The 56,301-nt window shown below is 62.9% G+C and carries 54 protein-coding genes (1 of these 54 running past the window's edge); 21 read left to right on the top strand and 33 right to left on the bottom strand.

What is annotated here, in order from left to right; translation table 11 throughout:
* From PSH81_RS17465 to PSH81_RS17415, 11 genes are all read right to left on the bottom strand, one after another.
* On the bottom strand, nt 1–96 hold the 5' portion of the coding sequence (locus tag PSH81_RS17465; RefSeq protein WP_305391180.1) for a Zn-dependent hydrolase. Its footprint begins 1,173 nt before the window's first position; 96 of the gene's 1,269 nt are visible here — the first part of the coding sequence; it begins with the start codon at nt 94–96; its stop codon lies off the left edge, out of view.
* 13 nt (nt 97–109) lie between these two features.
* On the bottom strand, nt 110–805 hold the full coding sequence (locus PSH81_RS17460; protein WP_226455193.1) for an ABC transporter ATP-binding protein: 696 nt from the start codon (nt 803–805) through the stop codon (nt 110–112).
* Nucleotides 805–1,554 carry an ABC transporter ATP-binding protein gene (locus PSH81_RS17455; RefSeq protein ID WP_192296730.1) on the bottom strand — a complete coding sequence of 250 codons (750 nt, stop codon included), beginning with the start codon at nt 1,552–1,554 and terminating at the stop codon, nt 805–807. Before PSH81_RS17455 ends, PSH81_RS17460 begins: the two co-directional genes overlap by 1 nt.
* The gene (locus PSH81_RS17450; protein WP_192296729.1) at nt 1,551–2,561 is read right to left on the bottom strand and encodes a branched-chain amino acid ABC transporter permease; all 1,011 of its coding nucleotides are present in this window, start codon (nt 2,559–2,561) and stop codon (nt 1,551–1,553) included. The genes PSH81_RS17455 and PSH81_RS17450 overlap by 4 nt, the downstream gene beginning before the upstream one ends.
* A 1-nt stretch (nt 2,562) precedes the next feature.
* A complete protein-coding gene (locus PSH81_RS17445; protein WP_192296728.1) occupies nt 2,563–3,423 on the bottom strand; it encodes a branched-chain amino acid ABC transporter permease in 861 nt (286 codons plus the stop codon).
* Nucleotides 3,424–3,479: 56 nt separating this feature from the next.
* Nucleotides 3,480–4,682 (bottom strand): ABC transporter substrate-binding protein, encoded by a 1,203-nt coding sequence (locus tag PSH81_RS17440; RefSeq protein WP_226455194.1) that lies wholly within the window; start codon nt 4,680–4,682, stop codon nt 3,480–3,482.
* A gap of 227 nt (nt 4,683–4,909) precedes the next feature.
* Entirely contained in the window at nt 4,910–5,680 is a 771-nt protein-coding gene (locus PSH81_RS17435; protein ID WP_305391179.1) for a FadR/GntR family transcriptional regulator, read from the bottom strand.
* A gap of 107 nt (nt 5,681–5,787) precedes the next feature.
* Nucleotides 5,788–6,537 carry an alpha/beta fold hydrolase gene (locus tag PSH81_RS17430; RefSeq protein ID WP_226455196.1) on the bottom strand — a complete coding sequence of 250 codons (750 nt, stop codon included), beginning with the start codon at nt 6,535–6,537 and terminating at the stop codon, nt 5,788–5,790.
* A gap of 104 nt (nt 6,538–6,641) precedes the next feature.
* Nucleotides 6,642–8,045, bottom strand: coding sequence for an efflux transporter outer membrane subunit (locus PSH81_RS17425; RefSeq protein WP_226455197.1), 1,404 nt, complete (start codon nt 8,043–8,045; stop codon nt 6,642–6,644).
* Entirely contained in the window at nt 8,038–10,011 is a 1,974-nt protein-coding gene (locus PSH81_RS17420; protein ID WP_226455198.1) for a MacB family efflux pump subunit, read from the bottom strand. Before PSH81_RS17420 ends, PSH81_RS17425 begins: the two co-directional genes overlap by 8 nt.
* A 1-nt stretch (nt 10,012) precedes the next feature.
* A complete protein-coding gene (locus PSH81_RS17415; protein WP_305391178.1) occupies nt 10,013–11,182 on the bottom strand; it encodes an efflux RND transporter periplasmic adaptor subunit in 1,170 nt (389 codons plus the stop codon).
* Between the two features lie 260 nt (nt 11,183–11,442).
* Here PSH81_RS17415 and PSH81_RS17410 point away from each other — a divergent pair, with 260 nt between their 5' ends.
* From PSH81_RS17410 to PSH81_RS17395, 4 genes are all read left to right on the top strand, one after another.
* Nucleotides 11,443–11,925, top strand: coding sequence for a sigma-70 family RNA polymerase sigma factor (locus tag PSH81_RS17410; RefSeq protein ID WP_192296721.1), 483 nt, complete (start codon nt 11,443–11,445; stop codon nt 11,923–11,925).
* Between the two features lie 119 nt (nt 11,926–12,044).
* On the top strand, nt 12,045–13,382 hold the full coding sequence (locus tag PSH81_RS17405; protein ID WP_226455200.1) for a lysine N(6)-hydroxylase/L-ornithine N(5)-oxygenase family protein: 1,338 nt from the start codon (nt 12,045–12,047) through the stop codon (nt 13,380–13,382).
* A gap of 67 nt (nt 13,383–13,449) precedes the next feature.
* Nucleotides 13,450–14,670: a putative DNA modification/repair radical SAM protein gene (locus PSH81_RS17400; protein WP_305391177.1), complete on the top strand. Its 1,221-nt coding sequence runs from the start codon at nt 13,450–13,452 to the stop codon at nt 14,668–14,670.
* Complete coding sequence (locus PSH81_RS17395; protein ID WP_226455202.1) at nt 14,667–15,500, top strand: TIGR03915 family putative DNA repair protein; 834 nt, start codon at nt 14,667–14,669, stop codon at nt 15,498–15,500. The genes PSH81_RS17400 and PSH81_RS17395 overlap by 4 nt, the downstream gene beginning before the upstream one ends.
* A 57-nt stretch (nt 15,501–15,557) precedes the next feature.
* Here PSH81_RS17395 and PSH81_RS17390 read toward each other — a convergent pair whose 3' ends face one another.
* The 7 genes from PSH81_RS17390 to ctlX form a co-directional block, all read right to left on the bottom strand.
* Nucleotides 15,558–16,055 carry an Lrp/AsnC family transcriptional regulator gene (locus tag PSH81_RS17390; RefSeq protein ID WP_192296717.1) on the bottom strand — a complete coding sequence of 166 codons (498 nt, stop codon included), beginning with the start codon at nt 16,053–16,055 and terminating at the stop codon, nt 15,558–15,560.
* Between the two features lie 5 nt (nt 16,056–16,060).
* On the bottom strand, nt 16,061–16,891 hold the full coding sequence (locus PSH81_RS17385) for an ABC transporter ATP-binding protein (RefSeq protein WP_225595206.1): 831 nt from the start codon (nt 16,889–16,891) through the stop codon (nt 16,061–16,063).
* A 3-nt stretch (nt 16,892–16,894) separates the two neighbouring features.
* Complete coding sequence (locus PSH81_RS17380) at nt 16,895–17,608, bottom strand: ABC transporter permease (RefSeq protein ID WP_192296716.1); 714 nt, start codon at nt 17,606–17,608, stop codon at nt 16,895–16,897.
* The gene (locus tag PSH81_RS17375; RefSeq protein ID WP_192296715.1) at nt 17,605–18,306 is read right to left on the bottom strand and encodes an ABC transporter permease; all 702 of its coding nucleotides are present in this window, start codon (nt 18,304–18,306) and stop codon (nt 17,605–17,607) included. Before PSH81_RS17375 ends, PSH81_RS17380 begins: the two co-directional genes overlap by 4 nt.
* A gap of 138 nt (nt 18,307–18,444) precedes the next feature.
* Nucleotides 18,445–19,224 (bottom strand): ABC transporter substrate-binding protein, encoded by a 780-nt coding sequence (locus PSH81_RS17370; RefSeq protein WP_192296714.1) that lies wholly within the window; start codon nt 19,222–19,224, stop codon nt 18,445–18,447.
* Between the two features lie 245 nt (nt 19,225–19,469).
* Nucleotides 19,470–20,513, bottom strand: coding sequence for an ornithine cyclodeaminase (locus PSH81_RS17365; protein ID WP_226455203.1), 1,044 nt, complete (start codon nt 20,511–20,513; stop codon nt 19,470–19,472).
* Nucleotides 20,514–20,524: 11 nt separating this feature from the next.
* Complete coding sequence (gene ctlX / locus PSH81_RS17360) at nt 20,525–21,451, bottom strand: citrulline utilization hydrolase CtlX (protein ID WP_226455204.1); 927 nt, start codon at nt 21,449–21,451, stop codon at nt 20,525–20,527.
* Nucleotides 21,452–21,738: 287 nt separating this feature from the next.
* Between ctlX and PSH81_RS17355 the strand changes: the two genes are divergently transcribed.
* Nucleotides 21,739–22,635, top strand: coding sequence for a GNAT family acetyltransferase (locus PSH81_RS17355; protein WP_305391176.1), 897 nt, complete (start codon nt 21,739–21,741; stop codon nt 22,633–22,635).
* 31 nt (nt 22,636–22,666) lie between these two features.
* On the opposite strand, the gene PSH81_RS17350 is transcribed toward PSH81_RS17355, so the two are convergent.
* The 6 genes from PSH81_RS17350 to PSH81_RS17325 all read right to left on the bottom strand — a co-directional run bounded on the left by PSH81_RS17350 (nt 22,667) and on the right by PSH81_RS17325 (nt 29,242).
* Nucleotides 22,667–22,948: a hypothetical protein gene (locus PSH81_RS17350; protein WP_305391175.1), complete on the bottom strand. Its 282-nt coding sequence runs from the start codon at nt 22,946–22,948 to the stop codon at nt 22,667–22,669.
* Between the two features lie 171 nt (nt 22,949–23,119).
* Nucleotides 23,120–24,139 (bottom strand): branched-chain amino acid aminotransferase, encoded by a 1,020-nt coding sequence (locus PSH81_RS17345; protein WP_305391174.1) that lies wholly within the window; start codon nt 24,137–24,139, stop codon nt 23,120–23,122.
* Between the two features lie 173 nt (nt 24,140–24,312).
* The gene (gene lpdA, locus PSH81_RS17340; RefSeq protein WP_305391173.1) at nt 24,313–25,689 is read right to left on the bottom strand and encodes a dihydrolipoyl dehydrogenase; all 1,377 of its coding nucleotides are present in this window, start codon (nt 25,687–25,689) and stop codon (nt 24,313–24,315) included.
* Nucleotides 25,690–25,692: 3 nt separating this feature from the next.
* Nucleotides 25,693–26,946: a dihydrolipoamide acetyltransferase family protein gene (locus PSH81_RS17335; protein WP_192296707.1), complete on the bottom strand. Its 1,254-nt coding sequence runs from the start codon at nt 26,944–26,946 to the stop codon at nt 25,693–25,695.
* Complete coding sequence (locus PSH81_RS17330; protein WP_305391172.1) at nt 26,947–28,005, bottom strand: alpha-ketoacid dehydrogenase subunit beta; 1,059 nt, start codon at nt 28,003–28,005, stop codon at nt 26,947–26,949.
* 1 nt (nt 28,006) lies between these two features.
* Entirely contained in the window at nt 28,007–29,242 is a 1,236-nt protein-coding gene (locus tag PSH81_RS17325) for a 3-methyl-2-oxobutanoate dehydrogenase (2-methylpropanoyl-transferring) subunit alpha (protein ID WP_305391171.1), read from the bottom strand.
* Nucleotides 29,243–29,437: 195 nt separating this feature from the next.
* Here PSH81_RS17325 and bkdR point away from each other — a divergent pair, with 195 nt between their 5' ends.
* The 3 genes from bkdR (at nt 29,438) to PSH81_RS17310 (ending at nt 32,981) form a co-directional block, all read left to right on the top strand.
* Nucleotides 29,438–29,920, top strand: coding sequence for a Bkd operon transcriptional regulator BkdR (gene bkdR, locus PSH81_RS17320; protein ID WP_192296704.1), 483 nt, complete (start codon nt 29,438–29,440; stop codon nt 29,918–29,920).
* A gap of 264 nt (nt 29,921–30,184) precedes the next feature.
* Nucleotides 30,185–31,726, top strand: coding sequence for a methyl-accepting chemotaxis protein (locus tag PSH81_RS17315; protein ID WP_305391170.1), 1,542 nt, complete (start codon nt 30,185–30,187; stop codon nt 31,724–31,726).
* A 37-nt stretch (nt 31,727–31,763) separates the two neighbouring features.
* Nucleotides 31,764–32,981: an HD-GYP domain-containing protein gene (locus tag PSH81_RS17310; protein WP_305391169.1), complete on the top strand. Its 1,218-nt coding sequence runs from the start codon at nt 31,764–31,766 to the stop codon at nt 32,979–32,981.
* Between the two features lie 7 nt (nt 32,982–32,988).
* On the opposite strand, the gene PSH81_RS17305 is transcribed toward PSH81_RS17310, so the two are convergent.
* Nucleotides 32,989–33,852 carry an MBL fold metallo-hydrolase gene (locus PSH81_RS17305; RefSeq protein ID WP_305391168.1) on the bottom strand — a complete coding sequence of 288 codons (864 nt, stop codon included), beginning with the start codon at nt 33,850–33,852 and terminating at the stop codon, nt 32,989–32,991.
* Nucleotides 33,853–33,946: 94 nt separating this feature from the next.
* On the opposite strand from PSH81_RS17305, the gene PSH81_RS17300 reads away from it, so the two are divergent.
* The 6 genes from PSH81_RS17300 to PSH81_RS17275 all read left to right on the top strand — a co-directional run bounded on the left by PSH81_RS17300 (nt 33,947) and on the right by PSH81_RS17275 (nt 40,965).
* Nucleotides 33,947–34,282: a helix-turn-helix transcriptional regulator gene (locus tag PSH81_RS17300; protein ID WP_071487178.1), complete on the top strand. Its 336-nt coding sequence runs from the start codon at nt 33,947–33,949 to the stop codon at nt 34,280–34,282.
* Between the two features lie 52 nt (nt 34,283–34,334).
* Entirely contained in the window at nt 34,335–35,579 is a 1,245-nt protein-coding gene (locus PSH81_RS17295; protein ID WP_305391167.1) for an FAD/NAD(P)-binding oxidoreductase, read from the top strand.
* Nucleotides 35,580–36,392: a sulfite exporter TauE/SafE family protein gene (locus PSH81_RS17290; protein WP_305391166.1), complete on the top strand. Its 813-nt coding sequence runs from the start codon at nt 35,580–35,582 to the stop codon at nt 36,390–36,392.
* A gap of 145 nt (nt 36,393–36,537) precedes the next feature.
* Nucleotides 36,538–37,713, top strand: a complete 1,176-nt coding sequence (locus PSH81_RS17285; protein WP_192296698.1) for a porin — start codon at nt 36,538–36,540, stop codon at nt 37,711–37,713.
* A gap of 221 nt (nt 37,714–37,934) precedes the next feature.
* Entirely contained in the window at nt 37,935–39,080 is a 1,146-nt protein-coding gene (nosP, locus tag PSH81_RS17280; RefSeq protein WP_305391165.1) for a nitric oxide-sensing protein NosP, read from the top strand.
* On the top strand, nt 39,022–40,965 hold the full coding sequence (locus PSH81_RS17275) for a NahK/ErcS family hybrid sensor histidine kinase/response regulator (protein ID WP_192296696.1): 1,944 nt from the start codon (nt 39,022–39,024) through the stop codon (nt 40,963–40,965). Before nosP ends, PSH81_RS17275 begins: the two co-directional genes overlap by 59 nt.
* A 131-nt stretch (nt 40,966–41,096) precedes the next feature.
* Here the strand turns inward: PSH81_RS17275 and PSH81_RS17270 are convergent, their stop codons facing one another.
* From PSH81_RS17270 to PSH81_RS17245, 6 genes are all read right to left on the bottom strand, one after another.
* Nucleotides 41,097–41,762, bottom strand: a complete 666-nt coding sequence (locus PSH81_RS17270) for a response regulator transcription factor (protein ID WP_305391164.1) — start codon at nt 41,760–41,762, stop codon at nt 41,097–41,099.
* Nucleotides 41,763–41,789: 27 nt separating this feature from the next.
* Complete coding sequence (locus tag PSH81_RS17265) at nt 41,790–42,329, bottom strand: PQQ-dependent catabolism-associated CXXCW motif protein (protein WP_226457747.1); 540 nt, start codon at nt 42,327–42,329, stop codon at nt 41,790–41,792.
* 97 nt (nt 42,330–42,426) lie between these two features.
* Entirely contained in the window at nt 42,427–43,218 is a 792-nt protein-coding gene (locus tag PSH81_RS17260; RefSeq protein WP_192296693.1) for an ABC transporter permease, read from the bottom strand.
* On the bottom strand, nt 43,215–43,946 hold the full coding sequence (locus PSH81_RS17255; protein ID WP_305391163.1) for an ABC transporter ATP-binding protein: 732 nt from the start codon (nt 43,944–43,946) through the stop codon (nt 43,215–43,217). The genes PSH81_RS17260 and PSH81_RS17255 overlap by 4 nt, the downstream gene beginning before the upstream one ends.
* Entirely contained in the window at nt 43,943–44,902 is a 960-nt protein-coding gene (locus PSH81_RS17250; RefSeq protein ID WP_192296691.1) for a YVTN family beta-propeller repeat protein, read from the bottom strand. The genes PSH81_RS17255 and PSH81_RS17250 overlap by 4 nt, the downstream gene beginning before the upstream one ends.
* 30 nt (nt 44,903–44,932) lie before the next feature.
* On the bottom strand, nt 44,933–46,105 hold the full coding sequence (locus PSH81_RS17245; RefSeq protein ID WP_305391162.1) for an ABC transporter substrate-binding protein: 1,173 nt from the start codon (nt 46,103–46,105) through the stop codon (nt 44,933–44,935).
* A 275-nt stretch (nt 46,106–46,380) separates the two neighbouring features.
* On the opposite strand from PSH81_RS17245, the gene PSH81_RS17240 reads away from it, so the two are divergent.
* Both PSH81_RS17240 and PSH81_RS17235 read left to right on the top strand, forming a co-directional pair.
* Nucleotides 46,381–47,643 (top strand): HAMP domain-containing sensor histidine kinase, encoded by a 1,263-nt coding sequence (locus PSH81_RS17240; RefSeq protein WP_305391161.1) that lies wholly within the window; start codon nt 46,381–46,383, stop codon nt 47,641–47,643.
* Nucleotides 47,640–48,266: a response regulator transcription factor gene (locus PSH81_RS17235; RefSeq protein ID WP_192296688.1), complete on the top strand. Its 627-nt coding sequence runs from the start codon at nt 47,640–47,642 to the stop codon at nt 48,264–48,266. The genes PSH81_RS17240 and PSH81_RS17235 overlap by 4 nt, the downstream gene beginning before the upstream one ends.
* Before the next feature lie 149 nt (nt 48,267–48,415).
* Here the strand turns inward: PSH81_RS17235 and PSH81_RS17230 are convergent, their stop codons facing one another.
* Entirely contained in the window at nt 48,416–49,057 is a 642-nt protein-coding gene (locus PSH81_RS17230) for a pentapeptide repeat-containing protein (RefSeq protein ID WP_305391160.1), read from the bottom strand.
* Between the two features lie 160 nt (nt 49,058–49,217).
* On the bottom strand, nt 49,218–51,113 hold the full coding sequence (gene exaA, locus PSH81_RS17225) for a quinoprotein ethanol dehydrogenase (protein ID WP_305391159.1): 1,896 nt from the start codon (nt 51,111–51,113) through the stop codon (nt 49,218–49,220).
* A 255-nt stretch (nt 51,114–51,368) separates the two neighbouring features.
* Here exaA and pedF point away from each other — a divergent pair, with 255 nt between their 5' ends.
* The 5 genes from pedF (at nt 51,369) to PSH81_RS17200 (ending at nt 56,284) form a co-directional block, all read left to right on the top strand.
* Nucleotides 51,369–51,830 carry a cytochrome c-550 PedF gene (pedF, locus tag PSH81_RS17220; RefSeq protein ID WP_226457752.1) on the top strand — a complete coding sequence of 154 codons (462 nt, stop codon included), beginning with the start codon at nt 51,369–51,371 and terminating at the stop codon, nt 51,828–51,830.
* Between the two features lie 3 nt (nt 51,831–51,833).
* Nucleotides 51,834–52,709, top strand: a complete 876-nt coding sequence (locus PSH81_RS17215; protein WP_305391158.1) for an ABC transporter substrate-binding protein — start codon at nt 51,834–51,836, stop codon at nt 52,707–52,709.
* A complete protein-coding gene (locus PSH81_RS17210) occupies nt 52,706–53,455 on the top strand; it encodes a quinoprotein dehydrogenase-associated SoxYZ-like carrier (protein WP_305391157.1) in 750 nt (249 codons plus the stop codon). The genes PSH81_RS17215 and PSH81_RS17210 overlap by 4 nt, the downstream gene beginning before the upstream one ends.
* 16 nt (nt 53,456–53,471) lie before the next feature.
* The gene (locus PSH81_RS17205; RefSeq protein WP_305391156.1) at nt 53,472–54,401 is read left to right on the top strand and encodes a quinoprotein relay system zinc metallohydrolase 1; all 930 of its coding nucleotides are present in this window, start codon (nt 53,472–53,474) and stop codon (nt 54,399–54,401) included.
* 107 nt (nt 54,402–54,508) lie between these two features.
* Nucleotides 54,509–56,284: a PQQ-dependent methanol/ethanol family dehydrogenase gene (locus PSH81_RS17200; protein ID WP_192296681.1), complete on the top strand. Its 1,776-nt coding sequence runs from the start codon at nt 54,509–54,511 to the stop codon at nt 56,282–56,284.
* Nucleotides 56,285–56,301 lie beyond the last annotated feature (17 nt).

The following is a 56,301-nucleotide window of genomic DNA, read 5'->3' as shown; positions in this document are numbered from 1 at the left end:
GGCGCCGAGTTGGGCCAGGTCCATCAGCGACTGCCACAGGCGGTCGCGGTTGATCAGCGGGGCGTTGCTCTGGAGCGGTTGCGCAAAACTGTTCATCTGCATTCTCCGGTCAGGCACTCAGGGCCAAATAGCGGTTCTTGATGCTCGGGTCGGCGCGGAAGGCGGCGGCGCTGCCTTCGTAGACCACGCGGCCCTGTTCGAGTACGTAATGGCGGTCGGCGAGCTTGTCGCAGACCATCAGGTTCTGTTCCACCAGCAGCACCGGCAGGCCGTCGTCCTTGATCTTGCGCAGGATCTTCACCAATTCGTCGACGATCACCGGGGCGAGGCCTTCGGTGGGTTCATCGAGGATCAGCAACTTGGGGTCATTGAGCAGGGCGCGGGCAATGGCGAGCATCTGCTGCTCGCCGCCGGACAAGGCATGCCCGGCGTTTTTGCGCCGTTCCTTGAGGCGCGGGAACATGCCGTACACGTCTTCCAGCTGCCAGCGGCTGGTCTTGCGGGCGGCGATGCGCAGGTTTTCCTCGACCGTGAGCAAACGGAAGATCCCGCGGTTCTCCGGCACCAGCGCCAAGCCTTGGCGCGCAATTTCAAAAATCTTCTGCCCCACCAGCGCCTGGCCGTTGAAGTGAATCTGGCCCTGGCGCGGGCAGATGATGCCGAGGATGCTGCGCAACGTAGTGGTCTTGCCCGCGCCGTTGCGCCCCAGCAGCGTCACCAGCTCACCAGGGTTGACGTTCAGCGACACGCCTTCGAGCACGTGGCTCTTGTCGTAGTAGGAATGGATATTCTCGACGATCAGCATCAGGCGGCCTCCCCCAGATACGCAGTGCGCACACGTTCATCGGCGCGCACGAATTCCGGCGTGCCTTCCACCAGGATCTGCCCGTGGCTCATCACCGTGATGCGTTGGCTGATGGACATGACGATGCTCATGTTGTGTTCGATCAGCAGCACCGTGTGGTCGCGACCGAGGTCACTGATCAGTTGGGTCATGATCGGGATGTCATCGATGCCCATGCCCGAGGTGGGCTCGTCGAGCATCAACAGTTTGGGCTTGGAGCAGATCGACATGCCCACCTCCAGCACCCGCTGCTGGCCGTGGGACAACTCGCCGGCCAGGGTGTCGGCGCGGGCAGTGAGTTGCAGGCGTTCCAAGACCTGGTCGGCCATCTCCAGGTGCTCGCGTTTGCTGTCGACACGGCGCCAGAAGTTCAGCGCCCGCGCACCGTCACGGCCTTGGGCGGCCAGGCGCAGGTTTTCGCGCACGCTGAGGTTCTGGAACAGGCTGGTCAACTGGAACGAGCGCGCCATGCCCAGGCCGACGCGGCCGTGGGCCGGTTTGCGCATCAGGTTCTTGCCGTCGAAATGGATTGCCCCGGCGGTGGCCTGGCGCTCGCCGGTGAGGCAATGGAACAGGCTGGTCTTGCCCGCACCGTTGGGGCCGATAATGGTGTGGATGGTGCCGGCTTCGACCTTGAGGTTGACGCCGTTCACCGCATGGAAGGCGCCGTAGGCTAGTTCCAGGTTCTCTGTTTCCAGCAGGATGCTCATAGCACTTCCTCCTTGGCCACCACTGCGGGCTTGCGAGCGCCGCGCACTTTTTCAAACAGCGACGCCAGGCCGCCCCACAAACCACCGCGCATGAAGATCACCACCAGGATCAGGATCACCCCCAGCAGCATCAGCCAGCGTGGCCACAGGTCGGAGAGGAAATCCCCCAGCAGCACGATGGAGCCGGCACCCAGCAACGAGCCGAACAGCGAGCCGGTGCCGCCGACGATGGTCATGATCAGGATGTTCTCGGACATCGCCAGGTCGATGTTCGACAGCGGCACGAAGTGCAGCAGCATCGCGTACAGCGCACCGGCGATCCCGGTGACTGCGCCGGACAGCACAAACACCAGGATCTTGAAATGACGCGTGTCGTAGCCGATCGCCGCGGCGCGGGTTTCGTTTTCGCGGATCGCCATCAGCGTGCTGCCAAAGGGCGAGGCGATGACCCGGCGCGCGCCGATAAAGATCAGCAGGAACAGCACCGCCACAAAGCCGTAGAAGGCGCGGGCGTCGGCCAGGGATAGCAGCACAGTGTCACCGACGCGGATTTCCGGGCGCGGCACGCTGAGCAGGCCGTTGTCGCCGCCGGTCCAGTCGCTGAGGGTGTAGGCGACGAAGTAGGCCATCTGGCTGAAGGCCAGGGTCAGCATCACGAAGTAGATGCCGGTGCGGCGGATCGCCAGGGCGCCGACCAACAAGGCCAGGAAACCACCGGCCACGGCCGCGCCGAGCAACGCAGTGAACAGGCCCATCTGCAAATGCAGCATCAGCAGCGCCGCGCAATATGCCCCGGCACCAAAGAAGATGCCCTGGCCGAACGACAGCAGCCCGGTATAGCCCAGCAGCAGGTTGCAGGCGAGGGCGGCCATGGCAAAGATCAGGATCTCGGTGGCCAGGGTCGCCGAAGGCAAGATCAACGGCAGGCCGATCAGTACGGCCAGCACCCACAGCAACATCGCACGGGATTGGGTCTTGGCAAACGGCAGGGGATTTTTCTCGCTCATGTCAGGCTCTCCCGAACAGGCCGTAAGGGCGCACCAGAATCACCACGGCCATCGCGCCGTAGATCATCAGGCTCGCACCTTGGGGCCAGAGTGTGGTCATCAGGCTTTGCACCACGCCGACCAATAAACCGCCGACCAGCGCTCCGCTGAACGACCCCATGCCGCCGATCACCACCACCACGAAGGCCACGCCGAGAATTTCCGGGCCGACAAAGGGCTGTGCGCCGCGCAAGGGCGCGAACAGCACCCCGGCGACACCGGCCAGGGCCACCCCGAGGGCGAAGGTCATCGAGAACAAACGGAAAATATTGGTGCCCAGCAGCGACACGGTCTCGGTGCTTTCACTGCCGGCGCGCACCAGGGCGCCGAAGCGCGTGCGTTCCAGCAGCAGCCACAGGCCCAGGCCGACCAGCCCGGAGAAGCCGATCAGGAACAGGCGATAGTGCGGGTACACAAAGTCACCGATCACCAGCACCCCGCGCAGCAGTTCCGGCACGGCGACGCTTTTGCCCACCGGGCCCCAGATCATCACGCTGGCCTCCTGGATGATCAGCGCTATCCCCAAGGTCACCAGGATCTGGAACATGTGCGGCAAGTGATAGATGCGCTGGATCAATAATCGCTCGATCACCCACGCCAAAGCGGCCACCACCAGCGGCGCGATCAGCAGCGCCAGCCAGAAGTTGCCGGTGAGGCTCACGGCGGTGTAGCAGATGTAGGCACCGAGCAAAAAGAACGCGCCATGGGCAAAGTTGACGAAGTTGAGCAGGCCGAAAATGATGGTCAGACCGACGGCGATGAGGAAGTAGATCATCCCCAGCCCGAGGCCGTTGAGGATCTGGAACAGGTAAAGATTAAGCATGCAGGAACCCTCGGCAGGACGCCGCTTGCGCGGCCCTGCCTGCAATATTCAGGGGGTCAGGCGAGCGTGCAGCCCGTGGCGTCCACTGGCGGGAAGGATTGGCCGGCGCTGAGCACTTTGGCCAGGTCGTCCTTGTCGGCCATCTCGCTGGCGGCTTTGCCGACGAGCAGGTAGTAATCCTTGATCACCTGGTGGTCGCCGGCGCGGATCGATTCCTTGCCGGTCGGGCCATCGAAGCTCAGGCCCTGCATGGCCTTGGCCACGGTCGGCCCGTCGAAGCTGCCGGTGGCGACGATGGTGTCGAGCATGACCTTGGTGCTGATGTAGTCGGCGGCCAGCGGGTAGGTGGGGTTGATCCCGTATTTGGCCTGGGTCAGCTTGACCAGTTCGCGGTTGAGCGGGGTGTCGACCTGATGCCAGTACTGCGCGCCCAGGTACACGCCTTCAAGGATGTCGCTGCCCAGTTCCTGGAACTGGTCGAGGCCGGCGGACCATACCAGCAGTACTTTCATGCGCTGCTTGATGCCGAAGTTCACTGCCTGGCGCAGGGTGTTTGACGACTGGCTGCCGAAGTTGAGCAGCACCAGCACATCGGGTTTGGCGGCGATGGCGTTGGTCAGGTAACCGGAGAATTCCTGTTCCTGCAACGAGTGATAGCTGTTGCCGATGTGTTCCAGGCCGCTGTCCTTGAGCACACTTTTGGCGCCTTCGAGCAGTGCTTCGCCAAACACGTATTGCGGGGTGATGGTGTACCAGCGCTTGGCGTCCGGCAGCAGCTTGATCAGCGGCAGCATGGTTTCGCGAATCGCGCCGTAGGTGGGCACCGACCAGCGGAATGTCGCGCGATTGCAATCCTTGCCAGTGACTTCATCGGCGCCCACCGGGGTCATGAACACGCCGCCGACCTTGTCCACTTCCTTGGCCACCGCGAGTGCCGACGACGACAATGTGCAGCCCTGGAAGAACCGCGCGCCGTCCTGCTGGATGGCTTCCTGCACCTTGCGCACCGCCTTGCCGGCGTTGCCTTCGGTGTCGATGACCTTGTAGTTCAGCGGGCGGCCGAGAAGGGTGGCGTGTTGTTCCACCGCCAGGCGCGAACCCATGTCGGCAAACTTGCCATAGCTGGCAAAGGCGCCGGACATGGACTTGAGGCCGTAAAAGGTAAAGGGCTCGGCGGCGAATGCGTGGCGCACGCTCAGCGGGAGGCTGAGGGCGGCGGCTGCGGTGAGGCTGGCTTTCAATAACGTACGACGCTGCATGGGGTGACTCCCTGGTTTAGTTATTGGCAGGAGCGGCAAGGGCGATACGGTGGAGCTTGGGCCTGTGGGCAGGCCTGTTATTTATTGGATGACGCGAGTGTTGGTTGGAATGCGGTCAAAATGTGGGAGCGGGCTTGCTCGCGAATGCGGTGCATCAGTGACGAGATGCTTTGCTGGCCCACCGCATTCGCGAGCAAGCCCGCTCCCACATTGGAACTGTGTTGTTTTTAGGGGCGGTGATCGAACTCCAGTAGAAAATGCGGGCTGACCTGGCCTTCAAGCGCGGTCATGTGGTGTTCGGCATCGCACATATGTTCATGCATCAAACCGCGCACCGCGCTTTCATCACCGGCGCGAAAGGCAATCAGCAACTGTTTGTGATAGTCGAGGTTGGCGGCGTCGAACTGCTTGCGCTTGGGTTTGTAGGCCTTTTTCAGCACCACCAGGTCGCGCAGCAGATCATTGAGGAACTGCGCCATGAAACTCAGCAACGGGTTGGGGCACGCCCTGGCCAGCAGGTTGTGGAACTCCAGTTCTGCCAGGCGCTGTTCGCGTTGACCGGCCTCGCTGTCTTCCGGGGCGCTGCAGAAGGCCACGTTGTCTTGCAGGGCCTGGTAGTCGTCTTCGCTCAAGCGCCCCAGCACCGAGACCGCCAGTTCCACTTCGATGACCTTGCGCAACTGATACACCTGCTCGCCATCCAGATGCTGAAAGTGCAGGTAGTTACGCAGCGCGCGGCTGGCCGGTTCGGTGCCGGCCTGGTTGAGGTATGCACCGCCGCTGGGCCCGGTGCGCGTGCTCACCAAACCCTCGACCTCAAGGGCCTTGAGCGCCTCGCGGGCCGAGCCTTTGGAGCACTGGAAGCTTTCCATCAGCTCGCGCTCGGTGGGCAAACGGTCGCCGGGCTTCAAGGCGTCGGTGACGATGGAGCGCTTGACCGACTCGACAATCACGTCGGAGAGCTTCTGGCGTTTGCGTTTCAGCGGGCGGCTTAGCATGGCGTCGATTTATCGTATTAATGCGGATAAATAGCACTTAATAACGATTAGCCTGGAGCGTCAACGCAAGGTGTCGTTTTCAGCGGCAACAGGTCGCAAACGGTGCGCTACTCCCAATCGCCTTTGTCGAGGCAGTGGGTGGCAGGTGGCGGCTGCTTGCCGAAGGCCAGGAAGTCGCCGACCCATCGGATCACGCATGCACTGGCCTCAGACTTGGGTGGTGCCTTGAGGCGCAATTGCTCGACTTGCGTAAGGTTCGCCTCGCCACGCTCGGCGTTGACCAGCACCATGCGCGCGACCCGCTCGGGAAACAGCGCCGCGTAGCGACTGCCCAGGCGTGTGGCGTCGGCGCTGCCGAGGTAATTGAGCTGGGTCTCTTCAAGTTGGGCGCGGACGAACTCCATGTCCCGTGCCGCGTTTTCGACCCCGCTCTCCTGGCTGAGATCACGCGGGGTGAGTTCGACCACATCGTAGCGATTGAGCAGGGTGCGATAGGCCTGGGTGGAATGGGCACTCCAACTGCCGGCCAGGAGGATGGCAAAGGTGCCGCTGTGGTTGGCCTGGGGGCTGTTGCCGGGTTGGGCGAACACCACGCCTTGGCGGCTCAGCGGGTCGCGGGCGCCGACGCGGGTCAGGTACAGGCGCAGTTTGCCTTGCCGGGGCGCGGCGTAGTTGCGCGGCACGGTGACGATGCCGCATTGGGTGCGCTCAAGCACGTCGGGAGCCAAGTGTGCGAAGGCGGGGAGGCGGCAGTCCAGTTGCCAGTCGATGGCGGTGGGGCTGATCAGCGGCAAACCATGGGCAAGGCTTGCCGTCAGCCACAGGCAGGCGCAGAGCAGGTGTTTTACAACAGTCATCAAGAGGTCCCGGGCAGCCGTGAGATAGCGGCTTTTTTACCAAGGACCCCGGGTCAAAAAATGTAGGGCGAACAGACAACTTCTGTAAGGAAATGGAGTTTTGTTTATCGGATATTGCTTTCCCAGCCGCCCCCCAGTGCTTTGTACAGGGCGATGCTGGCTTGTACGCGCGACAGCCGCAACTGCACGTTCAAATCCTGGGCCGCGTACAGGGTGCGCTGGGTTTCCAGGACCGTCAGCAAGTCCGCGGCGCCTGCCTGGTAGCGGCTTTGAGCGATCTGGAAGGCCGTCTGCGCCTGTTGCAGTTCTTCGGTTTGCCAGTGGCGCTGCTGGTCGAGGCGGGTGATGTTGCTGAGGGATTTTTCCACATCGGCAAAGCCGTTGATGATCGCGCCGCGATAGGTTTGCAGCAGCTCATCCTGGCGTGCGCGGGCCTTGTCGCGCTCGGCGCTTAAACGGCCATTGTTGAAGATCGGCGCGATCAGGCCGGACGTCAGGGTGTAGAACGGGCTGCGCAGGATTTCGTTGGCCTTGTAGGCGCCGCTGCCGAGTGTGGCGCCAAGGGTCAGGGTTGGCAGCATGGCGGCGCGGGCGACGGTGACGTCAGCACTGGCGGCGGCCAGTTGCGCTTCGGCCTGGGCCAGGTCGGGGCGCCGGCTGAGCAACTGGCTCGGCACACCGCTGCCGATGGTCGGCCAGGTCAGGGCCTGGAACGTTTCGTTGCCCAGGTCCACGGCTTGCACGGGTTGGCCGAGCAGGGCGGCGAGGGTGATCTGCGACTCTTCGGCCAGCTGCTCGATCAACGGCAATTGCCGTTGCTGGCTGGCCACCAGGCTTTTCTGCTGGGCCAGTTCCAGGGCAGTGGCGGAGCCGGCGTCGTAGCGGGTCTGCACCAGGTCGAGCACGTTGCGCGCATTGGCCAGGTTGAGCGCGGCGATCTGCTGGCGCTCGCGTGCGGCGAGGGTCTGCGCGTACCGGTCGGCGACGTTGCCGAGCAGGGTCAGCTCCACTGTGGCCTGGTCGAACTCACTGGCGCGCAAGGTCTGCACCGCGCTGTCGCGGGCGGCGGCGCGGCCACCCCAGAAGTCCAGTTCATAGCTGGCGGTGAAGTTGGTGTCATAACTGTTGACGGTGTTGTTGCTCGCAGTGGCGTTCAGGTCTGAGTTGCCGCTGCCGCGCAACAGCCGTTCACGGCTGGCGGTGAGGTTGAACTTCACCTCGGGCAGCAGCGGCGCACCGGCGATCACCGCGCTGGCCTGGGCCTGGCGCACGCGGGCCATGGCGGCGGCGACGTCGAAACTGTCGCGGCGCGCCTGCTCGATCAAGCGGTTGAGCTGTGGGCTGCCGAACTGCGTCCACCACCGTGCATTGCGGGCCTGCGCCGTCTCGCGTTCGGCATATTGCCAGGCGGCGGGTGCGGCGATGCCGCTGTCGACAGCCGGCGGCTGGCCGGCGCAGGCGCTGAGCAACAGGCACAGGCCGGGCAGGTAAAGGGACGGTTTATTCACTGGTCAACGCCTTAACCGGATCGAGCCGGGCAGCTTTACGGGCCGGCATGAAGCCGAAGATGACACCGGTGACCAGCGCACAGCCAAACGCGCCGAACACCGCCACCAGGGAAAATTGCACGGCCACTTCGGCCAGCACCAACACGCCGCCGACGAGCAGCGCGAGGGCGATGCCGAACAGGCCGCCGACCACCGAGAGCATCACCGCTTCGGTGAGGAACTGGCGCAGGATGTCGCGCTGGCGTGCGCCGGTGGCCATGCGGATACCGATTTCACGGGTACGCTCGCGGACGGTCATCAGCATGATGTTCATCACACCGATACCGCCCACCAGCAGCGAGATCGCGGCAATCGAACCGAGCATCAGCGACAGCGTATTCTGCGTGCGCGCCTCGGCCTGGATCATCGCCGCGTTGTTGGTCAGCTGGTAGTCGCGCTTGCCGTTGTGCAACTTGAGCATCAACTGGTCGATGGCCCGCTCGGCTTCGTGGACCTTGCGCGCATCGGCGGCGGCAATCGCCACGTATTCCGGGTTATAGGTGCCGAACAGGCGCACGCTGGCGGCGGTGTAGGGGATGGCGACGCGGTCGTCGCTGTCCTTGTTGCCGGAGCTGGAGCCTTTTTCCGCAAGCACGCCGATCACCTGGAACGGCACGTTTTCGATGAGGATGTATTGGCCGATCGGCGTCGGCAGATCCTTGAACAGCTTCTCGCGGATGCGATGGCCGATCACCGCCACGGTGGCCCCGGCGCGCTCATCGGCCTCGGTGAAGTAGCTGCCCTCGACCACCGGCCAGTTGAAGATCTCCGGGAAGTTGATGTCGTTGCCGCCCACGTACGCCAGGTAGTCGAGGTTGCCGAAGCGGATCCCGGCGTCGCTGCCATTGACCGGCATGATGCGCTTGACCTGGGGCAACGCCGCCAGTGCCGCCACATCGTTGAGGGTAACGATGCCCAGCGGCGTACGCGGGTTGGGCGACGAACCGCTGAGGTAGATGATGTTGGAACCGAACGCGCCCATCTGCGCCATGACCTGGCGCTTGCTGCCTTCGCCCACCGCCAGCATCACCACCACCGACGCCACGCCGATGATGATCCCCAGCAAGGTCAGCGCGGTGCGGAACTTGTTGATCCACATCACCCGCCAGGCGGCCTGCACGGCGTCGACCAGTTCGGCCTTCCACGCGCCATTGTGCTCGGCGCCGTCGATCAGGCGCTGGCGCAGGTCCACGGCTTGCAAGGCATCACTGTTGGCGACCGCCGGCACGTAGCTGGCGTCTTTGGCCGAGTCGCTGATGATCTGGCCGTCGCGGATCTCGATGATGCGGTTGGCGCGCGCCGCCACTTCGCGGTCGTGGGTAATCAGGATGACCACGTGGCCCTGGCTGGCCAGTTCGTCGAGCAGTGTCATCACCTCGGCGCCGCTGTGGCTGTCGAGGGCGCCGGTGGGTTCGTCGGCCAGGATGATATGGCCGCCGTTCATCAGCGCGCGGGCAATCGATACCCGTTGCTGCTGGCCGCCGGAGAGTTGGTGCGGACGGTTGCCGGTGCGCTCGGCCAGGCCCAGGCGGGTGAGCAGGGCCTTGGCGCGGGCGTGGCGTTCAGCGGCGCTGATGCCGGCGTAGATCGCCGGCATCTCGACGTTTTCCTGGGCCGAGCCCGACGGGATCAGGTGGTAGCCCTGGAACACAAAGCCGAACGCCTCGCGGCGCAGCCAGGCCAGCGCATCGCCGTCCAGGTGCGCGACGTTTTCCCCGGCGAACAGGTAGTCGCCCGCAGTGGGGCGGTCGAGGCAGCCGAGGATATTCATCAGCGTCGATTTGCCCGAGCCGGACGCGCCGACAATCGCGACGAATTCCCCGGCGTGGATCGCCAGGTCGATGCCGCGCAACACGTCGACCTGCGGGCTGTCGCCGCCGCCGTAGGATTTGCGGATGTTCTTGAGTTCGATCAGGGGCGTGGCCAACTCAACCCCCGTTGCCGTCGGCTGGGCCGATCAGCAGGTGATCGCCTTCGTTCAAGCCGTCGAGCACTTCGACACGCAGGCGGTCGCTGATACCCAGGCGCACTTCGCGTTCCTCGATGCGGCCGTTCTTGGCGACCACACGAGCGATCTGTTTATCGGCGTTCGCTGTACCCAGCAGCGCGGCAACGGGGGCGGTGAGGGCATCCTTGACCTGGCTGGCGACAAAAAACACCTGGGTGGTCATCTCGGCCATCAGCGCGTGGTCGCTGTTGTCCACGTCCAGCAGCACGGTGTACAGCACCACGCGGCCGCTGCCGCTCTTGTTGGAACTGCTGGGGCTGCCACTGCCCTGGGTTTCGTTCAGCGGCTTGGGCGGGATCGGCAGGATCTGCCGCACGGTGCTGGTCCAGCGCCGGTTGCCGCCGCTGAGGGTGGTGAAATACGCAGTCATCCCCGGTTTGACGTGACCAATGTCGGCCTCCGAGACTTCCGCCCACACGGTCATCGGCGACAGCTTGGCGATGCGCAGGATCAGCGGGGTCTGTTGTTGCGCGTTGAGGGTCTGGCCGACGCGGGCGTCTACCGCGACGACGGTGCCGTCCATCGGCGCATAGATGCGCGTGTAGCCCAGCTCCGCTTCGTCGCTGCGCAGGCTGGCCTGGGCCTGGAGGATCTGCGCCTGGAACATCGCCACCCGCGCCTGGGTGGCGCTCAGCTCGGCCTTGGCGGTTTGCACGTCTTCTTCGCGGGTGGCGTTGCCGGCCGTCAGACGTTGCTGGCGCTGGTATTTCTGCTGCGCCAGTGCCAGTTGGGCCTGCTGTTCCTGCAACTGCGCCTTGAGGTTCTGGATGCCGTAGCGGCTGGCGTCAAGCTTGGCTTTTTGCGTCGACGGGTCGATTTCCACCAGCAGTTGGCCTGCCTTGACGTGGTCGCCGGCTTCGACGTGGATCTTCTGGATCTGCCCCGACGCCTGGGCGCCGACGTCCACATAGCGGCGCGGTTGCAGGGTGCCGAGGGCGGTGACGCTGTTTTCGATATTGCCGCGGGTCACGGTGACGGTGGCGAGGGCGTCGCGGTCCGAGGGCAGCACTTGCCAGGCGGCAACGCCGATGACGGGGATCAGGCACGCGACAACAAGCAGCGCGCGTCGGGCGGGTCGAGAGCGTTTCATGCTTTGGTTCCAGCCAGGGAAGTTCGGGGCGCAGTTGCGCAGAGCTGACTGTTAAACGAGGGGATTGCGCGGGGATTTAGGCGGTTACACAAGCGGTTACAGCTCCATGGGTTAAAAAAAACGTCCGTTGGTACAACACTTCTTTAAAAGTAGATGAGAATTACTATAAATTGCACGCACCCAAACTGCCATCATCGTTTGGGTATCTTTTCTTACAGTGCACAAGGAACGGATGCCGCCTCTTCCGGCGGTCGGGAGTCATGTTGGAAAACTACTATCGCGAGCTGGTGTGTTTCCTCAACGCCAAGCTGGGCAACCGACAGGTGGCCGAGGATGTGGTGCATGACGCTTATGTCCGGGTGCTGGAGCGCTCCAGCGACACGCCGATCGACCAGCCACGCGCGTTTTTGTACCGCACGGCGCTGAACCTGGTGATCGACGGGCACCGCCGCAACGCGTTGCGCCAGGTCGAACCGCTGGAAGTGCTGGACACCGAAGGGCGCTTCGCCAACTCATCGCCCCACGCCAGCCACGCCCACGAGCAGCGTCTGGCGATGGTGGAGCGGGCCCTGGCGGAACTGCCCAAGGCCTGCCGCGACAGCTTCCTGCTGCGCAAGCTCGACGGCCTGTCCCACCCGCAAATTGCTGAGCGCCTGGGGATTTCCCGCAGCCTCGTGGAAAAACACATCGTCAACGCGATGAAGCACTGCCGGGTACGGATGCGCGAGTGGGACGCACACTGAGCGCTGATCGGTTAAATTTTATTTCACTGTCCTCGTTTCCTATCAACACACGACCTGTTGTGCAGGTCTTGAAGGTATTCCCGCCCCACCGCCAAGGGGCTTATCCAGAGGACACTGGAATGACACAGGCAATTGCTTCGCCCGCGGTTCACGACCTGATCGGTATCGGTTTCGGCCCTTCGAACCTGGCGCTGGCCATCGCCCTGCAGGAGCGCGAAAAAGCCCAGGGCAAACTCGACGTGCTGTTTCTCGACAAGCAGGCGGACTACCGCTGGCACGGCAATACCCTGGTGACCCAGAGCGAACTGCAGATTTCGTTCCTCAAGGACCTGGTGACCCTGCGCAACCCCACCAGCCCTTATTCCTTCGTCAATTACCTGAAAACCCACGGGCGCCTGGTGGATTTCATCAACCTGGGCACCTTTTATCCGTGCCGCATGGAATACAACGACTACCTGCGCTGGGTCGCCGGGCAGTTCCAGAGCCAGGCGCGCTACGGCGAGGAAGTGCTGGCCATCGAGCCGATCCTGCATCAACAGCAGGTTGAAGCGTTGCGCGTGATCTCCCGCGACGCAGTGGGCGAGCAGCATGTGCGTACCACCCGTTCGGTGGTGGTCAGCGCCGGGGGCACGCCGCGTATTCCCGAGGCGTTCAAGGCGCTCAAGGGTGACGGCCGGGTGTTCCACCATTCCCAGTACCTGGAGCGCATGGCCCAGCAGCCCTGCATCGACGGCAAGGCGATGCGTATCGCGATCATCGGCGGTGGCCAGAGCGCGGCCGAGGCGTTTATCGACCTCAACGACGGCTTCCCGTCGGTGCAAGTCGACATGATCCTGCGCGGTTCGGCGCTCAAGCCGGCGGATGACAGCCCCTTCGTCAACGAAGTGTTCTCGCCGGCGTTCACCGACCTGGTGTTCCAGCAGGTGGGCGAGGAGCGCGAACGCCTGGTCGCCGAGTACCAGAACACCAACTATTCGGTGGTGGACCTGGATCTGATCGAGCGCATCTACGGCATCTTCTACCGCCAGAAAGTCTCCGGTATCGCGCGCCAGGCGTTCCGCACCATGACCGTGGTCGAGAAAGCCACGCCTGGCCCGCTGGGTATTGAACTGGTGCTGCGCAACAACGCCAACGGCGAAACCTGCGTCAACCACTACGATGCAGTGATCCTCGCCACCGGCTACGAGCGCCAGACCCATCGTGCCTTGCTGGCACCGCTGGAAGCCTACATGGGCGACTTCGAAGTGGCCCGCGATTACCGCATCGTCACCGACGAGCGCTGCAAGGCCGGCATTTATATCCAGGGCTTCAGCCAGGCCAGCCATGGTTTGAGCGACACGCTGCTGTCGGTACTGCCGATCCGTGCCGATGAAATTGCCGCGTCGTTGCACGAAAACGACCGCAGCCGTGGCCAGGAGCGTTCGGTGAAAGACCTGCTGCTCGCTACCGCGAGCTGACAGGCTGCACTTGTGACATAGGGGGGGCTGCTGATACTGTACAAAAAACCAGTATCGGTAGCCTTCCATGCAGTTGATCGAAAAACTCAGCATCCTCGCCGACGCCGCCAAGTACGACGCTTCCTGCGCCAGCAGCGGCGCGCCCAAGCGCAGTTCCGAGGGCAAGGTCGGGCTGGGCTCCACCGACGGCATGGGCATCTGCCACAGCTACACACCGGACGGGCGCTGTGTCTCGTTGCTCAAGGTGTTGCTCACCAACTTCTGCCTCTACGACTGCCAATACTGCGTCAACCGCCGCTCCAGCGACGTGCCCCGCGCACGCTTCAGCCCGGAGGAGGTGGTGACCCTCACCCTGGATTTCTACCGGCGCAATTGCGTCAGCGGGCTGTTTCTCAGCTCCGGCATCATCCGTTCCTCCGACTACACCATGGAACAGTTGGTACGCGTCGCCAAACTGCTGCGCGAGGAGCATGATTTCCGCGGCTACATCCACCTCAAGACCATTCCCGATGCCGACCCGGCGCTGATCGCCGAGGCCGGGCGCTATGCCGACCGGCTGAGCGTGAACATCGAGTTGCCCACCGAAGCCAGCCTGCAAACCCTGGCGCCGGAAAAGAAGATCGTGTCGATCAAGCAGGCCATGCAGACCATCTACAGCGGCGAGCAGACCGTATTCAACGAGCCGCGCGCGCCGCGTTTCGCGCCAGCGGGGCAGAGCACGCAGCTGATCGTCGGCGCCGACGACACCGACGACAGCACCATCCTGCATGGAGCCGAGGCGTTGTACGGCAGCTTCAAGCTGCGCCGCGTGTACTACTCGGCGTTCAGCCCCATCCCCAACAGCCCGAAAAGCGTACCCCTGGCCGCGCCACCGCTGATGCGCGAGCACCGCTTGTATCAAGCCGATTTCCTGCTGCGCAGCTACGGCTTCAACGCCACCGAACTGTTCAAGGGGCCCGGTCACCTGGCCCTGGATATTGATCCCAAGCTGGCCTGGGCCCTGGAAAACCGCGACGTCTTCCCCCTGGACCTCAACCGCGCCGAACCGACCTTGATCGCACGCATTCCCGGCATTGGCCTGCGCACCACCCAACGGCTGGTGGACCTGCGCCGTGAACGCAAGATCCGCTTCGAAGACCTCGCACGCATGCGCTGCGTGCTAGCCAAGGCCAAGCCGTTTTTCATCACCAGCGACTACCACCCGCAACAGGCCGACAGCACCAGCGTGCTGCTGCGCGAGCAATTGCGTGATCGTCCGCAGCCGCAGCAAATGGGCTTGTGGGGATGATCAGCCTGGAATGCGACAACCTGTTCAGCACCTGGCGCGACCAGGCGCGCTGGCTGCTCAGCCATCAGGTCGATCCCAGCCAGGTAAGCTGGGGCGAAGCCGAGGTGGCCGACCTGTTTGCCACTGACGAGCCGATCCCCGCAGGGCTTGGGCCGTTCCAGACGCGGGTGCCCAAGGCGCTGCTCGAATTGCTCGAGTCGGCCGCCTGCTATCACGGCGAGCAGCGTTGGAGCCTGTTGTATGAAGTGTTATGGCGCGTGAGTCATGGCGACCGCACGGCGATGCTGGCGGGGGACAAATTGGGCAGCGAGTTGCAGCGGCGGATCAAACAGGTCAGCCGAGAGGCGCACCACTTGCATGCGTTTGTGCGCTTTGTTGCGCTGCCGGCCGGGGCAGGGCCCGAATTACCGGAGTACGTGGCGTGGCATGAACCGGCACACGACATCTTGAAAACTGCCAGCCAGCATTTTGTCGGGCGCATGGGGCGCCATCGCTGGATGATCGCCACGCCGTTGGACGGGGTGTATTACGACGGCGAGCAGTTGATCCACCAGCGTGAATGCCCCGAGGCGTGGCGGCAGTTGGCGCAGAATGTCGAGGACCCCCACAGTGAGATGTGGTTGACCTACTACAGCCACATCTTCAATCCGGCGCGCTTGAACCCCAAGGTGATGGAGGGGCATTTGCCCAGTCGGTTCTGGAAGAACCTGCCGGAGGGCAAGTTGATCCCGGGGTTGATCAGCGAGGCGCGCACGGGCAAGCAGAAGGACGGGCAGGCCAAACTGATTGGCGCCAAACCCGGTAAACGAATCTCAAGCGGGCACGCATAAAAATGTGGGAGCGGGCTTGCTCCCACAAGGGTTATGCAGTGTTTGGTGAGTTGCCTTTCAGGTCAGCTCTGTAGCGGTGTTTTTGACGACGGCCAACTCCGGATGCGCCACCAACTTATCGATATGCAACTCGTCATTGTTCAACCAGGTCTCCGTCAGCACCCGGTAATGCTCCATGTCCCGGCAGCGCATGCGCAGGCTGTAGTCGAACGGCCCGCTGATCAGCTGGCATTCGAATACCTGCGGGCAGTTTTTCACGCAAGCTTCAAACGCCTTCTGCGCCGAGCGCCCGCTTTGGTTGGACAAGGCCACCAGCACCAGCAGTGACAGCCCCGGCGAGACCATCTGCACATCGATGATCGCCCCGTACCCGCGAATCACCCCGCGTCGCTCCAGCTTGCGCACCCGTTCCAGGCAGGGCCTGGGCGTGAGGTGCACCAGCGACGAGAGCTTTTCGTAGGTGATGCGCCCCTGGTGACGCAGCACTTCGATGATGGCTTCATCGATGCGATCCAGCGCAGGGGAGGTATGGGGTCCGTTGGCCTTGGTATCCATGGGTTTCACTTCAAACGGTTGGAAAGAAATTGCTGCAAGCGTTCGCTCTTGGGGTGGTCAAGGATCTCGGCGCCGCCTTGTTCCTCGACACGGCCCTGGTGCAAGAACAGCACTTGGCTGGACACCTGGCGGGCAAAGCCCATTTCGTGGGTGACCATCAGCATGGTACGACCTTCCTCAGCCAACGTCTGTATGACTTTGAGGACTTCTCCTACAAGTTCCGGGTCGAGGGCCGAGGTGGGTTCATCGAACAGGATGATCTCCGGTTCCATGGCCAGGGCGCGGGCAATCGCCACGCGTTGTTGCTGGCCGCCCGACAGGAAGGCTGGGTACTGATCGGCCACGCGGCCCGGCAGGCCGACCTTGTCCAGGTACATCCGCGCGCGTTTTTCCGCCTCGGCGGCGCTGACGCCCAGCACCCGGCGCGGGGCCATGGTGATGTTTTCCAGCACGGTCATGTGGCTCCACAGGTTGAAGTGCTGGAACACCATGGCCAGGCGCGTGCGCAGGTTTTGCAGTTGGGCTTGGTGCGGCGCGCGGGTGCCGGCGCGACCTTGCTGCATTTCGATGCTGATGCCGTCGAGCGTGATGACCCCGGCGTCGGGTTGTTCGAGAAAGTTGATGCAGCGCAGCATCGTACTTTTACCCGAGCCGCTGGCGCCGATCAGGCTGATCACGTCGCCGTTGCGGGCGTTGAGGGACACGCCCTTGAGCACCTCGTGTTCGCCATAGCGTTTGTGGATGCCTTCGACTTGCAGCTTGACGGCGGCGGTGGCGGCTTTGGCCACGGGTACATCCAGAGGGTATGCGGCCAGGGCCTGCGCGGACTGATTCATGGGTTAGCCTCGGGTAGGAACAAGAAAACGCATCCAGCGACGTTCGGCCAGTCGGAACAGGCCCACCAGTGCAAAGGACAGCAGCATGTAGAGCAGGGCGGCGATGCCAAAGGCCTGGAACGTGAGGAACGTCTCGGCATTGGCGTCGCGGGCCACCTTGAGGATGTCGGCGACGGTGGCGGTAAACGCCAGGGAAGTGGCGTGCAGCATCAGGATCATTTCATTGCTGTAGGCCGGCAATGCACGGCGCAGTGCGGCGGGCACCACCACAAACAGGTTCAGCCGCCAGCCGTGCAGGCCGTAGGCGCGGGCCGCTTCGATTTCGCCGTGAGGAATATTGCGGATTGCCCCGGCGAAGATTTCCACGGTGTAGGCGCAGGTGTTCAGCACAAACGCCAGCAGGGTGCAGTTCAGCGCGTTGCGGAAAAACTGGTTGAGCAGCGCGTTGTCCTGCACCACCTCCAGGCTGTACAGCCCGGTGTAGCAAATCAGCAGTTGGATATACAGCGGTGTGCCGCGAAACAGGTAGGTGTAGACCTCCACCGGCCAGCGCAGCCAGAAGTGCTCCGAGACCCGCGCGAGCGCCAGGGGGATCGACAGGCAAAAGCCGAACACCACCGAGATGATGAACAACCACAGGGTCATGGCCACGCCGGACAACCCCGCGCCATCGCTGAACAGGTAGGCCAGGCCGTATTGCTGGAACAGTTCGATCATCGCGCCATCCCCTTGATGCCGAGGTTGTAGCGCCGTTCGAGGCGCTTGAAGATGCGGTTGGACAGGGTGGTGATCACCAGATAGACCAGGCCCGCGAGGATCAGGAAATACAACGGCTCGTTGGTGGTCTTGCCGGCGTTTTGCGCGGCCTTGACCAGATCCGACAGGCCGATGATCGACACCAGCGCGGTGGACTTGAGCAGCACCAGCCAGTTATTGCCCAGGCCCGGCAGGGCAAAGCGCATCAGTTGCGGGAACAGCACCAGATGGAAGCGCTGCCAGCGACTCAGGCCGTAGGCGGTGGCCGCTTCCAGTTGGCCGACGGGTACGCTGAGGATCGCGCCGCGGAAGTTCTCGGTGAAATACGCGCCGTAGATAAAGCCCAGGGTCACCACCCCGGCGGTAAACGGGTCGATTTCAAAGTAATCCCAGCCGGCCATTTCGCTCAGGTCGTTGAGCCACAGTTGCAGGCTGTAGAAGATCAGCAGGATCAGCACCAGGTCCGGCACGCTGCGGATCAGCGTGGTGTACAGCGTGGCCGGCACCCGTAGCCATCTGACGCTGGACAGCTTGGCACCAGCGGCGATCAGGCCCAGGACGAGGCTGAGGGCCAGGGCGAGGAACGCCAGCTTGAGCGTCATCCACGCGCCTTGGGCGAGCATGGGGCCGTAGCCTTGCAAGTTTAGGAATTCGTTCATGGAGGGAGTATCTCTGAAGGGCACAGATATCCCCCTGTGGGAGCGGGCTTGCTCGCGAAGACGGAGTGTCAGTCACTGGATGTGTGTCTGGCACATCGCCTTCGCGAGCAAGCCCGCTCCCACAGGGTCGGTGTTGGCTTACTCGTTGTAGATGTCCTGATCGCCGAAGTATTTCTTCTGGATCTGTGCGTAGGTGCCATCCGCTTGCACCGCCGCGATGCCTTTGTTGATCAGCGCGCGCAATTCCTGGTCGTTCTTGCGCAGGCCCATGGCGATGTCCAGCGGCAGGGTGGGGTCTTTGAACGCCGGGCCGGTCTTGAAGTCGGCGCCTTCCGGCTTGGACAGGAAGTTGAGTTGGGCTTCGAGCTTGTCGGTCAGGGTCGCATCAAGGCGGCCGTTCTGCAGGTCGGCATAGTTCTGGTCCTGGGACTGATACGCCTTGATCTGCGCGCCGAGCTTGGCCAGGTGTGCACGGGCGTAGGCCTCTTGCAGCGAACCTTGCAGCACGCCGACTTGCTTGCCTTTCAACGACTCGGGGGTGTCGCCGAAGTCGGCGCTCTTGCGGGTGATCACCGAGGTCGGGCTGAGGAACAGGCGGTCAGTGAAGTCGATGATTTTTTCGCGGGCCGGGGTCACGGCCATGGACGACATGATGGCGTCGAACTTGCGCGCACGCAGGGCCGGGATCATGCCGTCGAATTCGTTGTGCACCCAGGTGCATTTGACTTCGAGCTTGGCGCAGATGGCGTTGCCCAGATCGATGTCGAAACCTTGCAGGCTGCCGTCGGCGGCCACGGATTCGAAGGGCGGGTATTCGGGGAAGACGCCGAAGCGGATTTCTTTCCACTCCTGGGCGTGGGCGGCGGTGGCGCATAGTGGCAACAGCAACGCAGCGAAGAGTGATCGCAGTGGAGTCATGGTGTAGTCCCTATATTTTGTAATTGATGTCAGGGCAGTAAATGAGTTGAAACAAATCGTTCTTGTTGGCGGAGAGAATGCTTCAAGGTGGTGCGTTTTTTGTGTCGTTTACCCCTCGCATAAAGCGCGAATTGCGCTGTTAAAACAGGCAATGCAGCGGAATCGGCTGTGACACCCGCTGAATCGGCTTTTCATCCCTTAAAAACTGGCCCGCCCTCGGTGCAAAGCGGCAGGCCAGAGCGGTCTCAGGCGCGCTTTTTCTGCTGTGCGACCGGCTGGGCCAGACGCGCAAACAGGTCTTTCGGGTCGGCCAGGTCCGGCACCAGTTCAAGGGTGCTGCCCACGTCCAGGGCTGTGGCCACATCCAGCACGTAGCGCAGCGCCGAGTAGTCTTCGATGGCAAAACCCACCGAGTCGAACAAAGTGACCTGGCGTGGGTTTTCGCGGCCAGGTTTTTGCCCGTTGATCACTTGCCACAGCTCGGTCACCGGCGAATCTTCCGGCATGTGCTGGATTTCACCTTCGATACGGCTTTGCGGCTCGTACTCGACGATCACGCGGGCACGCTCGACGATACGTCGGTCCAGCTCGGTCTTGCCGGGGCAGTCACCGCCGACGGCGTTGAGGTGCATGCCCGGTTCGATCATGTCGTCGGTCAGGATGGTCGCGTAGGCCTTGTCGGCAGTGACGGTGGTGACGATGTCCGCGCCTTTCACTGCGTCAGCCACGCTGCTGGCCAGGATCACCTTGATTGCCGGGAACGCCTTGAGGTTGGCCGCCAGCTTGGCGGTGGCCTTGGCGTCGATGTCGAACAGGCGGATTTCATTGATGCCGAGCATGGCGTGGAAGGCCAGGGCCTGGAATTCACTCTGCGAGCCGTTGCCGATCAGTGCCATGCTGCGGCTGTTGTCCCGTGCCAGGTAGCGCGCCACCAGCGCCGACGTGGCGGCGGTGCGGATCGCGGTGGTCAGGGTCATTTCCGCCAGCAGCACCGGTTTGCCAGTGTCTACATCGCCCAGGGCGCCGAAGGCCATCACGGTGAGCATGCCGGCCTGGGTGTTTTTCGGGTGGCCGTTGACGTACTTGAAGGCGTACAGCGAGGCATCCGACACCGGCATCAACTCGATCACACCGTCCGGCGAATGGTTGGCCAGGCGTGCACACTTTTCGAAGTCCTGCCAGCGCAGGTAGTCGGCGCGGATGTACTCGGCCATCTCGCTGATGCAGGTTTGCAGGCCTTTTTGCGACACCAGGTAGCTGAGGTCGTTGACGTCGATGTAACGGGTCATGGCAAGACTCCTTATTGAAATGAGGGACGGGCTGGCAGGTGCACTTCCGCCAGCATGCAGCGGGCACTGCCGCCGCCGATGCGTTCGATGTTGTCGATATTCACCACCACCGGCCGGGTGTGGCGTTCCACATGCGCACGCTGCGCCGGTTGCAGGGCACCCCAGGCGCTGGCCGACATCACCAGCAGCGGTTGGCCGTCGCGGTCGTGGACTTCGAGCATGTTGCCGGCGAAGGCTTCGAGCTGGTCGAAGTCGAGGGCGAGGATGTCCTTGCCGGTGTCGCGCAGCGAGCGTTCCAGGGCCAGGCGTTCGTCGGCATCCGGCAGGGCTTGCAGGCACACCACCGAGAGGTCGCGGCCGACGCTCATCATCACGTTGCTGTGGTAGATCGGCGCATGGTGGCGGTCGACGGCGTGGAATACGCAGAGCTGGTAGTCGAGGCGCTCGGCGAACTGGCGCAGGGCGTCGTGATGGGTGCGCCCGGAGTGGCAGGCGTAGCTGATGCGGTGCTGACGGTCGAGCACCATGCTGCCGGTGCCTTCGAGAAAGATGTTCTGTTGTTCCAGGTGGCTGAGGTCGATGGTGCTGTTGATCGCAAAGCGTTGTTCCAGCACTTGCAGCACGCCTTTGTTGCGTTCCAGCCGGCGGTTCTGGCCTTCCATCGGGTACAGCACCAGGCTGCCGTCGGCGTGGCTGCTCCACCAGTTGTTGGGGAAGATCGAGTCGGGGGTGTGGGGCGCCGGGGTGTCCTGCACCACCAGCACTTCGACGCCGTGCTGGCGCAGGGTGTCGACATAGCCGTCGAACTCTTCCAGCGCTTTCTGCTGTGCACTCAGTGGGTCGACGGGCTGGCGTTGGAAACGGTTGTTGATCGCGGTGTCCGGGTTGAAGGCAAAGCGCGCCGGGCGAATCATCAAGACGGTGTTGGTGGTTTGCATGGGTGCACGAATCCATGAGGTTGAGCAGTGCGGCTATTTTGTGGGTTGTGCGGGATGAATCCCGGCTGAAACGAGGGGGCGGCTCAGCCGGGAAAGCTGAAACTGGGGGTGGCGCGACCGAATCGGCTGCCGGCTGTGGAATGCAATCAAAAATGTGGGAGCGGGCTTGCTCGCGAATGCGGTGTGTCAGTAACAGATGAGCTGGCTGATCCACCGCATTCGCGAGCAAGCCCGCTCCCACATTGGTATTGTGGCGTTTGCTAAAACGCCGTCAGCCAGGAGGAATCATGCCTACCGCCGTTCGTCTCGCCCAACCCGCCGATGCCGAGGGCATCAGCCAGGTCATCCTGGCTGCCCTGCACAGCAGCAACGCGAAGGATTACCCGGCAGATGTGATCGCCCGGGTTGCGAGCAACTTCACCCCCGATGCGGTACTGGCCTTGCTGACGCGCCGGGTGGTGCTGGTGGCGGTGCAGGACGACGTCATCGTCGCCACGGCGGCGCTGGATGCCAACGTGGTGCGCTCGGTGTTCGTTAACCCGGCGCTGCAGGGGCAGGGGATTGGCCGGTTGCTGATGACCGAAATTGAACTGCGTGCCCGCCAGGCCGGCGTGACGGTGTTGAGCGTGCCGTCTTCACTGACGGCCGAGCCGTTCTATACCAGGTTGGGGTTTCATACCGTGCGCGATGTCTACCATGGCAATGAGCGCACGTTGGTGATGGAGAAGACGCTGTTGTCCCGCCACCCCATCGGGCCGTATCGCGACCGCCAGCACCGGGCGCAGGTGGTGGCTTTGTGGCAGGAGGCATTTGGGTATGACACGGCGCACAACCTGCCGACCCTGGCGATCGATAAGAAGCTGGCGGTCAACGACGGGCTGTTTTTTGTGGCCACGGATAAGAAGGCCGTGATCGGGACGATTCTTGCCGGTTACGACGGCCATCGTGGCTGGCTGTATTCAGTGGCGGTGCATGCCGATTATCGGCGGCATGGCCTGGGGTCTTCGCTGGTGCGCCATGCGGAACAGGCGTTGACGGCGCTGGGTTGCATGAAGATCAACCTGCAGATATCCGGCGGGAATGAGGCGGTGACGGGGTTTTATGAAACCCTGGGATATGGGGTAGAGCCGCGGGTCAGTATGGGCAAGAAGATTTTAGAAAACATCAAGGTTTCAGATGCATGACCGAAGGCAAACTGGTCATGCCGTGTACGGTTTACTTCCCAGTCCTTTTTTTGCGTTTCTTGATGGCGTAGGCGGTCATCTTGGCAAACGCATTGGCGACGGCCAAGTACAGTTTTTTGTCGTCATCATCGTAGTCCCCGTCACCGTCGGCGTCGTTAGTAGAAGAGGCCGTATCATAATCGCCGTCTTGCTTACGGGACGACGCGAAGACAGCCCAATCAAAAACCTCGTTAATGTAAGTCTCCATCACGATCTCTTTACTGCCGTCCCCTTCAAAATCCACAGCGTAAACACGCAGTTCGTACTTGGCCATGTGTAACTCCTCGTTTTATCAACTAGAGAGTTGCAAATTAGGCTCGATGATTTTTAGCGTCTACTGTCAGATCTCACAGGTGTTCAGGCGTCCAGTGATCCAGGGAAATGAAAAGGCCCATTTACCTTCAGCAGTAAATGGGCCTTTTGGAGCAGCAGGATCAGGTCATTTTCAGACCTTGACGATCCAACCCTCTGGCGCCTCAACATCGCCGGTCTGCACGCCGGTCAGCTCTTTGTAGAGTTTCTGGGTGATCGGACCCACTTCAGTCTCGCTGTGGAACACATGCAGCTTGCCGTTGTACTGGATACCACCGATCGGCGAGATCACCGCTGCGGTACCACAGGCGCCGGCTTCCTTGAACTGGTCCAGCTTGTCGATGAACACTTCGCCCTCGACCACTTCCAGGCCCAGGCGGGTCTTGGCCAGTTCGATCAGCGACAGGCGGGTGATGCCTGGCAGTACCGAAGGCGACTTCGGCGTGATGAACTTATTGTCGTGGGTGATCCCGAAGAAGTTGGCCGAACCGACTTCCTCGATTTTCGAGTGGGTCATCGGGTCCAGGTAGATCGCGTCGGCGAAACCGGCTTTCTTCGCTTCCGAACCTGGCATCAGGCTGGCGGCGTAGTTGCCACCGACCTTGGCGGCACCGGTGCCTTGTGGCGCGGCGCGGTCGAAGGTGGAAATCTGGAAGTTGTGGGGCACCAGGCCGCCTTTGAAATAGGCGCCGACCGGGATGCAGAACACCGAGAAGATGAACTCCGGCGCGGTGCGCACGCCGATGTTGTCACCGGTGCCGATCACGAACGGGCGCAGGTACAGCGCGCCGCCGCTGCCGTACGGCGGGATGAACCGCTCGTTGGCCGCGACCACTTGTTTGCAGGCGTCGATGAACACGTCGGTCGGCACATGCGGCATCAGCAGGCGGGCGCAGCTGCGTTGCATACGGGCGGCGTTCTGGTCCGGGCGGAACAGGTTGATCGAACCGTCCTTGCAGCGGTAGGCCTTGAGACCTTCGAAGCACTGCTGGCCATAGTGCAGGGCAGTGGAGCCCTCGCTGATGTGCAGCACGTTGTCGTCGGTCAGGGTGCCTTCTTGCCATTCGCCGTTTTTCCAGACCTGGAGAAACCGCTTGTCGGTCTTGATGTAGTCAAAACCCAGCTTGTCCCAATTGATGCTTTCGTTACCCATGACACCCTCTATCTTTGGTCAAGTCGGTTTTTTTCTGAATGGGCGCAACAATACTTCATTCTTGGCTTGGTGTGGGAGCGGGCTTGCTCGCGAATGCGGTGTGTCAGTCAGCAGATTTATTGACTGATCCACCGCATTCGCGAGCAAGCCCGCTCCCACAGGGGGTTGCGGTTCTACAGGTGCAACGCGTGCCCCAAGGCTCTCAAAGCCGTTTCCTGCACGGCCTCGCCCAGGGTCGGGTGGGCATGGATCGTGCCCGCCACATCCTCCAGGCGCGCGCCCATTTCCAGGCTCAGGCCAAAGGCGGTGGACAGCTCGGACACGCCGACGCCAACCGCTTGCCAGCCGACGATCAGGTGGTTATCGCGACGTGCCACCACCCGCACGAAGCCGGTTTTCGACTCCAGGGTCATCGCCCGGCCATTGGCGGCGAAGGGGAAGCTCGACACGATGCAATCCAGGCCTGCGGCCTTGGCTTCATCCGGGGTCTTGCCGACCACCACCAGTTCCGGGTCGGTAAAACACACCGCCGGGATCGCTGCCGGGGTGAACTCGCGATGCTTGCCGCTGATCAGTTCGGCGACCATTTCGCCCTGGGCCATGGCCCGGTGCGCCAGCATCGGCTCGCCGCTTACATCACCGATGGCCCACACGTTGCGCATGCTGGTCTGGCAGTGCTGGTCGATCTTGATCGCGGCGCCGTTCATCTCCAGGTCCAGCGCCTCAAGGTTCCAGCCCTGGGTGTTGGGTTTGCGACCAACGGCGACCAGCACCTGATCGGTGCCCAGTGACAAGGTCTCGCCGTTCGGATCACGCACTTGCAGGCGGCCGTCGGCAAACCCGGTGACGCTGTGCTTGAGGTACAGCTTCATCCCCAGTTGCTTGAGGGATTCGTTTACCGGCGCCGTCAGCTCGGCGTCATAGGCCGGCAGGATACGATCCTGCGCCTCGACCACACTGACCTCGGCACCAAGCTTGCGGTAGGCAATCCCCAATTCCAGGCCGATGTAACCGCCACCCACCACGATCAGCCGCTTGGGCACGCGGGTCGGTGCCAGGGCTTCGGTGGACGAGATGATCGGCCCGCCAATCGGCAGCATCGGCAGGTTGACGCTTTTCGAGCCGGTGGCCAGCAGCAGGTGTTCGCAGCGGATGCGCCGGTCGCCGACATCGACGGTCTTGCCGTCGACCACGTTGGCCCAGCCGTGGATCACCTGCACTTTGTGTTTCTTGAGCAGTGCGGCAACGCCGGTGGTCAGGCGGTCAACAATGCCGTCCTTCCATGCCACGCTTTTGCGGATGTCCAACGTCGGCACATCCACATCGATACCCAGGGGCGAACCTTGGCTGAGGTGCACGGTTTGCTGGAATTGCTCGGCCACATGGATCAAGGCCTTGGAGGGGATGCAGCCGATATTCAGGCAAGTCCCCCCCAGCGCCTGGCCTTCTACCAGGATGGTCGGGATGCCCAGTTGGCCGGCGCGAATCGCCGCCACATAACCGCCGGGGCCGCCGCCGATAATCAGCAGCGTCGTGTTCAACGTTTGCATGACTTACTCCAAAAACAGGCTGGCGGGTTGTTCGAGCAGGCCGCGAATGGCCTGGATGAATTGCGCCGCGTCCATGCCATCGACCACGCGATGATCGAAGGAGCTGGAGAGGTTCATCATTTTGCGCACCACGATCTGGCCCTTGATCACCATCGGCCGCTCGACGATTCGGTTGACGCCGACGATGGCCACTTCCGGCAGGTTCAGCACCGGCGTGCTGACGATGCCGCCCAACGCGCCCAGGCTGGTCAGGGTGATCGTCGAGCCGGACAGCTCGTCACGGCTGGCCTTGCCATTGCGCGCGGCGGTGGCCAAGCGCGCGATCTCCTCGGCGTTGCCCCACAGGCTGCGGGCTTCAGCGTGACGCACCACCGGCACCATCAGGCCGACGTCGCTCTGGGTGGCGACGCCCACATGCACTGCGCCGAGGCGGGTGATGACCTGGGCTTCGTCGTCGTAACGCGCGTTGATCTGCGGGAAATCGCGCAGCGCAACAACCATGGCACGCACGATGAATGGCAGCAGGGTCAGCTTGCCGCGTGTGGCGCCGTGTTTTTCGTTGAGGTGTACACGCAGCTCGTCGAGGGCGGTCACGTCGATTTCTTCCACGTAGCTGAAATGCGCGGCGCGGCGGGTGGCGTCCTGCATGCGCTGGGCAATCTTGCGGCGCATGCCGATCACCGGGATCTGCTCTTCGCTGTTGCGTTCGGCATAGGGGTTGGCGGTGGCTGAAGCCTTCGCTGTGCCTTGTTGCAGGTAGGCGTCGAGGTCTTCGTGCAGGATTCGCCCGGCCGGGCCCGTGCCCTGGACCAGGCGCAACTGAATCCCGGCGTCCAATGCGTGCTTGCGCACGGCCGGGGAGGCCAGGGGACGTTCGTCGGCTGCACGGCAAACAGGTGCCGGCGCGGGTTTGCTGACAACGGCAGCCGGCGCGGGCTTGGCTTCTACCACAGGTGCCACGGGCGCCGCTTTGGGCGCCTCCTTTATCACCGGCGCGTCCTTGGCATTGCCCGCGCCTTCCACTTCAATGCTGATCAAGATACTGCCCACGGCCATGACTTCACCCGGTTCGCCGCCGAGGGCGATCACCTTGCCGTGCACCGGCGAGGGAATGTCCACCATCGCCTTGTCGGTCATCACATCCGCCAGCACCTGGTCTTCAACCACCATGTCGCCGACTTTCACATGCCACACCGACAGTTCAACTTCCGCGATGCCTTCGCCAATGTCCGGCATCTTGATTACGTGCGTGCCCATTCAGACCTCCATGACCCGTTTCAACGCCGCGCCCACACGGGACGGCCCTGGGAAATACGCCCACTCTTGCGCGTGCGGGTAGGGGGTGTCCCAGCCGGTGACGCGTTCGATCGGCGCTTCCAGGTGGTGGAAGCAATGCTCTTGCACCAGCGCCACCAGCTCGGCGCCAAAGCCGCAGGTGCGGGTGGCTTCGTGCACCACCACGCAACGCCCGGTCTTTTTCACCGACTTGACGATGGTCTCCAGGTCCAGCGGCCACAGGCTGCGCAGGTCGATGACTTCGGCGTCGATGCCGGTTTCTTCGGCGGCGACTTGCGACACGTACACGGTGGTGCCGTAGGTCAGCACGGTCACGGCGGAACCCGGACGCACGATGGCGGCCACGTCCAGCGGCACGGTGTAGTAACCGTCCGGCACTTGCGCTTGCGGGTGTTTCGACCACGGCGTCACCGGACGGTCGTGGTGGCCGTCGAACGGGCCGTTGTACAGGCGCTTGGGCTCGAGGAAGATCACCGGGTCGTCGTTTTCGATCGAGGCGATCAGCAGGCCCTTGGCGTCATAGGGGTTGGACGGCATCACCGTGCGCAGGCCGCAGACCTGGGTGAACACCGCTTCGATGCTCTGGCTGTGGGTCTGGCCGCCGTAGATGCCGCCGCCGCAAGGCATGCGCATGGTCAGCGGCGCGGTGAACTGCCCGGCCGAGCGATAACGCAGGCGCGCGGCCTCGGAGATGATCTGGTCGGTGGCGGGATAGACGTAGTCGGCGAACTGGATCTCGGCCACCGGGCGCAGGCCGTAGGCGCCCATGCCCACTGCGACGCCGATGATGCCGCTTTCGGAGATCGGTGCGTCAAACACCCGCGAGCTGCCGTACTTGCCCTGCAAACCTTCGGTGCAACGGAACACGCCACCGAAGTAACCGACGTCCTGGCCGAACACCACCACGCTGTCGTCACGTTCGAGCATCACATCCATGGCCGAGCGCAGCGCCTGGATCATGGTCATGGTGGTGGTGGTCATCGCGGTTTCCACTTCGATACTGTTGTTGTGATCGTTCATGTCAGACCCCCAACTCTTGACGCTGGCGCTTCAAGTGCTCCGGCATCTCTTTATAGACGTCTTCGAACATGGTCGCGGCGCTTGGAATCTGGCCGCCGGCGAGGGTGCCGTACTGTTCGGCTTCTTTTTGCGCGGCGATGACTTCGGCTTCCAGCTGCGCGCTGACCGCGGTGTGTTCCTCTTCGGACCACTGGCCAATCTTGATCAGGTGCTGCTTGAGGCGGGCAATCGGGTCGCCGAGGGGGAAGTGGCTCCAGTCGTCGGCCGGGCGGTATTTGGACGGATCATCCGAGGTGGAGTGCGGACCGGCGCGGTAGGTGACCCACTCGATCAGCGTCGGCCCCAGGTTGCGCCGCGCCCGTTCGGCGGCCCAGGCGGAGGCGGCGTACACCGCGATGAAGTCGTTGCCGTCCACGCGCAGGGAGGCGATGCCGCAACCGACGCCGCGTCCGGCGAAGGTGGTGGCTTCACCGCCGGCAATCGCCTGGAAGGTGGAGATGGCCCACTGGTTGTTGACCACGTTGAGGATCACCGGCGCGCGGTACACGTGGGCGAAGGTGAGGGCGGTGTGGAAGTCGGATTCGGCGGTGGCGCCGTCGCCAATCCAGGCGGATGCAATCTTGGTGTCGCCCTTGATGGCCGAGGCCATGCCCCAGCCCACGCCCTGTACGAATTGGGTAGCGAGGTTGCCGGAAATGGTGAAGAAACCGGATTCCTTGACCGAGTACATGATCGGCAACTGGCGGCCCTTGAGCGGATCGCGCTCGTTGGACAGCAGTTGGCAGATCAGGTCCACCAGCGGCACTTCGCGGGCCATCAGGATGCTTTGCTGGCGGTAGGTGGGGAAGCACATGTCGTCGATGTTCAAGGCCAGGGCCTGGGCGCTGCCGATGGCTTCTTCGCCAAGGCTCTGCATGTAGAACGACATTTTTTTCTGACGCTGGGCGACCACCATGCGGTTGTCGAAGATGCGCGTCTTGAGCATGGCGCGCATGCCTTTGCGCAGGATCTCCACTGGCACGCCTTCGGCCCACGGGCCGAGGGCCTGGCCCTTGTCGTCGAGCACGCGGATCAGGCCCTTGGCCAGGTCGGCGGTGTCGGCGGGTTCTACGTCGATGGCGGGTTTGCGCACGGTGCCGGCGTCGGTCAGGCGCAGGTACGTGAAGTCGGTCTTGCAGCCTGGGCGGCCCGAGGGTTCGGGAACGTGCAGGCGCAGTGGTTCGTACTGCTGGGTCATGGCTTTCTACGCTCTATCTTGTGAATTTCTTGTAGTGGGCGCGCTAGCTGACAGTCAGACCCCGGGTAGGGGAAATCTTGTCCTACAACAATCATAGGCGGGGCGTAGGAGAATATTTATCTGTGTTTCGTTGCGCTCGCGATCATTTGCGGATAAAAAAACTGCATAAACATAATAAACAGGTGATTTTGTCTCATGCGCAAACTGGACCGTACCGATATCGGCATTCTCAACGCCTTGCAGGAGAACGCCCGCATCACCAACGCCGACCTGGCCCGCTCGGTCAACCTGTCGCCCACGCCGTGTTTCAACCGGGTCAAGGCGATGGAAGAGTTGGGCTTGATCCGCGAGCAGGTCACGCTGCTGGACCCGGATTTGTTGGGGCTGCACGTGAATGTGTTTATTCATGTGAGCCTGGAGAAGCAGAACGAACTGGCGTTGCAGCAGTTTGAAGGCGCGATCTCGGATCGGCCGGAAGTGATGGAGTGCTACCTGATGGCGGGTGACCCGGATTATCTGATCCGGGTGCTGGTACCGACGATCCAGTCACTGGAGCGCTTCATGATGGACTTTTTGACCAAAGTGCCGGGTGTGGCGAATATCCGCTCCAGTTTTGCCCTTAAACAAGTGCGTTATAAAACTGCGCTGCCGTTACCGCGCGATGGCCTGATGGTGTGAATATCGGCACAAGGCGGTCGCATTTAATCTGATGTTTAGCTAAGCAATGATATGGGTCATTTTTATTCGCGCTAATTAATAAAAAATTGCATGACGGCTCACGCTTTTTTCACATACTTTTAAACAAAGTTAAACCTGTCAGGTCGTGTCCCATGCGACCAAGGGGAAGGGTGAGCCACGATGTCCATGAGATCCTTGAAGTTGAACTTTCGTACCACATTGTGCTTCGGTGTGGTTTGTCTCCTGCTGTTAATACAGGGCGCGATGACGCTGATAAAAGTCGATAAGGTTTATTCATCGACGGTTGAAATCGAAAGTAACTGGCTGCCCAGTATTCGCCTGGCGGGCCAGATAGATTCCACGTTCTACAAACTTCGCCTGGATCTGCGTCGTTACGCCATGGAGTTCCCTGACAAGGACCCGGCCTCCCTGGAAAAACTCAAGGCTGTTCGCGCCGAAGTACTGCAGATTGCCGAAAGCTATGCGCCGATGGTGTCGAGCCCCGAGGAGCAAGCCAAGTACAACGACGCACTCAGCGAGATCAAGCATTACAGCCAGAAAATGGATGAATTCCTCGCGCAAGCCGCCACGTTTTCCCCGGAACAAATGTCGGTGTACCTGCGCGACGTCAACGGCCCTATCGCCCGTGAAGTGCAGGGCTCCATCAATGACCTGATTGTGCTCAATGAACAGGGGTCCAAGGCGGCCGTGCAAGTCGCGGCGAGCGAACACGATGCGGCCCGCTTGTTCACTTGGGTGCTGATGGCCAGCTCGGTATTGATCGCGGTGGTCGTCGCACGGTTGTTTGCCGGCAGCATCATTGGCCCGGTGCGTGAGCTGATGATCGCGACCGGCAAAATCGCCGACGGTGATTTGCGCGTGGCGATTGCCATCAGCGGCAAGGACGAACTGACCGAGCTACAACGCTCGACTGCCACCATGCAAATGAACCTGAAAAGCACCTTGCAGCATATCTCGGAGGCATCCGGGCAGTTGGCTTCGGCTGCGGAAGAAATGAGTGCGATCACCCGTGAATCCACCGCTGGCATCGAGCGCCAAAGCATGGAGACCGACCAGGCGGCGACGGCGGTCAACGAGATGACGGCGGCAGTGGAGGAGGTCGCGAGGAATGCGGTCTCCGCTTCCCAGTCGACCCAGGATTCCCAGCGCTCGGCAAGCGTAGGCCAGGAGCGCGTCACGCAAACCATCGCCTCGATCGAAAAACTCAGTGCCACGGTGCAGCAGACCGGCGTGGAAGTCGAAGGCCTGGCCAAGCAGGCTCAGGACATCGCCCGGGTGGTCGAAGTGATTCGCTCCATCGCCGAGCAGACCAACCTGCTCGCCTTGAACGCGGCGATTGAGGCGGCAAGGGCCGGCGAGCAGGGCCGGGGCTTTGCGGTAGTGGCCGACGAAGTGCGGGCGCTGGCCCACAGAACGCAAACGTCGACCCAGGAAATCGAACAGATGATTGCGAAAATCCAGGCCTGTTCGAGTGAGGCGGTGGCGTCCATGGTCCTCAATCGCAACGAAGCGGTGGATTCGCTGAAGGTCGCCCATGAAGCGGGCGTGGCCATTACCCAGATCACCCAGGCCATTACCGACATCAACGAGCGCAACCTGATGATTGCGACGGCCTCGGAAGAGCAGGCCCATGTTGCCCGGTCCGTCGATCAGAACCTGATCAGCATCCGCGACCTGTCCATCCAGAGTTCGTCGGCGGCCGGGCAAACGTCGGTGGCCAGTCAGGAACTGTCCCGACTCGCCGTGGACCTCAAGCAGATCGTCGCGAAGTTCGCCGTGAGTTGATCGTGTAGCAGGTCAGGCCTTGGGGGGGGGGTGATAGATGCTCAAATGCATTGCGTGTTCTCAGGTCTGCCTGGGCATGTACCTTCATAAACTGGATGGCCCGTGGATCTGCCACGGGTTCTGGAAGAGCAGCTTTTTATTGGACTGCGAAGACGACCTGCAGCGTTTGTTGACGTCGCAGGTCCAGCGGGTCTGGATAGACACTGCAAAAGGCTGCGACACGCCGCCGCCCGCCCGCCCGGCCCAGGTCACGCTCAGCAGCCCGGTCAAAACGCGCCCGGTGGAACCGACTCCGGCAGAGACAAAGGCGGAGGTCGCGCGCGCAGTGAGGGTGTGTGCGGTCGCCAAACGTGCAGTGGTCAGTATGTTCAGCGACCTGCGCATGGGGCGGGCGGTGGATGTGCATCATGTGGCCGGCCTGGTGGAAGAGATTTCGCAGTCCATGCTGCGCCATCCCCATGCCTTGCTCAGCCTGGTGCGGCTGAAAAAGGCCGACGAATACACCTACATGCATTCCGTCGCGGTCAGTGGCTTGATGATCGCGCTGGCACGGCAGTTGGATCTCTCTGCGCAGCTGGTCCAGGAAGCCGGGCTGGCGGGGTTGTTTCATGATGTGGGGAAAATGATGATTCCCGAGGCGATTTTGAACAAGCCGGCCGGGCTTACCGAGGTGGAGTTTCACACCGTCCGCCAGCACCCGGTGGAAGGCGCCCGGTTGCTGCGTCTGTGCCCGCAGATCAGTGCCTTGGTGCTGGATGTGTGCCTGCATCACCACGAAAAATCTGACGGCAGCGGTTATCCCAGTGGCTTGGTGCAAGAGCAGATCAGCCTGTTCGCCCAGATGGGGGCGGTATGCGACGTCTACGATGCGATCACCTCGGAGCGCCCTTACAAGCGCGGCTGGGGGCCCGCCGACGCGATCCGGAAAATGGCGGAGTGGAAAGGTCATTTCGATGATCAGGTGTTCCAGGCGTTTGTGCGCTGCGTGGGGATTTATCCCGTCGGCGCCTTGGTGCGCCTGGAGAGTGGGCGCATTGGCGTGGTGGTCGAACAAAGCCCGAAATCGCTACTCACCCCCAGGGTCAAGGTGTTTTTCTCTGCACGGTCACGCTTGCCGATTCCCCAGGTTGTGGTGAACCTGGCCGAACAAAGCGACAAGATTGTCGGCCGGGAAAATGCCGAAGAGTGGGGCTTCAAGCACGTCGACGAACTGTGGTCGGGGCTTGCCCCCTCCAAGTCGTCGTACTTTGAGTGACATCGATTCAGAGCTGGTTGAGCGGAATCTTCAGATACACCACCCCATTGTCTTCCGCCGGCGGCATATTCCCCGCCCGTACATTCACCTGGATCGCCGGCAGCAGTAGGGTCGGCATGCCCAGGCCTGCATCGCGTTGGGTGCGCATCGCCACAAACTGCGCCTCATCCATCCCGTCATGCACATGAATATTCCCGGCCCGTTGTTCCGCCACGGTCGTCAGGCATTTCGCCGCGCGGCCCTGCGGTGGGTAGTCATGACAGACGTACAGTTCAGTTTCCAAGGGAAAGCTCAGCAACTTGCGCATCGACCCATACAACTGCCGCGCATCGCCGCCGGGAAAGTCGCAGCGGGCGGTGCCGACGTCGGGCATGAATAGCGTGTCGCCCACCAGGATCAGCCGGCCATCGATCAGGTAGGCCATGTCCGCCGGCGTATGCCCCGGCACGTGCAGGGCCTGGGCCGTGAGGTTGCCGATATGAAACACCTCATCCGGCGCAAACAGATGATCGAACTGCGAGCCATCGGCGCGAAACTCCGGCTCCAGGTTGAACAGGTTCTTGAACACACCCTGCACGGTGCTGATGCACTGGCCGATGGCGATCTTGCCGCCCAGGGTGCGCCGCAGGTAAGGCGCAGCTGACAGGTGGTCGGCGTGGGCGTGGGTTTCCAGCAGCCATTGCACGTGCAAGCCCTGCTCGCGCACGAAGGCGATGACCTTGTCGGCCTGGGTGGTATCGGTACGCCCCGATGCCGGGTCGTAATTGAGTACTGAGTCGACGATGGCACACGGGCTGCCGTGGTGTTCATAGACGACGTAGGTGTAGGTCGACGATGCCTCGTCCAGAAAGGCTTGAATCAACGCTGGCATGGCGGCTGTCCCCGGTGGAGAAAAAAGTGGTTACAATCAGTTTACGTTTTCACATAATGTTTTGAGCTTAAGTGACGCAAAGGACCCGAGGCAAATGGAATCTACTCTGAGTGAAGGCGAAGTCGCCCAGTTGCGCGCATCGGCGTCCAAGGCCTGTTCATTGCTCAAGGCGCTGGCCAATGAGGACCGCCTGCTGATCCTCTGCCAGTTGACCCAGGGCGAACGCAATGTCGGCGAGTTGGAAACCATGACCGGCGTGCGTCAGCCCACACTGTCGCAGCAGTTGGGCATCCTGCGTGATGAAGGGTTGGTCGCCACCCGCCGCGAAGGCAAGTACATCTACTACGGGCTGGCCAGTCACGAAGTGATCCAAGTGATGAAGACCCTGTCCGGCCTGTACTGCGGCGCGGTCATCAAAAGTTGGGCGTGACGCCATCCGGCAGCGCCCCTTGTGTGCATTGAATAAAAAAAGGCAATAGACCATGACCGACCAACACTGGGGACCGACCATCAGTGGCGATATCGTAGTCATCGGCGGCGGCTCGGCAGGCATCGGCCTGCTGGCCAGCCTGCTCAAGCGCGACCCCCACCTGAACATCACCCTGATCGAACCCAACGATTATCACTGCTACCAACCCGCCTGGACCCTGGTGGGCGGCGGTGCCTACGACGTGCGCAAGACCCGCCGGCCCCTGGCCGATGTGTTGCCCAATGGCGTTGCCTGGATTCAGGCTGCCGTCAGTGAACTGCTGCCAAACGAGCGCACCCTGGTCCTCGACAGCGGCCAGCGCGTCAGCTGGCAAAACTTGATCGTGTGCCCCGGCCTGCGCCTGGCCTGGGAGCAAATCGAAGGGTTGCAAGCGACCCTCGGGCACCACGGCGTCACGTCCAACTACAGCTACGAATACGCGGCCTACACCTGGCAACTGGTGCAGCAACTCAAGGGCGGCAAGGCGATCTTTACCCAGCCCGCCATGCCGATCAAATGCGCCGGCGCGCCGCAGAAGGCCATGTACCTGTCCTGTGATCACTGGCTCAGGCAGGGCGACCTGAACAACATCGACGTCGAATTCAACCTCGCCGGCATGGCGCTGTTCGGCGTGCCGACGTTCGTGCCGCCGCTGATGAAGTACGTGGAGAAATACAACGCCCGCCTGACCTTCAGGTCCAACCTGATCAAGGTCGACGGGCCGGCCCGCAAAGCCTGGTTCGAGGTGCACGACGCTGACGGCACCGTCACGGTGGAAGAACGGTTCTTCGACCTGTTGCACGTGGTCCCGCCCCAAGTCGCCCCGGATTTTATCCGCCAAAGCCCGCTGGCCGACGCCGCCGGCTGGTGCGAAGTGCACCCCCACAGCCTGCAACACCTACGTTACCCGCATATCTTCGGCCTCGGTGACGTGTGCTCCACCAGCAACGCCAAGACCGCTGCGGCGGTGCGCAAGCAGATCGTGGTGGTGGCCGAAAACCTGCTGGCCCTGCGTCAACAGGCGCCGCTGCCGCTCAAGTACGACGGCTATGGTTCGTGCCCGTTGACGGTGGAGAAGGGCAAGGTGGTGCTCGCCGAGTTCGGCTACGGCGGCAAGCTGTTGCCGACCTTTGCCCTGGACCCGACCCGTGCGCGCCGTTCGATGTGGTTGCTCAAGGCCACGTTGCTGCCGTGGTTCTACTGGAACGGCATGCTCAAGGGCCGTGAATGGCTGACCCGTCTGAGCAAGGTGGACTGAATGCTGCTCGCCACGGTGTTGGGATTATTGATGGGCCTGGTCATGGGCCTGACCGGCGCGGGCGGCGGCATCCTCGGGGTGCCGGCGCTGGTGCTGGGGTTGGGCCTGAGCATGACCCAGGCCGCGCCGGTGTCGTTGCTCGCGGTGGGCGCGGCGGCGGCGGTGGGGGCGATCGACGGTTTGCGCCACGGCCTGGTGCGCTACCGCGCCGCGCTGCTGATTGCCTTGTTGGGCGCGTTGTTTTCGCCGGTGGGTGTGTTCCTCGCCCATCAACTGCCGGAAGCCGTGCTGATGGGCCTGTTCAGCGCACTGATGGTGCTGGTGGCCTGGCGCATGTTGCAGCGCGAAAAAACCGAGGCCGGGCCGAGTGATCACGGCACCGCGTCCTGGGGCCAGAAAAACTGCATGCTCAACCAGCAGACCGGGCGCCTGGCCTGGACCGCCAAATGCAGTGCGACCCTGGCGGCGTTGGGCGCGGTGACCGGCGCTGTCTCCGGGCTGCTCGGCGTCGGTGGCGGCTTCCTGATCGTGCCCGCGTTCAAGCAGCTCACCGATGTACAGATGCGCGGCATCGTCGCCACCTCGTTGATGGTGATCAGCCTGATCTCGTTGATCGGCGTGGCGGGCTCATTCCATGCCGGGGTGCGGATCGAATCGGTGGGCTGGGTGTTTATCGGCGCGAGCATCGTCGGCATGCTCGCCGGCCGGCGCCTGTGCTCGGTGATTGCTGCGCGCACCTTGCAGGTCGGGTTTGCCGGCCTCTGTGTACTGGTGGCGGTCGGCATGTTGATCAAGGCCGGTCTTACGCACTAAGTGCCGGGCCTGGCTTACGCCGAACTTGCCGGGCACCCGCGGCCCGCCCAAAGCACCCGCAAACCAAGGCCAAGGCAGCGTAGGCCGTGGCTTGCGGGGTTTCGATAATCGCCTCCGACATCAAGTCCCCGTTGCGGAGCGCGCCATGCATAACAATAAGAATGTCCCCCTGCGTCTGTTGCCTGCCTTCATCGTTGGCCTCGGCCTGAGCCCATTGGCCAACGCCGAAATCATGCTGTACGACAAGGACGAAACCACCTTTTCCACCGACGGCTACATCAACGCCTTCTACGTCAACAGCGACGTCGACCGCGCGGGTGACAAGTACGACCGCCGCCAGGCCCGCGTGAAGATGGGCTTCTTGCCCAACTACCTGGGCTTCAACATGAGCAAGCAGGTCGACGACCTCAAGCTCGGCGCCCGCGCTTCGTTCTGGGTGACCATCAACGACAGCGAAACCAACGGCACCGACACCGCCATCGACGTGCGTCAGTTCTACGGCACCGTGGCCAACCCGGAGTGGGGCGAAGTGCTGATCGGCAAGGACTTCGGCCTGTTCGCCCGCTCCAACATCCTGCTCGATGAGTTGCTCGCCGGTTACGGCCAGGTCAGCGACAGCCTCGGCCTGGTGGACGGCGGTGGCGTGTCGTTCGGCAACATCGGCAGTGGCTACCCGTACCCGTTCCCGAGCTCGCAGATCACCTACCGCACCCCGGTGATGGACGGCCTGCGCGTCGCCGTCGGCATCCTGGACCCGGTCGACACCAACGACAGCAGTGCCCTGGGCAAGGCCTACCAGAAGAACCCGCGCACCGAGAGCGAGATCACCTACCAGTTCGACGTCGGCGGCGCGAAGATCTACAGCTGGCTCAACGGCAGCTACCAGACTTCCGACAACACCGACTCCAACGTCGCCAGCGTCACCTCCAAGGGCCTTGGCTACGGCGTGCAGGCCAAGATGGGCGGCTTGTCGCTGACCGGCTCGGGGTTCCAGGCCAAGGGCATCAACCCGTTCTTCACCAACAACGCCGGGGAGGCGACGTTGCGTAATGTCGACAGCAACGGCTACCTGGTGCAGGGCTCGTACAAACTGGGCAAGAACCGCCTGGCGCTGTCCTATGGCAAGACCAAGGACGACGGCAACGGCGTGGTCGGCAGCGGCGCGGATTATGAAACCCGTGGGATTGCGCTGTTCCATGACGTGAATGCCAACCTGAAGCTGGTGGCGGAGTACAACCAGTTCCAGATCAAGGGGCATGACACCAATGCGCAGAATGAAGACACCGATACCTTCGCCGTAGGTGCTGTCTTGACTTGGTAACGCAGTCATAAATGTGGGAGCGGGCTTGCTCGCGAAGACGGAGTGTCAGTCAACAGATTCATTGGCTGATCCACCGCTTTCGCGAGCAAGCCCGCTCCCACATTTTAGTCTCCAGTGTTTATCAGAGTCTCATCCCAACGCATCCCCCCACCCAGTACCCAAGTAGCATAGGGCCCACCCCTCGGCCTTCGTACACTGACGCCTTAGAGGGGGAACCAACGATGCACAACAGTGAAGGCGTAGTCAGTGCCATGTCCCAGGCCACCGATGCCGGGCAGGCCGCCGAAGAGTTGGCCCGGCAGTTGCTGCACCCGTACCTGGGTTTTGTGCTGTTTTTCTGCTCTGCGTCCTATGACCTGCGGGCCCTTGGCCAAGCGCTGCAACAATGCTTCGGCAAGGTGCGCGTGGTCGGCTGCACCAGTGCCGGCGAGATCACACCCCAGGGTTACGGACGCAATTGCATCACCGCGATGGGCTTCAACCACGCGCACTTTTCCATCGCCACCGAGCTGATCGATCAAGTCGAGCACTTCAGCCTGATCGGTGCCCAGGACATGGTCGAACGCCTGGTCGGCGGCTGTCGCAGCAACACCCTGGCGCCGATCAAGGGCAACACCTTCGCGCTGACCTTGCTCGACGGGCTGTCGAGCCGGGAAGAAATGGTCCTCGCCGCCCTCAGCGCGGCCCTGGGCGACATCCCGCACTTCGGCGGTTCGGCCGGCGACGACAACTTCCTCACCCACACCCACGTGTACTTCAATGGTGTGTTCCACAGCGGCGCGGCGGTGGTGGTGCTGGTCAATACCTGGCTGGATTTCGAGGTGTTCACCACCCACCACATCCTGCCGCGCACCGAAAAGCTGGTGGTGACCGGCGCCGACAGCCCGTCACGCCGGGTGTTCGAACTCAACGCCGAACCGGCCGCCGAAGAATACGCCAGGCACATCGGCGTAGCCGTGGCCGACCTCGACCACCGCGTCTTCGCCGCTCACCCGTTGGCAGTGCGTATCCACGACCAGTACTACGTGCGCGCTATCCAGCAAGTGCACGAAGACCTCAGCCTGAGTTTCTACTGTGCGGTGGAAAACGGCATCGTGCTCACCGTGATGCGGCCCGGGCCGATCCTGCCGAACCTGCAAAGCCTGTTCGACGGCCTGCACACGCGCCTCGGCGACCTGCTGCTGACCATCGGCTGCGACTGCTTCCTGCGCCGCATGGAGTTGGAAGACAACGGCGACCTCGAACACATCGGCAATTACCTGCGCGAGAGACGGGTGCTGGGCTTCAATACCTACGGAGAACAGTTCAATGGCATGCACATCAACCAGACCTTCACCGGGGTCGCCATTGCCCGTGGCCGACGCTGAACTGCGCGCCCAGGTCGCCCAGCTGCAACAGGCCAATCACAAATTGGCGCGGATCAACGCGGCCCTGATCGAGCGTATCGAATCCGGCATGACCCAGGGCAACAACCCGTACACCACGTTCCAGCATTCGGTGGTGCTTGCCGAACAGGTGCGCGAACGCACCGACGCGCTGAACCAGGCGATGGCCGAACTCAAGGCCAGCAACCACCTGTTGATCAACGCGCGGCTGCGCGCCGAAACCCTGCGCGGCGAGCAGGCCGCGGCGCAAAAAGCCCAGGAAAGTGAACGCTGGATTCGTCTGATCACCGACAACGTGCCGGCGCTGATCGGCTACCTCAACGCCGACCTGGTCTACGAGTTCACCAACAAAGTCTACGAAGAATGGTACTGCTGGCCGCGCGGCATGATGCTCGGCCAGAGCCTGCGCGAAGTGCACAGCGAGCAGCACTGCCAGCGCCTCGACGCTTACGTCGCCCGCGCCCTGGCGGGTGAGAGCGTGACGTTCGAATTCGCCGAAACCAACATCAACAACCAGGAGCGCTACATGCTGCGCTCCTACGTGCCGAACCTGCTCGCCAGTGGCGAGGTGGTGGGGATCTTCGTGCTGATCCGCGACATTACCGAGCGCCGCCGCACCGCCGAGGCCCTGCACCAGGCCTATCAACACCTGGAGCAGCGCGTGGCCCAGCGCACCTCGGAACTGACTGCGCTCAACGATCAGTTGTTGCAGGAAATCGACGAGCGCCGACGCATGGAAACCCGCCTGCGCGAAGCCAAGCAAGAGGCGGAAAAGGCCAACCTGTCGAAAACCAAGTTCCTCGCCGCCGTCAGCCATGACTTGCTGCAACCGCTCAACGCCGCACGCCTGTTTACCAGCGCACTGCTGGAGCGCCCCAGCGAAACCCTGGTGCGCAACGTGAGCAACTCCCTGGAAGACGTGGAAAACCTGCTGGGCACCCTGGTGGATATTTCCAAGCTCGACGCCGGGGTGATCAAGGCCGACATGGCGCCGTTCGCCCTCAGCGAACTGCTGGAAAACCTCGCCGCCGAATACACCGAACTGGCCCGCGCCGAAGGCCTGGAGCTGCACTTTGTCGGCTGCTCGGCGCTGGTGCGCAGCGACATCCAGCTGCTCGCACGAATCCTGCGCAACCTGCTCAGCAACGCGCTGCGCTACACCTACCAGGGCCGTGTGGTGCTGGGCTGCCGACGCCAGCAGCAGCGTTTGCTGATCCAGGTGTGGGACAGCGGCATGGGTATTGCCGAGGAACGCCTGGAGGAGATTTTCCAGGAGTTCAAGCGCGGTGACGTCCAGCGCCCGGACCAGGATCGCGGGCTGGGCCTGGGCCTGGCCATCGTCGAGAAAATCGCCGGAATCCTTGGCCATCGCATCAGTGTCAAATCCTGGCCGGGCAAGGGCTCGATGTTTAGCGTGGAAGTGCCGCTCAGCGCCACCGCGCCCAAGTCGCTGCCGATGCCGTGCATGAGCGAAGCGCTGCTGGAACGTTTGCAGGGCGCGCGGGTGTGGGTGCTGGATAACGACGCGGCGATCTGCGCGGGCATGCGCACTTTGCTCGAAGGCTGGGGTTGCCGGGTGACCACCGCCTTGTCGGAACAGGACCTGGCCCGGCAGGTGGACAACTACCATGCCGAGGCGGACCTGCTGATCGCCGACTACCACCTCGACGACGACCAGAACGGCGTCGACGCCGTGGCCCGCATCAACGCCCGGCGCGGCACTGCGATCCCGGCGTTGATGATTACGGCCAACTACAGCAATGAGTTGAAGCAGCAGATTCGTGAGTTGGGGCATACGTTGATGCATAAGCCCGTGCGGCCGATGAAGTTAAAGACAGCGATGAGTCACTTACTCGGCCGCCCCTGACAAAACGCAGATCAAAATGTGGGAGCGGGCTTGCTCGCGAATGCGGTGGGTCAGTCAATGAATCTAGTGACTGACCCACCGCATTCGCGAGCAAGCCCGCTCCCACAGTGGATCTCCATAGGGCAGGGGGATCAGCGGCGCAGGTACGAGCCGAAGTCGATATCGCCGGCACTCAGGATCGCCTGCACCCGGTTATGCACATTCAACTTGCGCAGGATCGCCGACACATGGGCCTTCACCGTGGTTTCGGCAATCTCCAGCGTGTAGGCGATCTGCTTGTTCGATTCGCCCTTGGTCATCCGCTCCAGCACCAGCAATTGCTTGCGGGTCAGTGCCTGCAGCAGCTCCGGGGCAAAGCCCGGGGTGTCGTTCATGCGGCGTTGGTTGGGGTTTTTCTGGGTGCGGATGATGTCGGGCGGCAGGTATACGTTGCCGTTGAGGATCTGCTGGATCGCTTCGGTCATTTGTTGGCGCGGCGACGACTTGGTGATGAACCCCACGGCGCCGTAGGTGATGGCTTGCAGCACGATCTGCTTGTCCTGCTCGGCCGAGACGATCACCACCGGGATGGTCGGCGATTCGTTGCGCAGGTTGATCAGGCCATTGAGGCCGTGCATGCCGGGCATGTTCAAATCCAGCAGGATCAGGTCAAGGTCGTCGTGGTCCTGGGTCAGCGCGAGGGCGCTGTCGAGGTCGGCGGTTTCCATCACTTCGCTGCCGGGAAAGCCGTCGCTGATGACGTTGTGGATCGCCTCGCGAAACAGCGGGTGATCGTCGGCAATCAGGATTTTGTACATGGCCGTTCACCTTCTTGTTGTGGTTTTTTATTGAAAGGGCTCGGGTGTCGCAGCCATCACTGGCAGTTTTGCCGCTTCCCACGCATCCAGGCCATCGCGATACCAATACACCGAGGTATAGCCCAGATTGGCGGCTCGTTTTACCGCGTTCCAACTCAACCAGCAATCGGAGCGGCAGTAGAAGACCAACGGCCGGGTCAGCTGACCGCCGGTGAATGTGTACAGGTGGCGTGCGAAGTAGCTTTGCCACTCGGGCGTGAGGTCGCCGTCGCCGGTATTGGCCAGCCAGTGGCTGCCGGGCAGGTTGGCGTGGGGCTGGTCTTCGATGAAGCGGCCTTGCAGGTATTGGCGCCGGTACACATCGATCAACACCGGCGCCGGGTTCTGGGTGAGCAGGGCTTGCAGGGCAGGGGTGTCGACGATGGTCGCACCGGGCGCCTGTGCCGGCGTGGGGCTGCGGTACAGGCTGATGCGGTAGCCGTCGGTGGAAAACAACGGCGCCTCAGCCTGGGCGTTGGCGCAGAGCAGGCACAGCAAGACCAGCAGGGGCAGTCGGGCGGGCAGCATGGCAGGTCAATCCTTATCGTTATGCGGCCATTACACGTCAGTCCCGCTGCCTTGGGAATGCGACGATAGACACGAAAACCAGTACTAAAGGAGTAGATCAGCCGTTTTTGCGCAGGGCGGCATGCTGCGGATTGAAGGTCAGCACCGCCAACACCGTGAACACCACGGTCAGCCCCAGGCACACCAGCAGGGCCAGGCCGGCGAAGCGTTGGTAGAGGGCAAAGCGCACCAGTTCCACCGCGTGGGTGAACGGGTTGACCGCGCACAGCCAGTACAGCCACTCGCTGGAATCGCGCATCTTCCACAGTGGGTAGAGCGCCGACGACAGGAAGAACAGCGGGAAGATCACGAAATTCATCACCCCGGCAAAGTTCTCCAATTGGCGGATCCCATTGGACAGCAGCAAGCCCAGCGCGCTGAGCATCAACGCCACCAGCAACAGCGCCGGCAAGGCGATCAGCAAGCCCAGGGCCGGCGGTTGCACGCCATACACCCAGGCAATCGCCAGGAACCCGTAGACCTGCAACAGCGAAATCAACGAGGTCGCCAGCAGCTTGCTGCACAGCAAAAACGTGCGTGGCAGCGGACTGGTCAGCAGTACGCGCATGCTGCCCATCTCACGGTCGTAGACCATCGACAGCGAGCCCTGCATGCCGTTGAACAGCAGGATCATGCAGGCCAGCCCCGGGATGATGTACACCTCGTAGGGGATGTAGGTGTCGTAGGGTTCGATCACCGAGATGCCCAACGCTGCCCGAAAGCCTGCGGCGAATACCAGCAGCCACAGCAATGGCCGCACCAGGGCGCTGAGGAACCGTGTGCGCTGCAAGACAAAACGCAGCCATTCGCGCAGGACGATGCCGCTGAAACACTGCCAGTAGGCGTTCATGCCGCCACCTCTGCGCGGGTCAGGCGTGCGAACAAACCGCTCAGGTCGTCGCCTTGCTCCAGCAGCAGGCGGTCAAGTTGCCCGCTGGCTACCAGGCGACCCCGATGCAAAATCATCAAGGCGTCGTCAGCCTGCACTTCATCGAGCAAATGGGTGGTCCACAGCACGCTGATGCCTTGTTCCAGGCACAGCGTGCGCACATGTTGGTTCAGCGCCAGGCGGCTGGCCGGGTCGAGGCCGACGCTGGCTTCGTCGAGCAACAGCAGGCGCGGCTCGTGCAGCAGGGCGCGGGCGATTTCCACGCGGCGGCGGTGGCCGCCATTGAGTTCGCGGACCTTTTCCCGGCGCCGCTCGCCGAGGGCCTGGCGCGCCAGTTCGGCCTCCACCCGCAACTCGGTCTGACGCCGCGACAGGCCGTGCAGCGCGGCGTGGTAGCGCAGGTTCTGTTCGACGCTCAAATCCAGGTCCAGGGTGCTTTGCTGGAATACCACGCCGAGTTGGCGCAATGCCTCACGCGGCGCCTCGCGCAATGAATGCCCGCCCACGCGGATGTCGCCGCTCTGCAAGTCATATAAACGCGTGAGCAGCGCAATCAAGGTCGATTTGCCCGCGCCATTGGGCCCTAGCAACGCCGCAAAACGCCCGGGCGCCAGGCTGAAACTCACCTCGCGCAACGCCTGGCGCGCGCCGTAGGAGAAGCTGATGGCGCTGGCGTCCAGCGCGTTCATGGCGTGACCACCACGCCCCACGGATAACGCCCGACCTTGACCGACTTGAGCACCTTGAGGCTGTCCACGTCGATCACCGACACGTCGCCGCTCACGCCGTTGGTGGCCAGCAACTGTTTCTCATCCGGGGTGAATGCCAGCTGCCACACACGACGGCCCACCAGCAGGTAGTCGAGGATCTCGTAGGTCTTGGCGTCGATCACCGCCACATGGTTGGCCGGGCCGAGGGCGACAAAGGCGTATTTGCCGTCGGCACTCAGCTTGATGCCCACCGGCTGCACCTTGTCCGGGTGCACGCCTTTGATCTTGAAGGTCAGGGTCTTGAGGATTGCGCGGCTGGCCACATCCAGGATGGTCACGGTGCCGCCGATTTCCGCCGAGGCCCACAGTTGCGTGCCGTCATGGTTGAATTCGACGAAGCGCGGGCGTTGGTCCACCAGGGTGCTGTCGGCCAGGGTCTGGGTGCTGGTGTCGATCCAGTGCAGCATGTTCGTGGTTTCGCTGGTGTTCACCGCCCACTTGCCGTCGGGGCTCACTGCCATGCCTTCGGGCTCGACGCCGACGTTGATCTGGCCGAGCACCTTGGCGGTCTCGGTGTCGATCACGGTGACCAGCGCGTCGTCTTCGTTGGAGACGTACAGCCAGCGGTTGTTGGGGTGCAACGCGAATTGCTCGGGGTCTTTGCCGGAGGGCAGCTCCTTGACGATCTTGCGCGTGGCCACATCCATCACCTGCACGCGGTCCGAGTCGCTGGCGCAGATGTACAGCAGCTTGTTGTCATGGGACAGCAGCAGGCCGCGTGGGCGCTGGCCGACCTTGAGGGTGTCGGTGACTTGCAGGGTCTGCATGTCGATCAGGCTCAGGCTGTTGTCTTTCTCGTTGGAGACCCAGGCCGTGGCGGCCACGGCGTGTCCGGCGGCAAGCAGCAGGGCGCAGGAGAGCAGGGTGCGGCGCATGGCGTATTCCTTATTGTTGTTGTTGTGTGTTCAGGGAAAGCGGCAGGTCACCTCGGGTTTGTCGTAGCCCAGGCTGTCCATTTCGTTGAAAGGGTGCAGGAAACCGTCCTGGGGCGAGGTGCTCACCAGTGCACGGGGTTGCACGATGGGGATCGGCTGGCGCAGTTGGCCATTCCACGGGCGATAGCTGAGCTTGCGGCCCTTGAAACCGTCCAGCGGCAACTGCTCGCTGATCTCCAGCTGGCGGATGTTCATCGGGTCGACCTCGCGCAGCTTGCTCACCGCACTGGCGACGCTGCGCACGGCCATCCAGGCGGCGAAGTCGCGGTCGTTCATCCAGCGTCCGGCGAGGGCTTCGAAGCGTTTTTGCAGTTGGGCGGCGCCGTAGGTTTCCACGCTCTTGTGCCAGCCGGTGGGCGTCAGACCCTGGGTGCCGGCGACCGGGCGCGGGTACCAGGTCTGGTAGGGCACGTATTCGCCGAAGTCGCCGCGCTCGTCGGCGACCAGCACCACGTCGTATTCGGCGGTCTGGGTGAACAACGGCATGTCGGCCTGGGCGCTGCGGCGCTGGTCGTTGTCGAAACGCCAGGCTTTCTCGGCCACCAGTTGCAGGCCAAAACGCTTGGCTGCGCGGCGCAGGGCGGCGGCGTAGGCTTGATCGTCCGGAGTGGGGCCGACAATCAGCAGCGCCTTCTGCCATTTGCGCGTCACCAGAAATTGCGCCAGCGCATCGGCGAGCATGGCCCGGCTGGGCAGGCTGTGCAGCACGTTGCCCAGGCAGTCGGTGCTGCGCAGGCTGTCATCGGGGCTGCCGGCGTTGAACAGCAGGCTGTCGGGCAGTGCGGCGCTGAGTTGGCGCAGGCTGGCGGCGGGGGCGTTGACGACAAACAGGCGCAGGCCTTGGTCGTGTTGCTTCTGCGCGGCGGCAAGCAGGTCTTCGGGGTTATCGACTGTCGCGTCGATCAGGCTGTAGCGCTGGTTGAGAAAGGCGCCGGTGCTGTTGCTGTCGATGATCGCCAATTCGGCGCCCCGCAACCCGGCATCGGTGGGTTCGGCAATCACGTTGGACAGCAACGGCCCCGGGTCCGGGCGATAGCCGAGGTAGCCGATCTGCACTTGCAGCGGTGCCTCGGCGGCCTGGCCGGCGGTGGCCCAGGTGAGTGCCAGCAGGCAGGTCACGGCGAAAGGGGCGAGCTGGCGCATAAGGCACTCCAAGACAGTTGGCGCCAGCATATAAAGCCCGGTTACCCCTGCAAATATGCAGAAAGTAGCGCTGGGGCAGTACCAAGGTAGTAGCCCGCCGCACGCGGTGCGGTTTTAGCATGGGGCTCCAGTATCCGCTGCGGGGGTTGCACGATCATGCGAATTATCAAGGCGTTGCTCTTGCCGTTCCTGCTGATCGTCAGCCTGATCGGCATCGACCGACCCCACGCACCGCGCTCGGCGGCGCTCGTGCCGACTGTGCTGGCGCGCTAGGCATGTCAGCGCTGTGGCGGATCAACCTGTGGGTGTGCGGTTTCTTCGCGCTGGTCACCTGCGCCTGCACGGCGTTGCTGATGCATCAGGCCCTGGCGGATGTGGAGCGCGAGTTGCAGTCGGCCGAAGCGGTGGTGCATTACCTGAGTGAAACTGCCGTGCGCGATCCGGCCAGCCTGCAACCACGCCTCACCGCCAGCCTGCGCCATGTGCGCGTGCACTGGTTGGGCGCCGATGAAACCCCGCCCGCGCCGGAGCAAGAGGGGCTGGATGCGTGGCTCGGGCGCCTGCTGTTTGCCCAGGCGCGCCACAGTGCCGAGGTGCTCGACCTGGCCGATGGCCGGCGCGTGTCCATCGGCGTCGACCCGCGTGACGAGATCGATGAGGTCTGGGATTCCTTGCAGCAATTGCTGGGCCTGTGTGCGCTGGCATTGGCCCTGAGCCTGTTGACCATTCGCTGGGCGGTGCGCCGTGGCATGGGTGTGCTGGACGAATTGCTGTTGGCCCTGCAGCACGTGTGCAGCGGCCGTCTCAATGTGCGCCTGCGCAGCGCCGGGGTGCCGGAGGCACAGCAACTGGCGCGGCATTTCAACCGCATGACCGATGCCCTCGAACAGGCGCGCACCGACAACACCCGGCTGACCCAAACCCTGCTGGCGGTGCAGGAACAAGAGCGCACCCGCCTGGCCCAGACCCTGCACGATGACCTCGGCCAGTACCTGGCGGGGATTCGCGCCCAGGTGTGCCTGTTGCCGCTGATCGCCCATCAACCCGCCACGCTGACGCGTACCGTGCATCTGCTGGAAGAACACTGCGACCACTTGCAGCAGGGCTTTCGCGAACTGGTCCACGACCTTTACCCGGTGGCCCTGCAACACCTGCCGATGGCCGAGGCGTTCGGCATGTTGGTGACGCAATGGCGTGCCAGCCATGGCATCGACTGCCAGTTGCAGGTCAGCGAGGCGCTGCCGCCGCTGTCCCCGGCCGACAAGACCCACCTGTATCGCTTGCTCCAGGAAGCCTTGACCAACATCGTGCGCCACGCCGGCGCCAGCCAGGTGCGCGTGCGTTTGCAGCATCGCGGGACGCGCCTGCGCCTGTGGGTGCGCGACAACGGCCACGGCGCGCAGCAGCCTCAGCGGCGCGGTGTGGGCCTGCATTCGATGTATGAACGTGCGCGCTGTTTGGGCGGCGAATTGAAGATCATCAGTCATCCCGGCGCCGGTTGGGCGCTGGCGTTGGACATGCCTGTGGAGGCGTCATGAATATTCTGTTGGTGGATGACCACGCCGTGGTTCGCCAGGGTTATGCCAGTTTGTTGCGCGCATTGTTGCCGGCCATTGAAGTGCGTGAGGCGGCCAGCGGCGAAGAAGCCTTGGCGCGGGTACACGAGGCGGTGCCGAATCTGGTGATCATGGACTTCGGTTTGCCCGGCATCAGCGGCCTGGAAACCACCCGGCGCCTGCGCCAGCGCTTGCCGCAACTGCGTGTGCTGTTTTTCAGCATGCACGATGAACTGCCCTTGGTGCGCCAGGCGCTCGACGCCGGCGCGGCGGGCTACCTGACCAAAAGCTCGGCGCCCCAGGTGTTGATCGAAGCGGTGCGGCGCATCCTCGATGGCCACGCCTACATTGAACAACCCCTGGCCACCCAACTCGCCTGCCAGCCCACCGACCCGCGTTTGCACAGCATGACGCCACGGGAGTTGGAGATTTTCCTGATGCTCGCCAAAGGCACCCCGGCGCGGCAGATTGCCGAACAGCTGAGTATCAGCAGCAAGACGGTGTCCAACCACCTGACTTTGCTCAAGAGCAAGTTGCAGGTGAGTTCCCATGCGGAGTTGGTGCATGTGGGGATTGATATGGGGGTGGTGCGGGTGGCGGGGTGACGAGTTCTCTCTGATGCACACCGGCCTCATGTGGGAGTGGGCTTGCTCGCGAATGCGGTGGGTCAGCTAGCCTATCTGATACTGACACACCGCATTCGCGAGCAAGCCCGCTCCCACACAAGCTCACACACCTATAGGTCTGCGGTGCGCTAACGATCCCAGGTGGTGGGGCAATCCTTGCAGCCCTCCATATTCGCATCCTGGAAGTTCGCATAGTGCTGGCGGCTACCCGTAAGGGTGGCCTTCTCCAGATTGCTTTCCCCGAATTTGGCCTCCTGCAAATTGGCATCGCTCAAATCCGCCCCTTGCAGATCTGCCTTGCTCAGCCAGGTCATTTCCAGGTCTGCCGCACGCAGGTTGGCCTTGTGCATCTTCGCCCCCGACAGACGTGCGAATTGCAGATAGGCCGCGCTGAGGTTGGCGTTTTCAAATTGCGCGCCCTGGGCAAACAGGCCCCAGCCTTGTACGGCCATCAAGGTGGCGCCGCTGAAGTCGGCGAGGCGCAGGTTGGCCTGTTGCAGGCTGGCACGGGTGAGGTTGGCGCCTTGCAGTTGGGCTTTTTCCAGGTTGGCCAGGTCGAGGTTGACGTGGCGCAGGTCGGCATCGCGCAGGTCGGCGCCGGTCAGGTTCATGCCGCTGAGGTTCTGGTTGCGCAGGTTAGCGCCCTTGAGGTTGGCGCCGGGGCATTGGCTGTGTTCGGCAAGGGTGCAGCCGTTGATGATCAGCGGGGTGTCGTCATCGGCGTGGGCCACGCAGACAGCGATCAGGAGCAATACGGGCAAATAGTTCATCACGATACCTTTGTAGTGAGCGGGCTTGCCCCGCGCTGGGCGGCGAAGCCGCCCCAAACGGTCCGCCGCGGTGTTTCAGAGGGACCGAGGTGTCTGGTCTTAGGGCGGCTTCGCCGCCCAGCGCGGGGCAAGCCCGCTCACTACAGCCACCTTGTAAGGGTTATTGTTGAGCGGTTTTCAGATCCCAACTCGGAATCTTGAATACCCAGAACGACCCGCCCTGTGCCACCGGCTTGGTCAGCTCGGCCATGTCGCCGCCCCACAACGGCACCGCGCCGCCGTAGCCAACGGTCACGCCGATGTACTGCTCGCCATCCTGTTCCCAGGTGATCGGCGGGGAGACGATGCCGCTGCCGGTCTGGAACTTCCACAGCTCCTTGCCGGTTTTCGCGTCGAAGGCTTTGAAGAATCCGTCGCCGGTGCCGGTGAACACCAGGTTGCCCTTGGTCGCCAGCACGCCGGCCCACAGCGGCAGGTGTTCCTTGTGCTCCCACACCACCTTGCCGGTGGTGGGGTTCATCGCCCGCAGGGTGCCGACGTGGTCGTCATACATGCGCTTGATGCGGAAACCCATGCCCAGGTACGCCGAGCCCTTCTTGTAGTTGACCTCTTCGGTCCAATATTCCTCTTTCCACTGGTTGCCCGGGATGTAGAACAGGCCGGTGTCCTGGCTGTAGGCCATGGGGTTCCAGTTCTTGCCGCCGAGGAACGGCGGCGAGACTTCCACCGGCTTGCCCTTGGTTTCACCCGGCAACGGTTTGGCTGGGCGTTGGCCTTCGTTCTCGACGGGGCGGCCAGTCTTGAGGTCGATGTGGCTGGCCCAGGTGATGTTGTCCACGAACGGGAAGGCGTTTTGCAGCTTGCCGTTGTTGCGGTCCACCACATAGAAGAAACCATTGCGGTCGGCGTGGCCGGTGGCCTTGACCACTTTGCCGTCTTTGCCCTTGTAGTCGAACAACACCAGTTCGTTGTTGCCGGAGAAGTCCCAGGCATCGTTTGGTGTGTGCTGGTAGAACCACTTCACTTCCCCGGTGCTTGGGTCGACGCCGACCTGGCCGGAGGTGTAGAGGCTGTCGAAGTCGTGGGGGCTGCCGTCCTTGGACGTGCGCGCCCAGGTGTTCCACGGGCCGGGGTTGCCGGCGCCGACGATGATGGTGTTGGTCTCGGCATCGAAGCTCGCGCTCTGCCAAGGTGCACCGCCGCCGTGGCTCCAGGCCTCGACCTTGCCGGTTTCGGTGGTCGGGTCATCCGGCCACGAAGGCGCCTTGACGTCGCCGGTCGGGGTGCTGTCCTTGCCGTTGAGGCGGCCCATGTGGCCTTCCACGAACGGGCGCATCCACACCTCTTCGCCGGTGTCCGGGTCGCGCGCATACAGCTGGCCGACCACGCCGAATTCATCGCCGGAGCTGCCGTGGATCAGCAGCACCTTGCCGCTGACCTTGTCCTTGATCAGCACGGGTGCGCCGGTCATGGTGTAGCCGGCGGCGTGGTCGCCGAACTTCTTGTTCCACACCACTTTGCCGGTGTTTTTGTCGAGGGCGATCAGGCGCGCATCAAGGGTGCCGAAGTAGATTTTGTCGCCGAAAATCGCTGCGCCGCGGTTGACCACGTCACAGCACGGGCGAATGTTGTCTGGCAGGCGGTGGTTGTAGGTCCACAGGCGTTTGCCGGTCTTCGCGTCGAGGGCGAATACGCGGGAGTACGAGCCGGTGACGTAGACCACGCCGTCGCTGACGATGGCCTGGGATTCCTGGCCGCGTTGTTTTTCATCGCCGAACGAGTAAGACCAGGCCGGCGTGAGCTTGAATACGTTCTTGTCGTTGACCTGGGCCAGCGGGCTCCAGCGCTGGGCGTTGGTGCCCATGCCGTACTGCAGCACGTCCTTGGTGGTCAGGTGGTCGTTGGCGATGTCTTCCCAGGTGACGTTGCGCGTTTGCTTGGCGGCAGGTTCGGCGGCGGCAAAACCTGCCGCACTGAAGGACAGGCTGCCCACCAGCAAAAAGGCTTGCACGGCAAGGCTTACGGGGGAGCGGGAGGGGAGCGATCTTATTGTCATGGTTTGCAGTTCCCAGTTGAGGTTTTGGCCTGCACAGGGTGGTGCGCCGAGGCGCTGGCTGGATACGGAAAATTTCCCGCTGTTGCCGGGAAGACTTCCCGAACCGCCGCTGATTTGGACGTGCCCCACAAGCCCTACTACCAAGGGAGTAGGACGCGACCACCAAAGCAGCATACGGTGCTGGACGGCGGGTTCCTAAGATGGTTGCCATAGCCTCTGCAATGAGGTTTGCGTGCAATCCTGAGGACAAAAATAATGACAACAAAACGCAATGCCTTGCTCGTGGCCGGCCTGTTGGTGGGTGTGATCGGTGTGGGTAACGTCTGGGCCCATGGCAACGTGGTGCCCCAGGCTGTGGAGACCAAAGGACTGACGCCGATCAAGGATGCGGGCGTACCGCTCGACGCCGATGGCTGGGCCGCCAACAACCCGTATCGCAAGTCCCCTGAGCACGACAGGGCCGTCGAAATCGGCTCCTCCGCCTACAACCAGAACTGCGCCGCGTGCCACGGTCTGGAAGCCAAGTCCGGCGGCATCGCCCCCGACCTGCGCATGCTAGACGAAGGCGATGCCGGGGATGAGTGGTTTGTCGAGCGCGTGCGCCACGGTGCGGTGCGGGATGGCCGTGTATACATGCCGAAAATGGCCGACTACCTGAGCCAGGAAGCCCTGTGGGCGGTGCGTACGTACCTGGATTCCGTGCGCGTCGAGGAGTAAGCCATGCGCCTGCTCAGCGCCGTGTTCGGCCTGGCCTTGCTGTGCTGCCAGGCGGCACAGGCCCAGGTGCGCAGCTATGACCAGATGATCGCCGCCGGCGAGTTGAAGGTGGCGGTGTACAAGGATTTTGCCCCCTACAGTTTCGACGACGGCGGCACCCCGCGCGGGGTGGACGTGGAGTTGGCCCAGGCGCTGGCCAAGGCCCTGGGCGTGCAACTGAAGCTGATCTGGGCGCCGGCCGGCGAGAAGCTCGACGACGACCTGCGCGACTACATCTGGCGCGGCAGCCCGTTGCACAACCAGCAACTGGCCGACCTGATGCTGCGCGCGCCTTACGACCACGAATACGCGCAGCGGCGCAACGACCAGGGTGAATTGGAAAACGGCCATGTGGTGATGTTCGGGCCGTACCAGAACGAACAATGGCAGGTGGCGTACGACCGCCGCCGCCTGGACAAGGTCGCCAGCGTGGCGGTGTTCGAGGAACACCCCATTGGTGTCGAAGTCGACAGCGTGCCGTCGTTTTACCTGACCTCGGTGTTCAACGGCATGCTGGCGCGCAAGACCCGTCACTATCCCAACGTGCCCCAGGCTTTTGCGGCGATGAAGGCCGGGGAGGTCGACGCGGTGATGGCGATGCGTGGCGAGATTGACTGGCAGGTGCATCAGGCCAACGACCCGCAACTGGCCCTGGCGCAAAACGCTTACCCGAACATGGGGCGGCAACGTTGGGAGATCGGCATGGCGGTGCATGAAAGCAATCGGCAACTGGCCTATGCCGTGGAGGAAGCGCTGGAAGGCCTGATCCGCGATGGCAGCCTGCAAGCGATCTACAGCCGATACGGCCTGCGTTACGAAGTGCCCGAGATGTACCAATGAACTGGCGCCTGACGGTGTTACTGGCCTGCCTGTTGCCGTTGGCCGCGCCCGCCAGTGAGGTCGATCCGGTGCCGTCGGTGATGTGGGCGTTCTATCACAAGCAGTTCCTGAACGACGCGCCGTTCGTGTTCGACGAGCGGGTCAAGCTGTTGGCACCGCCGTTCGCCGAAGACGCGCGGCAGGTACCGTTGGAAATCGATGCGCGGGCCTTCAAGGGCCGGGTGGTGCGCATCTTCGCCTGGGCCGAGCTGAACCCGCTGCCAAAAATCGTCGACTTCCAACCCAAGGCCGGGGTGTTGCCCTGGCTGTCGCTGCGCATCCGCATCGAACAGGCCACGCCGCTGCGCGCCGCGGTGCTGACCGATGACGGCGTGTGGCACGTCGGCTCGACCCTGATCGACGCGGCAGGCGGCGGCTGCACCGCGCCGAGCGTGGTGCGCACCCAGCCGGGGTGGGAAGAGCATATCGGCGAGGTACTCGGCGGGCGTTATCCCCGTGGCGAGTACAGCCGCGTGCGCGTGCAGGTTGCGCATCCGATGGACAACGGCATGGTCAGCGGCATCCCCGAGTTTTACCTCAACCACGCCCAACTGCTTGGGGACAACGGCCAGGTCATGGCCGAGCTGGAGCTGTTCCCGGCGGTCAGCGAGAACCCTAACCTGGCGTTCGACATCGAGGGCGCCGGGCAGACGCGCCTGGTGCTGCGCGACAACAGTGGCAACCAGTTCGACGCGGCCATCCCCTGACCAGAAGGAGCGCGGCATGCGCTGGATACTGTTGTTATGCCTGGCCCTAAGTCTGCCCGCCGTGGCCGACATGGACTATGCCCTCAAACCCCGGCAGATCGCCGAAGGCACCTGGCTGCTGGAAGGCAGCACCGAGAATTTCGCCAAGGCCAATGGCGGCAATATCGTCAATGTGGCGTTTATCGTCACCGAGGCGGGCGTGGTGGTGATCGATACCGGGCCGTCCAGACGCTACGGCGAAGCCTTGCGCCAGGCCATCGCCAGTGTCACGTCCAAACCGGTGATCCAGGTGTTGCTGACCCATCATCACCCCGACCACGCCTTGGGCAATCAGGCATTCAAGGACGTGCCCATTGGCGCCCTGGCCGACACCACAAAGCTGTTGCACGAGCAAGGCGACAGCATGGCGGAAAACCTCTATCGCATGGTCGGCGACTGGATGCGCGGCACTGAAGTGGTGTTGCCGGGCCAAGTGCTGGAGCCCGGTGTGCGCAGCTTCGGTAATCATGATCTGCGCCTGCTGGCGCTGACCGGGCATACCGGCGCCGACCTGGCGATTCTGGACCAGAGCACCGGCGTATTGTTTACCGGCGACCTGGTCTTCTACCAACGCGCCCTGACCACCCCCAACAGCCCCGGACTCTCCGCCTGGCTGGCCGACATCACCACCCTGCAAGGTTTGCCCTGGACCCTGGTGGTGCCCGGTCACGGCCCGATCGCCACGGATGCGCAGCCCTTCGAACAGATGCGCGACTACCTGAGCTGGCTCGATCAACTGCTGCGCGACGGCGCCGCCAACGGCAATGACATGAGCGAGATGATCCGCAGCCCGATCCCCGAGCGCTTCGCCGCGATCAGCCTTGCCCGCTACGAATTGATCCGCAGCGTCAGCCACCTGTACCCGCGCTACGAGCGCGAGCAGATGCACCCGCTACTAAGGAACTAGCAAACTCGATACTGCGGTCAATTGTGACGGCGGCCCCTGCGCCCAAGAATCTGCACCAGACCGGGAAAATTTCCCGGGTATAACAAAAAACCGCAGAGGTAGCCGTCATGACCCAACCCGCACGCCGCCAACCCTTCGCCTTGAGTGTGTTGCTCGGTGCCATCCTGTTATCCGGCCAGGCCCTGGCCGCCGTGACCGACCAGGACATTCTCCAGGACCCGAAAAACCCCGAGCAGATCGTCACCAACGGCCTCGGCGTGCAGGGCCAGCGCTACAGCCCGCTGGACACGCTGAACGTGGACAACGTCAAGGACCTGCGCCCGGTCTGGGCGTTTTCGTTTGGCGGCGAAAAACAGCGCGGCCAGCAGGCGCAACCGATGGTCAAGGACGGGGTGATGTACCTCACCGGTTCCTATTCGCGGGTGTTCGCGGTGGATGCGCGCACCGGCAAGAAACTCTGGCAATACGACGCGCGCCTGCCCGATGACATCCGTCCGTGCTGCGACGTGATCAACCGTGGCGTGGCGCTGTATGGCGACCTGGTGTTCTTCGGCACCCTTGACGCCAAGCTGGTGGCGTTGAACAAGGACACCGGCAAGGTGGTGTGGAGCAAGAAGGTGGCCGACCACAAGGAAGGCTACTCCATCAGCGCCGCGCCCCTAGTGATCAACGGCAAGCTGATCACCGGCGTGGCCGGTGGCGAGTTCGGCGTGGTCGGCAAGATCGAAGCCTATGACCCGAAAAACGGCGACCTGCTGTGGACCCGTCCGACTGTCGAAGGCCATATGGGCTACGTGTACAAGGACGGCAAGGCGGTGGAGAACGGTATTTCCGGCGGCGAGGCGGGCAAGACCTGGCCCGGCGACCTGTGGAAGACCGGCGGTGCGGCGCCGTGGCTGGGCGGCTACTACGATCCGGAAACCAACCTGCTGCTGTTCGGCACCGGCAACCCGGCGCCGTGGAACTCCCATCTACGCCCGGGCGACAACCTCTATTCGTCTTCGCGCCTGGCGCTGAACCCGGACGACGGCACCATCAAATGGCACTTCCAGAGCACCCCCCACGACGGTTGGGACTTTGACGGCGTGAACGAGCTGATCTCGTTCAACTACACCGAAGGCGGCAAGGAAATCAAAGCGGCGGCTACCGCCGACCGCAACGGCTTCTTCTACGTGCTGGACCGCACCAACGGCAAATTCATCCGTGGCTTCCCGTTCGTGGACAAGATCACCTGGGCCACCGGCCTGGATAAGAACGGTCGGCCGATCTACAACGAAGCCAGCCGCCCCGGCGCGCCGGGCAGTGAAACCAAGGGCACTTCGGTGTTCGTAGCGCCGGCGTTCCTCGGTGCCAAGAACTGGATGCCGATGGCCTACAACCGCGACACCGGGCTGTTCTACGTGCCGTCCAACGAGTGGGGCATGGACATCTGGAACGAAGGCATCGCCTACAAGAAAGGCGCGGCATTCCTCGGCGCGGGCTTCACCATCAAGCCGTTGAACGAGGACTACATCGGCGTGCTGCGCGCCATCGACCCGAAAACCGGCAAGGAAGTGTGGCGCCACAAGAACTTCGCGCCGCTGTGGGGCGGGGTGCTGACCACCAAGGGCAACCTGGTGTTCACCGGCACGCCGGAAGGTTTCCTGCAAGCGTTCAACGCCAAGACCGGCGAGAAAGTCTGGGAGTTCCAGACCGGCTCCGGCGTGCTCGGCTCGCCGGTGACCTGGGACATGGACGGCGAACAGTACGTCTCGGTGGTCTCCGGCTGGGGTGGCGCGGTGCCGTTGTGGGGCGGTGAAGTGGCCAAGCGCGTGAAGGACTTCAACCAGGGCGGCATGCTCTGGACCTTCAAGTTGCCCAAGGAACTGGTGGCCAAGCACTAGTTCTACGACCAAATGAC

It is taken from the genome of Pseudomonas sp. FP2335, assembly GCF_030687535.1.
Taxonomy (GTDB): Bacteria; Pseudomonadota; Gammaproteobacteria; order Pseudomonadales; family Pseudomonadaceae; genus Aquipseudomonas.
The sequence above is the reverse complement of the archived record's forward strand: the minus strand, read 5'-3'. Positions and strand labels throughout refer to the sequence as shown.

Coding starts and splice junctions, on each gene's coding strand:
- PSH81_RS17460 (WP_226455193.1), bottom strand. CDS start 805: ATGCTGATCGTCGAGAATATCCATTCCTACTACGACAAGAGCCACGTG.
- PSH81_RS17455 (WP_192296730.1), bottom strand. CDS start 1,554: ATGAGCATCCTGCTGGAAACAGAGAACCTGGAACTAGCCTACGGCGCC.
- PSH81_RS17450 (WP_192296729.1), bottom strand. CDS start 2,561: ATGAGCGAGAAAAATCCCCTGCCGTTTGCCAAGACCCAATCCCGTGCG.
- PSH81_RS17445 (WP_192296728.1), bottom strand. CDS start 3,423: ATGCTTAATCTTTACCTGTTCCAGATCCTCAACGGCCTCGGGCTGGGG.
- PSH81_RS17440 (WP_226455194.1), bottom strand. CDS start 4,682: ATGCAGCGTCGTACGTTATTGAAAGCCAGCCTCACCGCAGCCGCCGCC.
- PSH81_RS17435 (WP_305391179.1), bottom strand. CDS start 5,680: ATGCTAAGCCGCCCGCTGAAACGCAAACGCCAGAAGCTCTCCGACGTG.
- PSH81_RS17430 (WP_226455196.1), bottom strand. CDS start 6,537: ATGACTGTTGTAAAACACCTGCTCTGCGCCTGCCTGTGGCTGACGGCA.
- PSH81_RS17415 (WP_305391178.1), bottom strand. CDS start 11,182: ATGAAACGCTCTCGACCCGCCCGACGCGCGCTGCTTGTTGTCGCGTGC.
- PSH81_RS17410 (WP_192296721.1), top strand. CDS start 11,443: ATGTTGGAAAACTACTATCGCGAGCTGGTGTGTTTCCTCAACGCCAAG.
- PSH81_RS17405 (WP_226455200.1), top strand. CDS start 12,045: ATGACACAGGCAATTGCTTCGCCCGCGGTTCACGACCTGATCGGTATC.
- PSH81_RS17400 (WP_305391177.1), top strand. CDS start 13,450: ATGCAGTTGATCGAAAAACTCAGCATCCTCGCCGACGCCGCCAAGTAC.
- PSH81_RS17395 (WP_226455202.1), top strand. CDS start 14,667: ATGATCAGCCTGGAATGCGACAACCTGTTCAGCACCTGGCGCGACCAG.
- PSH81_RS17390 (WP_192296717.1), bottom strand. CDS start 16,055: ATGGATACCAAGGCCAACGGACCCCATACCTCCCCTGCGCTGGATCGC.
- PSH81_RS17385 (WP_225595206.1), bottom strand. CDS start 16,891: ATGAATCAGTCCGCGCAGGCCCTGGCCGCATACCCTCTGGATGTACCC.
- PSH81_RS17380 (WP_192296716.1), bottom strand. CDS start 17,608: ATGATCGAACTGTTCCAGCAATACGGCCTGGCCTACCTGTTCAGCGAT.
- PSH81_RS17375 (WP_192296715.1), bottom strand. CDS start 18,306: ATGAACGAATTCCTAAACTTGCAAGGCTACGGCCCCATGCTCGCCCAA.
- PSH81_RS17370 (WP_192296714.1), bottom strand. CDS start 19,224: ATGACTCCACTGCGATCACTCTTCGCTGCGTTGCTGTTGCCACTATGC.
- PSH81_RS17365 (WP_226455203.1), bottom strand. CDS start 20,513: ATGACCCGTTACATCGACGTCAACGACCTCAGCTACCTGGTGTCGCAA.
- ctlX (WP_226455204.1), bottom strand. CDS start 21,451: ATGCAAACCACCAACACCGTCTTGATGATTCGCCCGGCGCGCTTTGCC.
- PSH81_RS17355 (WP_305391176.1), top strand. CDS start 21,739: ATGCCTACCGCCGTTCGTCTCGCCCAACCCGCCGATGCCGAGGGCATC.
- PSH81_RS17350 (WP_305391175.1), bottom strand. CDS start 22,948: ATGGCCAAGTACGAACTGCGTGTTTACGCTGTGGATTTTGAAGGGGAC.
- PSH81_RS17345 (WP_305391174.1), bottom strand. CDS start 24,139: ATGGGTAACGAAAGCATCAATTGGGACAAGCTGGGTTTTGACTACATC.
- lpdA (WP_305391173.1), bottom strand. CDS start 25,689: ATGCAAACGTTGAACACGACGCTGCTGATTATCGGCGGCGGCCCCGGC.
- PSH81_RS17335 (WP_192296707.1), bottom strand. CDS start 26,946: ATGGGCACGCACGTAATCAAGATGCCGGACATTGGCGAAGGCATCGCG.
- PSH81_RS17330 (WP_305391172.1), bottom strand. CDS start 28,005: ATGAACGATCACAACAACAGTATCGAAGTGGAAACCGCGATGACCACC.
- PSH81_RS17325 (WP_305391171.1), bottom strand. CDS start 29,242: ATGACCCAGCAGTACGAACCACTGCGCCTGCACGTTCCCGAACCCTCG.
- bkdR (WP_192296704.1), top strand. CDS start 29,438: ATGCGCAAACTGGACCGTACCGATATCGGCATTCTCAACGCCTTGCAG.
- PSH81_RS17315 (WP_305391170.1), top strand. CDS start 30,185: ATGACGCTGATAAAAGTCGATAAGGTTTATTCATCGACGGTTGAAATC.
- PSH81_RS17310 (WP_305391169.1), top strand. CDS start 31,764: ATGCTCAAATGCATTGCGTGTTCTCAGGTCTGCCTGGGCATGTACCTT.
- PSH81_RS17305 (WP_305391168.1), bottom strand. CDS start 33,852: ATGCCAGCGTTGATTCAAGCCTTTCTGGACGAGGCATCGTCGACCTAC.
- PSH81_RS17300 (WP_071487178.1), top strand. CDS start 33,947: ATGGAATCTACTCTGAGTGAAGGCGAAGTCGCCCAGTTGCGCGCATCG.
- PSH81_RS17295 (WP_305391167.1), top strand. CDS start 34,335: ATGACCGACCAACACTGGGGACCGACCATCAGTGGCGATATCGTAGTC.
- PSH81_RS17290 (WP_305391166.1), top strand. CDS start 35,580: ATGCTGCTCGCCACGGTGTTGGGATTATTGATGGGCCTGGTCATGGGC.
- PSH81_RS17285 (WP_192296698.1), top strand. CDS start 36,538: ATGCATAACAATAAGAATGTCCCCCTGCGTCTGTTGCCTGCCTTCATC.
- nosP (WP_305391165.1), top strand. CDS start 37,935: ATGCACAACAGTGAAGGCGTAGTCAGTGCCATGTCCCAGGCCACCGAT.
- PSH81_RS17275 (WP_192296696.1), top strand. CDS start 39,022: ATGGCATGCACATCAACCAGACCTTCACCGGGGTCGCCATTGCCCGTG.
- PSH81_RS17270 (WP_305391164.1), bottom strand. CDS start 41,762: ATGTACAAAATCCTGATTGCCGACGATCACCCGCTGTTTCGCGAGGCG.
- PSH81_RS17265 (WP_226457747.1), bottom strand. CDS start 42,329: ATGCTGCCCGCCCGACTGCCCCTGCTGGTCTTGCTGTGCCTGCTCTGC.
- PSH81_RS17260 (WP_192296693.1), bottom strand. CDS start 43,218: ATGAACGCCTACTGGCAGTGTTTCAGCGGCATCGTCCTGCGCGAATGG.
- PSH81_RS17255 (WP_305391163.1), bottom strand. CDS start 43,946: ATGAACGCGCTGGACGCCAGCGCCATCAGCTTCTCCTACGGCGCGCGC.
- PSH81_RS17250 (WP_192296691.1), bottom strand. CDS start 44,902: ATGCGCCGCACCCTGCTCTCCTGCGCCCTGCTGCTTGCCGCCGGACAC.
- PSH81_RS17245 (WP_305391162.1), bottom strand. CDS start 46,105: ATGCGCCAGCTCGCCCCTTTCGCCGTGACCTGCCTGCTGGCACTCACC.
- PSH81_RS17240 (WP_305391161.1), top strand. CDS start 46,381: ATGTCAGCGCTGTGGCGGATCAACCTGTGGGTGTGCGGTTTCTTCGCG.
- PSH81_RS17235 (WP_192296688.1), top strand. CDS start 47,640: ATGAATATTCTGTTGGTGGATGACCACGCCGTGGTTCGCCAGGGTTAT.
- PSH81_RS17230 (WP_305391160.1), bottom strand. CDS start 49,057: ATGAACTATTTGCCCGTATTGCTCCTGATCGCTGTCTGCGTGGCCCAC.
- exaA (WP_305391159.1), bottom strand. CDS start 51,113: ATGACAATAAGATCGCTCCCCTCCCGCTCCCCCGTAAGCCTTGCCGTG.
- pedF (WP_226457752.1), top strand. CDS start 51,369: ATGACAACAAAACGCAATGCCTTGCTCGTGGCCGGCCTGTTGGTGGGT.
- PSH81_RS17215 (WP_305391158.1), top strand. CDS start 51,834: ATGCGCCTGCTCAGCGCCGTGTTCGGCCTGGCCTTGCTGTGCTGCCAG.
- PSH81_RS17210 (WP_305391157.1), top strand. CDS start 52,706: ATGAACTGGCGCCTGACGGTGTTACTGGCCTGCCTGTTGCCGTTGGCC.
- PSH81_RS17205 (WP_305391156.1), top strand. CDS start 53,472: ATGCGCTGGATACTGTTGTTATGCCTGGCCCTAAGTCTGCCCGCCGTG.
- PSH81_RS17200 (WP_192296681.1), top strand. CDS start 54,509: ATGACCCAACCCGCACGCCGCCAACCCTTCGCCTTGAGTGTGTTGCTC.